We start from the raw sequence: 57,671 nt of genomic DNA, 5'->3' as shown, positions 1-57,671 counted from the left end.
CTCTGGGGCGAGGGGCTCTGCAATCTCGACGTGGAGGGCGGCCGGACGATCTCGATCGGCGCGGGCGGCGACTCGGCCGACATCGGCCCGGACGAACCCTGGGCGCGCGAGCGGATCCGCGAAATCCGGCAGGATCCTCGATTTCGTGTGGAATGACCAACCGGCTTAGCGGCAACAATACTTGACGGCGCCCTCGAGCAGCACCGCGCCGCTCGGCGTGCCGCCCGCGGATGTACAGGCGCCCGTGTAGACGCTGGCTTCGAGGGCGAGGATCGAGAAGGTGGCGGAATCGGCGAGCGTGGAGACGTCGACGCAGGTGTCGCCCGTGATGTCGATCGGGGGATCCGCGTCTGCGCCCGAGCCGGACGGCTGGCAGTTGTTCGTATCGAAAATACGATAGGCGCCGCCCTCGCATCCGGCGCCCTCCAATTGGCACGTGCAAGCGTCGCACGTTCGCGCGTCCTGCCCGCCAGCATAGGCCGTCAGCGTCTCGGCTTCCCATCCGCTCGGGCATACGCCGCCGCCGCTGCTCCGCACGCAGAGCCGCGCTCCCTCCTCGAGCGGCGGCGCGCAGGTGGAGCCCTCGGCGCAGCCAGTCCCCGCGCCGAGCTCGCAGGCCGAGACGATCTGCTGGAAGAGCTGCGGCTCCGTGAGCTCGCCGCCGCTCGCCGTGCACGCGCCCTCCGATTGCACGGCGCCCGGGCCGATGATGCGGCAGCTCGCGGACGGGAACGGGAACGGGCCGAAGGGCGCTTCGCATTGCCCGACGTTTTGAAGCGTTGTGTTGACGACCTCTCCCGAGCAGTTTTTGGAGGGCCAGCACCGGAATTTCGGCGGGGCGCAAGCGCCGCCCTGGACGTCGCTGCACGCGCAGGGTGTGCAGGCCGCCGGCGCGGGGGACATGTAATGGGCGGAGCCCGAAAAGCCCGCGGGGCACGCGGGCCCGGACGTGCCGTCCCAGGCCGAGTGGCGGACCCAGAACGGGCCTTCCCAGCCGGGAGGAGCGTTCGGGACGCAGAGGCTCACGCCACAATCGGGATCGGCGCAATCGGTGAGGCCGTCGCCGTCGTCGTCGACGCCGTCGCCGCAGATCTCGTCTCCGGACGCGAGGACGAGCTCCGGCTCGATGCTGCCAACGATCTGGCATCCGCCCAGAAGCGCGAAGAGCCCCACGAAAGTTCCGATCTGCCGTTTGTAAGCCATGCCGTGCCTCGCTCGGTGACCACCATACCCGATTCCGCGACGAGGACGTTGCCAGAGCGAGGACGCTGGGCCTAGAATCGATCCGGGGTGCCTTTATTCGAAAGGCACCTTCCGCGGGTGGTGGGTCGATTTCACGAAGCTCGCCGCTATGCGGGTAACGACTCCTTGGATGGTTGCTTGGGAGCACGATCGCATGAAGAAGCTGACAAACGAGCTCACTCGTCCTCGTAGACCTCGGCAGATTCGGGTGGCGGCCGCGGCGCTTCCCGCAGCGGCGCGCCTCGCGCTCCGCCGTCGCACCTTCATGATGGGGCTCCTTGGCGGCGTCGCCGCGACGTTCGCGGCGGGGTGTGGCTCCGATCCCATCCAACCGGATCCGGGGACGCCCACCGCGCCGAGCGGCGTATCCATCCCGGAAATCAGGGAGGGCGAGGACGTCATCGCGTACGTCACCCGCGTCAAGGGCAAGTACGACCACGAGTTCTACAAGGCCGTGATCGGCGCCGCCAACGAATACAAGGAAGGCGACGAGGCGCTCGGCATCGCGGCCGTCGACGACCTGTCGCGGCAGAACGCGCGCAAACTGCTCTCGAACACGAAGATCGGCGATCTCGCGGATCGTCCGATGCTCGAGGACGCGGTCTATTCCCTCATCATCCAGACGACCGACGCGCCCGCGCTCGAGGGCGCGCGCGCCTGGAAGATGTCGGAGCTCAAATCGTTCTTGCTCGAAAAGACCGAGGACGAGATCAAGGCCGTCATGGTGGGCCTGCCGAGCGACATCATCGGCATGATCGTGAAGCTCATGAGCAACGACGAGCTCATCAAGCTCGGCCAGACGGTGTTCAACCCGCTGCCGGGCTCGAAGATCGGCGCCAAGGGCTACATGGGCGCGCGTATCCAGCCGAACTCGCCCACGGACGACACGAACGACATCCTCTGGCAGGTCATGAACGGCTTCGCCTTCGCGGTCGGCGATGTCGTGCTCGGCAACAACCCCGTGTCGAGCGAGGTCGCGAGCGTGCACGCCATCGAGGAGGTGCTGAAGGACTTGCTCGTCACGTTCAAGCTCGAAGACACGATGCCGCATTGCTGTCTCGCGCACATCGACGTGCAGGCGGCGGTGGAGAAGCAGTTCCCGGGCTCGACGGCGCTCTGGTTCCAGAGCCTCGGCAGCACGACGGACGCGAACGCGACGTTCGACGTGACCGTGGAGAAGATGCTGAACCACGCGGCGACGCGCTCGGGCAAATACGGCCTCTACTTCGAGACGGGCCAGGGCGCGGACGCGACGAACGGCCACGGCGCGGGCTTCGACATGGTCGTGCACGAGGCGCGCAAGTACGGCTTTGCGCGCGCGCTCAAGAAGCGGGTGGCCGAGGCGCAAAAAGCCGCGGGCAACCCCGAGGAGCCGTGGGTGCACCTGAACGACGTGGCCGGCTTCATCGGCCCCGAGGTCTTCCGCACGAAGGAGCAGCTCGTGCGCTGCTGCCTGGAGGACATCGCGATGGGCAAGCTCCACGGGCTGCCGATCGGTCTCGATATCTGCTCGACGCTGCACATGTCGGTCGATCTCGACGATCTCGACTGGTGCATCGACCAGATCATGCCGGCGAACCCCGCGTACCTCATGGGTTTGCCCACGAAGAACGATCCGATGCTGTCGTACCTGACGACCGCGTTCCAAGACCACGTCCGGATCCGCGAGAAGTTCGGCTACAAGGTCGACGACAAGATGTGGGCGTTTTTCCAGGAGCTCGGCGTGATCGACGCCATGGGCAAGCCCACGCAGTACTTCGGCAACGTGAAGTACGTCTATGCGAAGTATCTGCAAGCGAAGGGGGATCCGCGCACGGTCGAGGAGATCATGAATGCGCAGGAGACGGCCTCTGCGCTCGACGCCGTCAAGAAGCGGGGCGTGTTCATCGCCGAGGGCTACGGGACGAACCCGTGGGATTTGAACCCCGAGCTCGACCAGTACATCCGCGCCCTCGTGGCCGACGGCAAGAAGAGCATCCTCGCCGAGCTCGATCCGGCGTTCGTCGCGACGATCCCGAGCATGGTGAAGGTCTGGACGGGCGCGAAGGATCGTGACGATTACATCCTGCACCCGCCGACGGGCGAGCAGCTCAAGGAAGACGCGGTCCGCGTGGTCGAGAAGCTGCGCGACGAACACGCGGGCAAGTACGACGTGCAGATCATGATTTCGGAGGGCCTGAACGCCTTCTCGATCTCGGATGCGGGCCACGTCGACAAGTTCCTGCCGGCGCTGCGTGCGGAGCTCGAAAAGGCCGGTTACAAGGTCGCGCCCGAGCACATCGTGTGCACGGCGGGACGCGTGCGCGCGGGCTATCACGTCGGCGAGATCCTGTTCGGGAAGATCGCGGACAAGCAGGGCAGACGGGCCATCGTGCACGTCATCGGCGAGCGGCCGGGCAGCGAGCACCGCGCGTTCTCGGTGTACATGACAATTCCGACGGTCACGTACTGGGCAGAGCCGGGCAAGGTCGACCACGACATCACGAGCGTCCTCGCCGGCCTCGCCGACACGACGTATGCCTTGAATGCGGACAAGAAGAATGATCCGGTCGAGTCCGCAAAGCAGGTGGTGACGCAGCTCAACGACCTCAAGGGGAAGGCGTTGCCCTGACGTCGTGCGAGGGGCTCGCCCGTGAAGGCGAGCCCCTTTCCGCGATCATTGCGGCAGCGCGATCGCCCGGAGCTCGGTGCCCGCCGCGTACGAATAACTCACATACGAATCGAACCCGCCCACGGTCACGATGACCGGCACGCCGGCGACGACCCGGTGGACGCCGTCATTTTGTTTGCCCGGCAGGGTGACGACGAAGTTCGCGAGCCCTTGGATGAGGGGAAAGCTGAGCTGGCAGTTGTAGACGAGGAGCTCGGGCGGATTGCCGCCGCGCTCCTCGGTCGTGAGGCCGTCGGCCGCGGTGACCTCGCAGGCGTCGGGGCCGAGGAGGAGCTCGTCGAGCAGGACGCCCTGGCCCGCCGGCACGACGATCGAGATGTAATCGAATACGTATTTGTCGGGCGTGAGGAAGACGTAGTCGGGCCGGGCCTGCTCGAGCGGGGGGACGATGAGCAGGCTGGGATCGCCGCCGGGCAGGCCGCGCCGCACGCCCGCGGCGTCCTGGCTGCCCATGATCTGCGCGACGATGATGGGCTCCGTGCTCTCGGCCGTGAAATTGCGGTAGGCCGTGACCTCGGCAGAATCACCGAGCCATTTCAGGTCGATGACGTCGTAGGGCGGCGGCAGGCTCGTCGTGATCTTCGCGCCGGCCTTCGAGGCGGCGACGAAACGCACGTAATCGGGCTCGGGGACCTCCTCGATGAGCCCGCCGGCCTGCTTGACCATACGCGTGCGGCTCGGCGTGTGCGGAATGGCGAACGTTTTCCCGGCGGTGCGGATCGGATCGAGCTGATCTTCGAGGTGATCGGCGCAGCAGCGTCGATACGCGAGGGTCGGGAAATGGGGCGCGTCCGAGGCCTCGCCGCCCGTGAAGACCGCAATGGGCCGGTTCGACTCGATGGTGCTGCCCGTGAAGTCGGCGTTGAAATCGCCCGTCTCGAGGTTGAGCACGTCGAACGCGTCGAGCCGCACCTCGACCGTGCCGTTCGCAGGCGTCTCCGGCACGGGGCCGCCGCCCACGACCATCGCCCTCGTCTTCACGCGCACGGTGGTGTCCGGCTGCGTGCCCACGACGGTGAGGAACGAGCGGAGGTGGGTGGGGTCGTTCGGGTTGAAGTTCGTGTCGGGATCGTCGGTCGCGGCGATCGTCTGCGGCCAGCCGACGACGACGTACGACGTGATGACGCTGTCCTCGACGCCGAACGAGAGCGCCTCGGTCGGCTTCAAGAGCGACGCGTCGTTCGAGAAGACATTTACATTTTCCAGCGGGTTGAACTGGTACGCGACGACGGGGAAATCCGAGCGGATGCGGAAGGCGTGCCTCGTCAGCGCCGTGTGCGTGCCCGTGTCGTATTCGCCCTCGGGGCTGCCGTCGACCTCGCGCGGACCGAGCTTGAAGACCTGGAGGTTCAGGGGCGCGATGACCGCGGTCGCGATGTCGTAAGGCGCCGCGGGAGAGCCTGGCAGGCCATCGTCTTGCGCGATGCGCACGGAGACGGCGATGTCCGGATGCGGGTTCGAAACGACGACCGCGAACTGCTGCGCGGCCGCGTTGCTGGTCGCGTCGATCATCGCGTTGTCGAGGTCGACGGCCCAGTACTCGCAGCCGACGTTGCTCTTCTCGACGGTCGCGCGGCCGCAGAGGTCCACGCAGCTCCCGACGCGGCACGCGATGCCCTTCGACGGATCACACGTGTCGACGAGCGTCGCGGCGGTGCCGTCTTCGTTGCAGCGATAGGCCTCCTGTCCCTTGCAGCTCCCACCATTCGGGAGGCACGCCGTGCAGCGGAGCAAGGTCGGCGCGCAGACGAGGCCCTCGGCGGCGCAGTCCTCGACGATGGTCCACGCGAGGCCCGCGCCGGTGTCCGTGCAGCGCTCGAGCGCGGTCGTGCAGCGTTCGAGGCCGAGCTCGCACGCGGGCGGCGGCGGGGGCTTGGGCTCGACCTCTTCCCAGCGGGTGGATTTGTCGAAGCAACTCGCGAGCAGAGCCATCGTGCCGAGGGCGAGGGCGCCCGTGCCGAGCTTCTTCGAGCGCCTGGATCGCTCGTTCATGCGCGTGTCCTCGCTCGGATCACAGGAAGACGTTGAAGTAATCGAGGGCGTAGGCGCTCATGCCGCTCGGCCGGATGTCGCGATAGCGGAGCGCGCCGTAGGAGAACTTGTCGACACGCGCGCCGTAGACGCCGATGGTGATGGGTCCGCCCGGCAGGCCGCCTTCGGGGAAAGGGAAGCCCGAGAGATCGGGGATCTCGACGGTATGCGAGCCCTTGGGCACGACCACGGTCCAGCGGATGAGGCCGCCGCCGCTCGCGATGTCGTAGACCGAGAGGTCGATCGCCGAGCCGCCCGCGCCGAACGTGGTGGCGAGGTGTCGGCCATCCCAGGCCGCGCCGCTCGCCGGCGTGTTCAGCGTCGGAACGCCGACGAACCCATCCACGACGAGGTTTTGTGCGGTGCTCGTGGAGAGCAGCCGGCCGACGACGGACATCGGCGCAGAGGCCTGCGGGCCCGTGACCGCGCGGGCCGTGGAAACGTACGTCGCGCCAAACAGCGAGCCGTCGAGCGCAGGCAGGCCGACGAACGGGATGGGCCCGGCGAGCGGGAGGAGCGGGGCTTTCACGCCGGAAGGAAGGATCGCGTAGCCATCGTTGCCGAGCATCACGGAGACCGTGGCGCGCACGCGATCCGGCCCCTTCGGCCCCGGCGCGGGCGGCGCGACGTCCATCGTGAGGGCTTGATCGAGCGTCCGATCCATCACGATGTAGACCTGGTCGGTGTACGCACCCGGCTGCACGCTCACGCCTTGCACCATGCCCATCGCGTACGCCGTGAACTTCGGCGGCACGCTGTTCGTGGTCTCGACGCCGGCGAGCGCGTAAAGCGCGCGATTGCCGGCGCTGCTGCCGAGCTGGAACGCGTAGCCGATCTCGCCGGGCGCATCGGGGAGGATCGCGGTCGAGGGGTGCGGGAGCTGGAAGGTCGCGGTCGGATCCAGGTTCGCGTGGAAGACGTACGCGGCCTGGCGCTCGCCCGGGGCAGGCGCGGGCACGTTGATCCAAGGGGATTTCTTGAACTCGACGCTGCCCGTCCAGACGAGCTCGCCACGGACGCCGCCGCCCGCGCCGGGTTTGCCTCCGACGGGCGGAGGATCGCCGTCGGCCACGCAAGCAGGGCTCAGGACGGGATCGAGATAGATCGTGACCGTGTCGACGGGGACGTCGACGAACGTGATGGGGCTATGGCACTTCGCCGCGATGGTGACGGTGCGCGGCCCGGCGAGCGAGGGATCGTCGAAGAGCGTCACGCCCGTCGAATCGACCTGCTTCACGAGCGCGGACGGGAGATCGCTGCCCACGATCACGTGCGCGCCGGGGATCGGGTCGCCCGTGAAGTTGTCGTAGACGAGCACCTTGAGCTTGCCCGCGATCGGATCGCCGGAGAGGCCGCCCTTGAAGCCGTTCGTGCTGTCCTCGTAGGTGTACGCGTCGAGCACGACGATCGGCTGGCCGTCGCCCGCGTCGACCGAAACAGGCTTCGCGCCGGGCGTGCCTTTGGGAACCGTGCACGTGATCGACGTCGGTCCGTTGACGGTCTGCGTGGTGCAGGGTTTGCCCCCGATCTTGGCGATCGCGCCGGGCCCCCAGCTCGTGCCGTCACCGACGATCTCGATGACCGTGCCGCCGGAGACGGGCCCGCTCGACGGGGCCGCGTAAAGCGCGTCGTACGCGTATCCGCCGGGGAGCGAGCGGCGCGTCGATTCGTCGTCGCCCTTCTGCACGGTGAGCGTGACCGGGCCGGCGGAGCCCTTCGGCGCGACGATCTGCAGGCGGGTCGGATCGATCGGCACCATCGTGGACGCGTCGGCCTCGACCTCGCCGAACCAGACGCGCGTGGCCGCCGCGAAGCCGTTGCCACGCAGGAGCACGCGCTGGCCGCCGGTGAAGGGGCCGTGCGTGGGATCGGCGCCGATCACGGCGTAGGGATCCGCGTTCGGGATCTCGGGCGCGGCGTCGATGGGCGGCACGCCTCCGTCGAAATTGATGAGCGGATCGTCTCCGTCGCCGTCGGTCTGGCGACGGATGCCCTCGGGCGCGCCGGCGATACACGCGGAGGCGGTCAGCGCGAAGAGCAGGAAGCCCCGGAGGAAGAGCTTTTTCGGGCTGGCTTGGAGGTCGCGCACCCCACGAGTGTACGCGATGCAGGCAGGTACGGGCGAGGCTCGGCCGTGTTCAGGGATCCTTGCCGCCGATGAGGCCGAGGCTCGCTTGCTTCTCGGCGAGCGCCTTCACGTCGGGCTCGATGTCCTCGAAGGGCTCGTTGAAGTGGATGGCGACGGCGTACGGCCAGATGTCCGAGACCTCGACGCTGCGCCGCTCGTCCCGCACGACGCGTCCTTTCACGTCGCGGGAATGGTTCGGGTCTCCCGTGAGGTACAGCGACAGCGTCACCTCGTCGCCGATCTTCACGCGCGCACGGGTGAGCACGAGGGCGCCCGAGACGCTGAGATCACGAATCACCGCGGTGCGCTTGTGCCCGTTGCCCGTGTCGATGTGGGCGGGAAAGACGGCCGTGTGCCGGAACGCGGTGCGGCGGTCCGATGCGGGGCCCGATAGGGGGCTTTCGGAAAGCGGTGCTTCTTCTTCACGATCTTGGTTGCTCATGGGCGTACCTCGGCGCGCGCTCGGGGAATCTTCCCGCGGGAGCGCCGCTCGTGACAAGGCCGAACGCCCAAGGCGGTTTTCAGCGTTGCCTAGCTTCGCGCGACCTCTTCGCGATCGCCCCTACCAGCGAGCCGCGCGACCGTGTCGAGCAACGTGCCGAGGTCGAAGGGCTTCTTCAGGAACGCCGCGCACCCGAGCTCCTGCGAGAGCCTCCGCCCTTCGGCCGCGCTCATCATCACGACCGGGATCCCTCCGAGCGATGCGTCTTCGCGCATCAGCCGCAGCATCTCGGCCCCGTCGACGACGGGCATCATCCGATCGAGCAGCACGAGGTCGGGCCGCGATTCGGCGATGCGGGCGAGCCCTTCGCGCCCGTTCGACGCCGTGATCACGCGGTAGCCCTCCGCGGTCAGGAGGTCGCTCAGGACGTCAACGATGTCGAGTTCGTCGTCCACGACGAGGATCGTCTTCACGCGCTCCCCCGGAGGCGCCTTCGCGCGCTCGGTCGCTCCACCTCGATCCCCTGACTCGAAATCCGGAGCCGACGCAAGGAGGGATCGTGCTTGCCGCCCGCGACCTTGCGCGACGCGACGTACCTGCGCAGCCGCCGCCCTTTTTCTTCCTCCTCGAGGACGATCACATTGTCGACGAAGGCGGCCTGCGGCAACGCGCTCACGTTCGGCGCGCGATCCCACGTGGAGATCGTCTCCGCGAGGACCGTGGTCGCACCACGCCTCGCGAGCTCGGCCCAGAGCGCCGCATGAAAGCGATCGAGTCGCTCGACGTCCGTTACCATATTGCGGAAGCCGCGGAGTTCGTCGATGAACACGCGCTTCTGCCCCTCCTCGCTGACCGCCTCGAGCAGGCGCCACGCAACTGCGTCCGCCGTACCCTCGGTAGGGGGATACCATAGCATCGTCAGCTCGGAGCGATCGAGCGCGCCCTGGGCGTCGAGCCCAATGCCACTTGCGGCCTGGACGATCCGCGCCGGCGCCTCGCCGAAGCCGAGGTAGACCCCGCGCTCGCCGCGGCGGATGCCCTCGAGGAGGAAGCTCATCCCGAGCAGCGTCTTGCCCGTCCCGGGCGGCCCCGCGAGCACGGTGGACGAACCGGCGAGGATGCCGCCGCCGAGCATTGCATCGAGCCCCGGCACGCCGAAGCCGAGGCGCCCTTGCGGGGGCACCATGGAGGGCGGCTGGAAGGGCCAGGCTTCGAGCCGCGGGTAGACGTGCATGCCCTTCTCGTCGATGTCGATCGCGTGCGCGCCGAGCGCGTAGTTCGTGGCCCGCATCTTCTCGACCACGATCTCGCGCACCGAGCGCGGGCCGGCGCGGCGTTTGTCCAGCGTGATGAGCCCGTCCACCGTCGCCTGCTCGGGCCGCGGCAAGTCCGAGGCGCGCTGCGTGGCGAGCAGGAGCATCGTGCAGCCGGTCAAGCTCGCCGAGGTCGAGAGCGTCAGGAGAAACCGCTTGAATACGCTCGTCGTGGGAGCGAACTCCTCGGCCGTGCCGAGCCCGTCGAGCACGAGGAACATCGCGCCGTGCTCCCGGATCGTACGGCCGAGCAGCTCGAGCAGGCCGTCGAGCCCGCTCTGTTCGAGCACGCCGTAGCCGCTCATGTAGACGATCCGGTGGGGCACGAACGTCGGGTCGAAGAACTCGAACGCCGCGAGATGCGCGAGCATGCGGGCGTGCGCCTCCGCGAGCAGCGTGACGTACACGGCCGTCTGGCCCGTCGCGGCGCGGCGGAAGGTGATCTGGTTGGCCAGGATGGTCTTGCCGCTCCCGGGCGGACCTACGACGAGGTGGACGCTGCCGGCCAGGAAGCCTCCGCCGAGGACGGTGTCGAGACCTGTGATTCCCGTCGGAATCCGGTCGAGGCTGGGTCGCTCGGCGTCATCCTGTTTCATGGCGTTCCCCTGGGATGCCGGTGGTCCGTCCGTCGTCGCGTTTTCCTCCGTACGGATAGCGCGTGAGGAGGTTCACCGCGAGGAACCGAACGAAAGGCCCGTTCCTTCCGTTGACAAGCCCCATTTCGCGGGGCAGGATGCGCGCCCCGTTTGCCCGAGCTTTGGCTGGGGTTTGGGGTGAAGGACGCCGTCAGGCGGCCGAAACCCCAAGCGTGGGCTGATGTTTTGGGGCGAAGGATGCCGTCAGGCAACCCGAAGCCCCGAGCGTCGACCACGCAAACGGACTCCACACGCTCCCCCGGCACACGCCCCGAAAGGTGGGACTTGCGGCCGGTGCTCCCAGGGATCCGAAGATCCCGGGGGGTTGTCCGCAGGATGGGGAGCGGAGGTCCAACCGAACCCGAGAAGGAATCCGTGCCATGACCGATATTTCGATGTCCACTGCTGAGTCCGCTGGCACCTTCGTGCCCCCCGGCCCCGGCGAGTTCCCGCTGCCCCTCCGCTCGCTGCTCGATGCAGGCGTGCACTTCGGCCACCAGACGAAGCGCTGGAACCCGAAGATGCGCCCGTTCATCTACGGCGCACGCAACGGCATTCACATCGTCGATCTCGACCAGACGGTGCGCCTCTTCAAGCGCGCGTACGACTTCGTCGTCGACGCGGTCGGCCGCGGCGGCAGCATCCTGTTCGTCGGGACGAAGCGCCAGGCCCAGGACATCGTCCAGGAAGAGGCCCGTCGCTCCGGGATGTACTTCGTCACGAACCGCTGGCTCGGCGGCACGCTGACGAACTTCCGCACGATCAAGCAGGGCCTCGACCGCCTCCGCACGCTCGAGCGCATGAAGGAGGACGGGACGTACGAGCAGTTCGTCAAGAAGGAGGTCGCGCGTATGGAGAAGGAGCGCGATCGCCTGGAGAAGTACCTCGGCGGCCTCAAGGGCATGGGCGGGGTGCCGGCCGCGATCTTCGTGATCGACCCCCACCAGGAGTCGATCGCGGTGAACGAGGCGCGCAAGCTCGGCGTGCAGGTCATCGCGATCACGGACACGAACTGCGACCCGGATCTCATCGACTACGTGATCCCGGGCAACGACGACGCGATCCGGTCGATCCGGCTCATCACGGCCCGCATCGCCGACGCCGCGCTCGAGGGCTCGCAGCGCCGCAAGGACGTGGAGCGCGAGCAGGAGCGCGAGCGCCCGCAGCAGGGCGGCCAGCAGCAGGGCGGCGGCGGCCGTCGTGAAGAGATCAGCGTGTACCAGGGCGGCCGTGGCGGTCGCGGCGGCCGTGGCGGTCGCGGCGGCGGCGGCGATCAGCCCCAGCAGTGAGCACGCGCCCGGCAGGGCGAGCGTGACGGCAGGGCGCTCCCTTTCGAGTGCGAGGTTTCAGGCCTCGCTCGGGGTGGCGCCCTTCCTGCCACCATCGGCCCCCGGGGATCCCTGAGAGCATCCTGTCCACGTTCGGGGCTCCGCTCGGACGAGCCGAGCCCGGCGCCCGAACCACGAAAATTTCCCCAACACGAACGATACATTTTCCGGAGGAATACGAGCCATGGCCGGCATCAATCCGCAGGCGATCAAGGAGCTCCGCGAGCGTACGCAGGCGGGCATGAGCGACTGCAAGAACGCCCTCACCGAGGCCGAGGGCGACATGGAAAAGGCCGTCGAGATCATCCTGAAGAAGGGCCTCGCGAAGAGCGCCAAGCGTGCCGGCGCCGTCGCCAGCGAGGGCGAGGTTCGCGCGTCCATCTCGACGGACAAGCGCGCCGCCACGCTGGTCGAGGTCAACATCCAGACGGACTTCTCCGCGCGCAGCGACGAGTTCAAGAACTTCGTTGGCGACGTGCTGTGTCTCGCGGAGGCCGCGCCCCTCGGCGCTGACCTCAAGAACAGTGATCTCCGCGGCAAGAAGGTGGGCGACGTGATCGTCGACCTCACGGCGCGTATCGGCGAGAAGATCGACATTCGCCGCTGGGACCGCACCGAGGTCCCCGCCGGCAAGTCGGGCGTGGCGCACGCGTACGTGCACCTCGGCGGCAAGATCGGCGTCGTGCTCTCGCTCGAGACGGAGAGCGACGCGGTCGCGCAGCACGCCGAGGTCCTGAAGTTCGCCGACGAGACGGCGATGCAGATCGCGGCGATGAACCCGGTCGCGCTCGTCCGCGAGGACATCAGCGACGACGCGAAGGCCAAGCAGAAGGAGATCTTCGAGGGGCAGCTCCGCGAGGACCCGAAGCCGAAGCCCGAGAGCGCGTGGCCCAAGATCATCGAGGGCAAGTTCAACAAGTGGTTCAGCGAGGTCACGCTGACCGAGCAGGAGTCGGTCGTGGTCCCCGGCCAGACGATCGACAAGCTGCGCCAGGCTGCGGAGAAGGCCGCGGGCGGCAGCGTGAAGATCGTGCGCTTCGTCCGCTACGAGCGCGGCGAGGGCATCGAGAAGCCGCAGGGCCCCGACTTCGCCTCGGAAGTTGCGAAGATGGCCGGTGGCTGACGAGACGCGCTTCGGCGCTGTCTCCGTCGACCTCGACGGCATCTCGCACTACCACCACATCCACGGCCTCGCTCCGCTCGCGGACGAGGCCGCGGCCCTCCACGTCGTCTACGACGTCGCCCTCGCCCGCATGGCGGACTTCGCGCGGGCGCACGACCTACCCCTCACCCTCTTCGCCATCGGCGCGGATCTCACGAGGCCCGAGAGCGCGGCAAAGCTCGCGGAGCTCGCGGCGCGTGGTCACGTCGTCGAGAACCACTCGTTCTCGCATCGCTACGATCTCACGCGCGCCTCGCCCGAAGAGATCCAGCGCGACATCGCGGCCGCGCAGGATGCCATCGAGCGCGCCACGGGGCGGCGACCGATGGGCTTCCGCGCGCCGGGGTACACCGTGACCGACGTCGTGCTCGATGCGCTGGAGACGCTCGGGTTGCGCTTCGATTCGTCGGTCTTCCCGTGCCCCGCGTACTACGGCGCGAAGGCGCTCGTGATGGGGGCCATGCGCATCGTCGGGCGTACGAGCGCTTCCGTGCTCGATACGCCGCGCGTGCTCGCCGCGCCGACACGCCCGTATCGCCCGGGCAAACCCTTGTTTCGCCCGGGAAACCGCGCGCTCGTCGAGCTCCCGATCCAGGTCACGCCGGGCCTTCGCTTGCCATTCATCGGCACCTCGATCGCCGTTGCCGGGCCTCGCGTCGCGCGCGTGCTTGCCGCGCAGTGCGCAGGGGAGCCACTCGTGAACCTCGAGCTTCACGGCATCGATTTTCTCGACGCGAGCGACGGCCTCGCGCACCTCGTCCCGCATCAGCGCGAGCTCCGGATCCCGCTCGCCAAGCGTCTCGACGCGCTCTCGACGGCGATCGACGTGCTCGCGAAGCGCGGTACGAAGTTCGTCACGCTCGAGGAAGCCGCTCACGAAGTCGTCTAGCTCGTCGGGTGATACCGCACCGCGGCGCCGCCCTCCGGCGCTTGCTTCAAGCTCTCGACGCGCGAGATGCGCTCGGGCGCGACGCCCGAGGCCGCGATGAACTCGCGCGCGATCTCGCTCTCGCCGTAGGCGAGCTCGTCGGGCGTGCCCGAGGCGACGACCTGGCCCTGGATCACGAGGAACGCCTGGTGCGCGATGCGGAACGTGCTCGCCATGTCGTGCGAGATCACCACGCTCGTCACGCCGAACCGATCGCGCGTCTCCTCGATGAGATCGTCGACCATGCGGCTCGTCTGCGGATCGAGACCGCTCGTGGGCTCGTCGTAGATCAGGATCTTCGGCTCGAGCATGAGCGCGCGCGCGAGCCCCACGCGCTTTCGCTGCCCGCCCGAGAGCTCGCTCGGCATGCGCTTCTCTTTGTTCTCGAGCCCGAGCAGGTTCAGCATGCCCACGACCTTGTCGCGGATGTCCTTCTCCGACATGTGCTTGCGGTGCTCCCGCAAGGGGAACGCGACGTTGTCGAAGATGTTCAGCGAGTCGAGCAGCGCCGCGTACTGGAAGACCATGCCGAACTTCTGCCGCACGCGGTTCATCTGACGCTCGCCGAGCGGGCCGATGTCCTCGCCGTCGACCCATATGTGCCCGCTCGTGGGTTTTTCGAGGCCGATGAGGAGCCGCAGCAGCGTCGTCTTGCCTGCGCCCGAGCCGCCGATGATCACCGCCGTCTCCTTGCGGCGGAGGTGCATCGTCACGCCTTTCAGGACCTGCGTCGTCCCGAACGATTTCTTCACGTTGTCGACGAAGACGTGATCCTCCGGCGGGATCCGGGGTGGTTGGCTCGTGCCTCCGGCGGACATCGCGCGTCGAGGCTACCACGCGGTCTCGTCCGAAGGGCGCTCGCGCTTGACGCGTGGGGCTCGTGGCGGGAAATGTGCCGCATGACCGAGGACATGTTTCGCACCGTGCTCGATAGCGCTTCCGTCACGACCGACCCGGAGGGTTGGCTTCGCCTGCCGGAGGGGCAGCTCTTGACGCTGTACGCCGCGCACGACGGCGTCGCGCTGAACATCGCGAAGGTGGAGTCGCTGCGGCTCGCCCACGGAGTCATCCGGGCACGCTCGAACAAGGGCGAGACGTTCTTCGTGGCGCGCGAGGATCTCTTCGCGGTCAGCCTCGACGGCGGCACGAAGGTCTCCGCGGGCCGCAAGGCGGGCTTCTTGGGTTGAGCGCGCGAAGCCGAGCGGACGAGACGCTCGGCGCTCGCGCAGAGGGCGCGCCCGAGGCCCTCCCGCAGGGTTCGCGAGGACCTCTGTGGATGTGGCTCGTGGCGCGCCTCGTCGGGCTCTTGCCGTACCGCGCGCTTCGCTCGTTCGGCGCGGTGCTGGGCGCGCTTGCCTTCGGGCTCGTGCGCGTGCGTCGCCGCCACGTCGAATCGGCCATGGAGCGCGCGGGCGTGCCGGAGCCGAGGCGCGCGGCGGCCGCGATGTACGGCTCGCTCGGCGCGGGCCTGCTCGAGCTTCTCTGGACCGCGGGGCGGCCAGAGGAGCCGCTCGAACCGAAGCTCGTGGTGTCACCGCGGGCCGCGGACGTCTTCACGCGGGCGCTCGTACATGGCCGCGGCGTGGTGGTCGCGACGGCGCACACGGGCAACTGGGATCTCTCGGCGTGCGCGGCGGCGGCGTGGCTCCGAGAGCACGAGGGGCTGTCGGGACGCACGCCGGCACTGCACGTGATCACGAAGCGTTTGTCATGGCGCGCGCTCGATCGCACCTGGCAACGCCTGCGCGCGGAGCGTGGTGTCCTGCTCGTCGACGCCCGCGGCGCCACGACGCGCGTACGGGAAGCGCTCGCACGCGGTGACGTCGTCGCGATGATGATCGATCAAGCCCCCGAGCGTGCTGCCGGTGTTGCGCAGATCCCGTTCCTCGGCGCGCCTGCGTGGTGTGATCTCGCCCCGTTTCTGATGGCCGCACGCGCGCGTGCGCCGATCGTCGTCGCCTTCGGCCGCCGCCGCGACGATGGATTGCACGAGCTCGATGCCGTCGATCTGATCGAGCCCGAGGCGCTCGCCACGCGGGCCGATGTCGTGCAGGTCGCGGCGCGGATCACGAATGCGCTCGCGTCGTTCGTCGAGACGTACCCGGCGCAGTGGTTGTGGTTGCACCGGCGTTGGAAGGAGCTTCGCCGGGTGAAGAAGGGCTGAGCGTGCGTCAGAACGTGCCGATCGCGCCGAGGGCCGGGATCGTGCTTCCGCGGAGGTCGTACGCGACGGTCGGACCGATGCCCTGAAGCTCGAAGCTGCTCGCGGTGTTTTGCTTCTTGGCTTCGAGCTGCTCGCGATGCGGCGTCGTCGCGAGGTCGACGATGCCGAGCGTGAGCGGCGCGAGGAACGCGAACGTGAGCGGGACGAGGTGGGTCGGGTCGTCCCATTCGATCATCGTGCCGGCGGCGAACGAGCCGCCCCGGAGCGCCGTGTAGAGCAGCCCTTTGCCCCAGTCGCCCACGACGAAGCGCGGGACGCTCGGCGTGATCGTCAGGATCGCGCCCATCGCATACAGCGCGGACTTCGAGGGCTCGACGTTGCAGACCTCCGTGGCGCCACAGGCCGCGCTCGCGCCGAGCGAGATGAGGTACGCGGCGCCGGTGGTGACCGTACCGAGGCCGAAGATGATGCTCGACGCGATGAGCGCGCCGCGGCGGCCCGGATCCGGGGCGTATCGAGGTTTTTGTTTGCGCGCGGGCGGCGGAGGCGGAGGCGGGGGCGGATAGGCGTACGCAGGCGGAGGCGTGTAGGGGTACGGGTACGGCGAAGCGTGGGGGAGGGGACACGCGCCGTGCGGAGCCTCGGCGGGCTGCGTGGCGCGGGGATCGACGTCGACGCGGCCGCAGCCGTAAGCGTGGACCGTGCCGGAGCTCGTCTGCGCGTGGACGTCGACGCCCTCCTCAGGGGTGCGGGTGACGGTGGTGCGGCCGTCGGGATGCTGGACGATGTTGGGCGGGAGGGGCGCTCCGGGCGGAAGCGGTTCGAGCGGCGGGGGCGGCACCTGGGCCGACGCGATTCCGGCGGTGAGGAACCAAGCGAGCGCCGTGGCCGAGCAGAGCATCGTCTTGCGCATGGCGGGGGCGAAAGGGAGCAAGTTCCAAGCCATACGTGCTTTCCGGGGTCGATGCGAGGGACCTCGGGCAGTGTATCACGCCGGGCGAGCGGGGGCGTAGACCCGGGTTCACGGCGGAGGGAGGTCGGAAAGGTGAATGTTTGGCCTGGATGGCCCGCCCTTGGTGATAAATTGGCGGCGCGATGGAAGCGGGAAGCCAGTCGACCGATGACATGCCCTGCGCGCGCCTCGAGGACGGCGCGTGGCGGGGGGCGCATGCGTCGCGCGAGCTTCTCCCAAGCGAACACGATCTGCATGGCGCGCGCGAAGGGCTCATCCGTGTCTGGACCTGACTCGGGCGATCGAGCCGTCGACGTCGCGCTGAGGCTCGCCGAAGAGCTCTTCGGCTTCGGCTCGAGCGGCGCGACGCCCGGATGGGTGCGCGATCGCGTGCGTCGCTACCTCGAGCATCAGTCGTACAGGAGCGGCCTGTCGATGAACGAGGTCGCGCGGGAGCTCATCAAGGACAAGGCCGCGGTCGAGCAGATCGTCACCTCGCTGCGCGTCGGCGAGACGCGCTTCTACCGGGACGGCGCGCAGTGGGAGGCGATCGAGCGTCAGCTCGAAAAACTCTTCCCCGCGGACGTGGAGCTCGCGGTGCTCTCGGCCGGCTGCAGCACGGGCGAAGAGGCCTACACCATGGGCATGTTGCTCACGGCGGCGCGCCGGCGCTTCCGCGTGCTCGGCGTGGATCGTTCGGCCGAGGCGATCGCGGTCGCGCGCGAAGCGACGTACGGGCGCGAGGCGGCGCGTGACATCCCGCCCACGTGGGTCGAGCGCTTCTGCGACGAACAGAACGGCCGTCTGCGCGTGGGCCTGCTCGTGCGCAACGCGGTCGAGTTCGAGGAGTACGACCTCGTCAAGCGCGTGCCGCAGGGGCCGTTCCACATCATCCTGTTCAAGAACGTGCTGCTCTACCTGACGACGCAGGCCGGCGAGCAGGTCGCCATGCGGCTCGCGAACGAGCTCGAAGACGGGGGACTTTTGTTCTCGGCCGCGAGTGAGGTGCTCCGCCTGCGCGGCATGGGCCTCGAGCCGTTCCGTCTCGCGCCTACCGTCACCGCACTCCGCCCCCCGAAGCGACGACCATGAACGCCGAGGTGAAGGATCCGACGGGCGTGCTCGTGGATCTTCGCCGCGAATGGTCCGCGCGACGCGCCGAGCTCGAAGCGCTCGTGCCTTCGAGCAGCCACCCCGCGCCGCTCGACGCATGCGGGCTCGTGCTCGGCCGCAAGCACGCGCGGCACTGCGACGAGCTCCTCACGCGGCTCTTCGACATCCTGCGGACCGAAGCGCGCGAAGGACGCCTGCGTTTGCCCGGCGGCGAGGCCGCGCCGAAGGAGGTCGCCGACGCGTTCGAAGAGGTCGCGCTCGGCGGCGTGGGTGGGTACGGGCGCGGCGCGCTCGCGCTCGGCAGCGATCTCGACGTGCGGCTCCTCGCGCGGGATCTCGGCGCGGCTGCGGCCGTGGCGGAGGCGCTGCTCTACCCGCTCTGGGACATGGGCGTGCCGATTGGTCATCAGGTCGGCAAGGTCGAGCAGCTCGTCGAAGCGGCCCGCTCGGATTTGCCCACGGCGACGAGCTTGCTCGACTACCGGCACATCACGGGGAGCCGCGCGCTCTCGGACGAGCTGAAGACGCGGTGCGACGCCGGTCTCTTCGCGCACGCGGAGCTGCCTCGGTTCCTCGCGCAGCTCGAGGACGAGGTGCGCGAGCGACACGCGCGGTTCGGCGGATCGGTTTATCTGCTCGAACCCGACGTGAAGAACGGCGCGGGGGGCCTACGCGATCTCGACATCGCGGGCTGGGCGGGGAAGGCGCGCTTCGGCGTGCACGAGCTCGACGATCTCGTGCGCGTGGGTGCGCTCTTGCCGCGCGAGTCGGCGGAGATCGCCGCGGCGCGTGAGCTGCTCTTCCGCATCCGGAACCTGCTCCACGCGCACGCGGGGCGGCGCAGCGACAGGCTCACATTCGACGAGCAGGAATCGATCGCGGCGCTGCTCGGCTACGGCGAGGGCGGCGAGGCCGTCGAGAAGATGATGAGCGCGTACTACCGCAGCGCGCGCATCATCTCGAGCGCTCGAGAGACCATGCTCGCGCGCGCCGCGCCGATGCTCGGCAAGAAGAAGCCGCGCGAGGAGGACCTCGGCGGCGGCGTGCGAATGTTCGACGGCTGCGTGACGATGAGCGAGCTCGAGCTCGTCACCAAGGATCCCGCGCTCGCGCTGCGCATGCTCTCGGCGGCCGTCGAGCGCCGCGCGCCGCTCCTTCCGTGGGCCCGCGACGCCATTGCGCGCGCCGCCGCGGATCCTTCCTGGACCGAGAGCCTGCGCGAGAGCCCCGAGGCCGCGCGCCTCTTTTGCGCGCTCGTCTCGACGACCGAGGAGACGCGTCTCAAGCGCGGATCTCCACTCGCCGAGATGCACGACCTCGGGCTCCTCCTCGCGATGATCCCCGAGTTTTTACCCGTCGTCGGACGCGTGCACCACGACGTCTACCACGTGTACACGGTCGACGTGCACTCGGTGGCCGCCGTCGATCGACTCGCGGCGCTCGTGCGTGGCGAGCTCACGGCCGAGCACCCGCTCGCGTGCCGACTCGCGGCCGAGGCGACACGCAAGACGATGCTGTTCTTCGCGACGCTCCTGCACGACGTGGGTAAGGCGATCGGCGGCAAGGATCACAGCGAGCGCGGCGCCGTCATGGCCGACGGCATCCTGAAGCGCATCGGTTTGCCGGCCGAGGACGTCGCGGCCGCGTGCCACCTCGTGCGTCAGCACCTCGTGATGTACCACGTCGCGACGCGACGGGACCTCGACGATCCCGCGACGATCGAGGAGTTCTTACGCGTGATCCCCGATCGGGACACGCTCTCCGAGCTCTACCTGCTCACCGTCGCCGACCTCTCCACGACCAGCCCGACGTCGATGACCTCGTGGAAGGCGCGCATGCTCGACGAGCTCTACCTCGCCGCCGATCGTGCGCTCGCGGGCAACCCCGGCGAGGACGAGCGCTTGGCGCGTGCGCAGTCGGCCGTGCTCGAAGCCGCGCTCGCGCTCCCCGCGTCCTCGGACGAGGAGCGGACCGCGCGGCAAGCGTTCGTCCCGGCGTACCTCGCGTCGATGCCCGAGCGTTACCTGCTCTCGAACGCCCCCGCGGCGATCTCCGCGCACGCCGAGCTTGCGCGCAAGCATGAGGGGCGGACGGTCAGCGTCGCGCTCGTCCCTTCGAGGCACCCGCAGGCCGCCGAGATTTGCGTGATCGCCGCGGATCGCCCCGGCCTCCTCGCGTCGATCACGGCCGCGCTCACGGCCTCGCGTCTCGAAGTACACGCCGCGCAGATCCACTCGCGACATTTGCCGGACGGCACGGTCGAGGCCGTCGACCTCTTCTGGGTGCGAGATCGCGCCGAGGGCGTGGAGGGCGTCGCGCGTGCGCTGCCGGTCCTCGTGCGGGACCTCGACGCGGTGCTCGAAGGCCGCACGACCACGGCCGAGCTCGCGAGCAAGCGCGGCAAGAGCACGCTGCCGGGCCGCGCGACGCCACGCGTGCGCACGCAGGTCTCCATCGACGATCGCGCCTCGCCGCGGCACACGGTCATCGAGGTGATGACCCGGGATCGCCCCGGCCTCCTGCACGCCATCTCCGACGCGCTCTACGGCCTCGGCCTCAGCATCGTCGTGGCCAAGATCAACACCGAGGGCACGCGCGCGGCCGATGTGTTCTACGTCAGCGAGGCGGACGGCGGTAAAGTGGCGCCGGGCAAGCGCGCCGCCGAGGTGCGGCAACGAATCGAGTCGGTGCTCGAATCGCTCGAGCAAGAAGGAAACAGCGGGCCATGGTCTTCTCCTCCTCCTCCTCGCGCAGAGCGATGAGAGCCTTCCTCCTCCCTTGCATCACGGCGCTTCTCCTCTCGGCCTGCGGCAGCACGCCGCCGCCGAAGGATCCCGATCTCGTCGCCGATCCGCCGCTCGGCGGCAGCGAGGGCATCAACGAAGGCGCCGCGCAGACCGACTTCCAGCGCGCCGTCGCCTACATCGACAAGGAGCAGTACGCGGCCGGCAAGGTCCACCTCGAGCGCGCGCTCAAGGCGTCGCCGGACAACGCCGAGGCGCACGCGTACATGGGCCTCGTGCTCGAAAAGGAGAACGACCTCGCCGGCGCCGAGAAGTCCTACCTCGCCGCGCTCCAGATCAAGCCGGGCCTCGCCGCGGCCGCGCAGAACCTCGCGGCCATCTACCTCTCGACGAGCCCGCCGCGCGCCGACGACGCCATCAAGTACCTCCGCGCAGCGCTCGAAAAGACGCCCGGCGACGTCGGCATGTTGCGCAACCTCGGCTACGCGCTCGGCCTGAAGGGCGACGTCGAGGGCGCGTCGAAGGCGTACGAGACGGCCATCGCGAAGGGCGACAACGTCGAGGTGCGCTTCGAGTACGCCGCGATGCTCGCCGAAGCGAAGCAACACGAGAAGGCCGTGCCGCACCTGAAGAAGGTCCTCGAAGGCACGAAGGACGACCCCGCGATGCTCGTCACGGTCGGCCGCATGTTCGGCTACGGCAAGGCGTTCGGCGACTGCGTGGCCGCGTTCGACCGAGCGATCAAGCTCAAGGGGACCGACCCCGAGTGGTTCGTCCGTCGTGGCACCTGCAAGCACGAGCTCGGCGACGAGGCCGGCGCGCTCGCGGACTACCAGGAGTCCGTCAAGGTGAAGCCCGACTATGCCGCGGGGTACTACTACATGGGCCTCGCGCAGCTCGCGCTCCAGAAGCCGCAGAGCGCGGAGTTCTCCATGGGCAAGGCCGTCGAGTTCGGGAAGGACTCGCCGATCGGCAAGGCCGCGAAGGACAAACTCCGCGAGATCAAGGCGATCAACAAGCGCTGATCACCTTCTCGACGCGTGCCTCTGCCGCACGAACGCGGCGAGCGACACGATCGCGCCGAGCGCGAGGGCGAAGGCGAGCAGCTCCGTCGGGATGTCGAGCTCCTTGCCCACGACGGCGAGCACGTAGATGCGCGGCGCGCGCCCGAGCCCCACGGCGACAGCATATCGCAGCGCCGGGTAGCCCGAGAGCGGCATCAAGACCCGCACGATGATGAACGGTAACGGCAAGGCCGCGAAGGCCGCCGTCGTCAGGAACGGCGCGACCTTCACCCAGCCTTCGGCGCGCTGGAAAAGCGACTTCTTCCGGATCTCCGCGAGCGCCTTGATCTGGAACGTCGTGCGCACGAGGCGATGATCCACGAACGCCGCGAGCGCCGCCGCCACGGCCGCGACGAGCGCGAGGGCCCACGGCGGCGCCGCCTTCGCGGCCAGGAGTGTCGCGGGCGTCAGCGGCTGCGGCACGAAGGCCGCGAGCACCATCAGCCCGAAGAACATCGCGAGCGTGGGCACGACGTTCGGCACGAGGGCATCGTGCGGCGACCGGGCGGGCACCGCAAGCGCCCGCCCTCATGTTCGCGTCACGCGCCGAGCAGAGCGAGCAGCCGATCGAGCTCGTCGAGCGAGCCGTAGACGACGGCGATCTCGCCGCGCCCGTCCTTGTCGCGCACCTCGACCTTCGCGCCGAGCTTGCGCATGAGCCGCGCTTCCAGGTCCTTCACGCCCGGCGACTTCGGCGCGGGCTCGTCGGCCTTGTTGCCTTTGCCTCCGCCGCCCTCCTTCGGGCCGCGCGAGGTGCGCACGAGCTCCTCGACCTTTCGCACCGGCAGCCGACCACGCACCGCCTTGTCGGCGATCTCTTCCATCGCCTTCTCGTCGGGCGCGCCGAGCAGCGCGCGCGCGTGGCCCTCGCTGAGGTCGCCGCCGATCACCATCGACCGCACGCGCGCGGGCAGCTTCAAGAGCCGCAGGCTGTTCGTCACCGTCGTGCGGTTCTTGCCCACGCGCTCCGCGAGTGACTCCTGCGTGTAGCCGTGCTCTCGGAGCAGCCTGTCGAACGCCTCGGCGAGCTCGATCGGGTTCAGGTCCTCGCGCTGCACGTTCTCCACGAGCGCGAGCTCGAACGCCTCCTTCGGCGAGACGTCCTTCACCACGACGAGCACGTCTTTCAGGCCTGCGCGCTGCGCTGCGCGCCACCTCCGCTCGCCGGCGATGATCTCGTACTTGTCGGCGCCCGCTTGCGGGCGGCGCACCACGATCGGCTCGAGGATCCCGTGCTCCCGGATCGACGCGGCGAGCTCCTCGAGCGCCTCGTCGTCGAAGTGTTGCCGCGGCTGCCCCGGCTGCGGGCCGATGCGCTCGATCGGGCACGTGAACACGCTCTTGTCGCCGTACGACGCGCCGGACGGCGACGGGGGGGCGGCGGCGGGCAGGAGCGCGTCGAGTCCGCGGCCGAGGGCGCGGCGCGGTGCGTTCTTCGGATCCGTGCTCATGGCCTCGGCCTCGCGGCTTTGCCTTTCGGCCGGTTCACCTCGAGGATCTCGCGCGCCAGGCTCAGGTAGCCCTGCGCGCCCTTCGACGAGGCGTCGTAGAGCAGCACGGGTTTTCCGTGCGACGGCGCCTCCGAGAGTTTTACGTTCCGCGGGATGATCGAGTCGAAGACCTTGAAGTGACCCTTCACCTCGTCGGCGACTTGGTGCGTCAGCGAGGTCCGCCCGTCGTACATCGTGAGCACGATCCCCTCCACGCCGAGGTCCGGGTTGAAGGCTGCCTTCACGCGGTCGATCGTCGCCATCAGGTAGGTGAGACCTTCGAGCGCGTAGTACTCGCACTGCAGCGGTACGAGCACCCGGTCCGCGGCCACGAGCGCGTTCAGCGTGAGCAGGCCCAGGCTCGGCGGGCAGTCGAGGATCACGTACTCGTAGCCGGCGGTGTGGGGCCGTAGCGCGTCGCGTAGCTTCGTCGCGCGGTCGGGCGCGTCGACGAGCTCGATCTCCGCGGCCACGAGGTCTTGCGTCGCTGGGACCACGTCGAGCCGCGGCACCGACGTCGAGATCACCGTCTCGCGCAGCGTCGAGCGGCCGATGAGTACGTCGTAGAGCGAACGCTCGATGCTCGGCCGGCGCACGCCGACGCCGCTCGAAGCGTTGCCCTGCGGATCGCAGTCCACGAGCAGCGTCCGCTTCTCCGCCGCGGCGAGGCTCGCGGCCAGGTTCACCGAGGTCGTCGTTTTGCCGACGCCGCCCTTCTGGTTGGCGACGGCATAGATGAGGGGCGAGGGGGCCATGAAATGTGCCGGGAACGCCGCGCCTTCCGGCGCGGTGGAGGGTCGTCCGTCCCGGGGGACGATCCCGTGGGTAGCGGCTGCTTACACGACCCTCGCCCCCCCGTCGAGGGCGCGTCGATCACGTTTTTTTGGCCCTTGACGCACCAGTATCTACAGTGGCGCACATGTCGCTCGCTGTGGGTGCATGTAGGACAACGTCGTCGACGCCAACGATGTCGCGCCGCTCCGGGGGCCGGAGGGGCCCTGGGGCCCGTGGGCTTCGGCTCGCGAGCGCCCTTGCCCACCACGAGTCGACCGCGAGCGACCGCGTGCTCGCGCGGGCCTTCTGGGCCGCGCCGAGCCTCACCGCGCCTGCCCGCGTCCTCCCGCTTTTCCCGAACCACGACCGCCGTTCGACCTGAGCCGATCTGTTTCGCGCGCGGCCCCGCCGAGACCGCGTGCTGCCGAGGAGAGAGCCATGCCGCTGCCGAAGAGCTTCCAGAACTTCGCCGAGTTCGAGCGTGAGATCATCCGCGCGGGCACCCGCGTCAACCTGAGCCTCGAGGACATCGTCGAGGACACCTCCTTCGAGGAGGAGATGGAGCTCGACCAGGACGACGATCCCTTCGCTTCCATGCGCGACTTCTGAGGCAGGGGGCCCGCCGCGAGCGGGCCTCCGTCCCCCGATGCGCTCCCCCGATGCGTTGCGGCATCGGACGCATCGGGGGGCCGAGCCCTACGTCTCGCCAGGACCTCCTGGGCTGCTTGGACCCGACCGAGCCTCGACGGCGCCTCTCCGTCGGGGCTCTTTTTTTGTCTTCAAACCCGCCCTCGCTTGACCCCTCTCGCCGTGCATGGCATGGCGCCGTTCCTTCCAACGAACGCCCATGCAAGTCACCGTCGAAAAGCTCTCCCCGGTCCTCGTCGAGCTCAAGGTCGAGATCCCTGCCGAGCAGGTTCGCACCGAGGTGGACAAGGCCTACGCCAACCTCCAGCGCTCCGCCCGCGTGAGGGGCTTCCGCCAAGGCAAGGCGCCGCGCCACGTGCTCGCCCACCTCTACTCGGGCAGCATCCACGCGGACGTCGCCCGCCGGCTGGTCGACACCACGTTGAACCGTGCCCTTGCCTCGCAGCAGGTGCAGCCCCTCTCGCAGCCCGACATCGCCCCCGTCGAGCTCCGCCCCGAGGAGTCGTTCTCCTACAAGGCGCGCTTCGAGGTTCGCCCCGACATCGCCGAGGTGAAGTGGGAGGGCTTCGAGGTCAGCCGGCCGAAGACCGAGGTCACGGCCGACGCGATCGACGCCGAGGTGGCGCGCCTCCGCCGTGAGCACGCGACCCTCTCGACGCCCGAGCCCGAGCGTCCTGCGAAGGCCGGCGACCTCGTGCGCATCGCCTTCACCCTCGACGTCGACGGTAAGGTCCGCGAGGACAAGCCGCAGGAGATCGAGACCGAGATCGGCAGCGGCCAGGTCTTCAAGGAGATCGAGGACGTCCTCACCGGCATGAACGTCGGCGAGTCCAAGGACGCCACGGTGGCCTTCTCGGAGCGCCACACGAACGAGTCGCTCCGCGGCAAGACGGGCACGTTCCACGTCACGCTGAAGGAAGTCCGCGAGCGGAACTTCCCCGAGGTCGACGACGAGTTCGCGAAGGACGTGGGCCACGAGAACCTCGAGGCCATGCGCACCGCGCTCTCGGCGAAGATCGAGAAGGAGCTCAAGCAGAAGGCGACCGACTCCGTCGCGGAGAAGCTCGTCTTCGAGCTCTGCAAGGCGAACCCGATCCCGGTGCCTCCCTCGCTCGTCGAGCAGCAGGCGCAGCTCACGGAGCGCGAGCTCGTCACGGCGGCGCGCCGCCAGGGCCAGCGCCTCGAGATGACGCCCGAGATCCGCGCGCGCGTGCACGCCGACGCCGAGACGAAGGTTCGCGCGGGCCTGCTCATGGCCGAGATCGCGAAGTCGAAGACCGTGCAGGTCACGCCGCAGGACATCGAGAAGGGCTACGAGGAGCTCGCCGAGCAGACCGGCAAGAACGTCGCCAAGGTCAAGGCCGAGTACCGTGATCCGAAGAAGCAGGAGATGCTGATTGGCATGATCCTGGAAGACAAGATCCTCGACCTCATCGAGGCCGCCGCGAAGATCACGGAAGCCTGAGAGCTTCGCTCGCGATCTGCGGCATCACGAACGGGCGTGCTGGTGTCACCAGCGCGCCCGTTTTCGTCTTCACGTCCATCGATGTCTCTCCAGGCTTTCGAGCCTCTCCCACCACGAACGAAATTCCCTCGCGGAAGCGCGAAAACGGCTCACGCTCGGCCGTCGCATTTCTTCACACCGACCCCACGGTTCGGGCTTGCGAAGCGCGGGCTTCTGGCTCACGACTAGGGCCTCCCGGCACCCTTTTGCCGAACCACAGCGGAGCCCTGGATGATCCGACGAGTCGAGACACGTAAGCAGGCGATGGAGTTTCTCGAGCGGGACCACGATGCGGTGGCAAGCGACCGGGCGTCGGGCCTCACCACGCTCCGGGAGCAGGGGTATGTCCTGCCGACGGTCACCGAGGTGACCCACCGCGGCGAGCGCGAGTGGAACATCTTCAGCCGTCTGCTCAAGGACCGGATTGTCTTCATCGGGACCGAGATCGACGACTTCGTGGCGAACGCTGTCATCGCGCAGTTCCTCTTCCTCGAGAGCGAAGATCCCGACAAGGACATCCAGGTCTACATCAACAGCCCTGGCGGCATCGTGACGAGCGGCCTCGCGATGTACGACACGATGCAGTACGTCCGTTGCCCGGTCTCGACGATGTGCATCGGCCAGGCCGCGTCGATGGGCGCGGTGCTGCTCGCGGCGGGCCACAAGGGCCGCCGGTACGCGCTGCCGCACGCGCGCATGATGATCCATCAGCCCCTCGGCGGCGCGCGCGGCCAGGCGACGGACATCGAGATCCAGGCGCGTGAGATCAAGAAGATGAAAGAGACCTTGATCGACATCCTCGCCGACGCGACGAGCAAGAATCGCGAGGAGCTCGCCAAGGACATCGAGCGCGACTTCTATCTGAGCGCGCCGCAGGCCAAGGAGTACGGCCTGATCGACGAGGTCCTGCCGAAGCGCATCAAGGGCTCGCCCCAGGCCCTGTGAAGCAGGATCGCGACGCCCGCCTGCGAAGGGCGGGCGCTCGGCTGGGAGCGCGCGGCCCGGGCTGTTTTCGGGCCGCGTGGATGGGGACACGCCTTGGACGAAACCAATCCGTCCGTACTCGTCTTCTTGTGCCGCGGATGGCACTTGCGGTCCGATGAATGCGCCCCGAGGTGCATGAAATGCACGCGTCGCACCGCCCGGAGCCGTAGGGACGGGCGGCGACCGAGCGCGCGAAGCACGAGCGTTAACTTGCGGGTCACAGGGTAGGGGACTAGAATCCGCTCACGGCGATACGCTGGAAAAACGCGGATTTTCAGCATCGTTTTCGTCGTCGAGCGCGCCTCGGTGAACGCCGCTGCGGACACCGGGCATGCTCGAATGAAAAGGGCCCGAGGTGCGAAAGTACCGGGGCCACGGCGAGGCGAGAGAGGCGAGAGGCGAAGTGGAGCGAAGGCGGGACGATCACTCGAACGGCAATCTGAGCTGCTCCTTCTGCGGCAAATCGCAGAAGGAGGTGAAGAAGCTCATCGCTGGGCCGACGGTGTACATCTGCGACGAGTGCATCGGGCTCTGCAACGACATCATTGCCGAGGAGGTCGAGAAGGACGAGCCGTACGCCGGCTCTGCCCCGATCCCCAAGCCGGCCGACATCAAGGCCATCCTCGACGAGTACGTGGTCGGGCAGCACCGAGCGAAGAAGGTCCTCTCGGTCGCGGTGCACAACCACTACAAGCGCATCGACAGCCGGGTGCACTCGGACGACGTCGAGCTGCAGAAGTCGAACATCCTTTTGCTCGGCCCGACCGGCTCCGGCAAGACGCTGCTCGCGCAGACGCTCGCGAAGATCATCAACGTGCCCTTCGCGATCGCCGACGCCACGACGTTGACCGAGGCGGGCTACGTCGGTGAGGACGTCGAGAACATCATCGTCCAGCTCCTCCAGAACGCCGATCACGACGTCGAGCGCGCGCAGCGCGGCATCGTCTACATCGACGAGATCGACAAGATCAGCCGGAAGAGCGACAACCCGAGCATCACGCGCGACGTCTCGGGCGAGGGCGTGCAGCAGGCGCTCCTGAAGATCATCGAGGGCACGATCGCGAACGTGCCTCCGAAGGGCGGCCGCAAGCATCCGCAGCAGGATTTCCTGCAGGTGGACACGACGAACATCCTGTTCATCTGCGGCGGCGCGTTCGTCGGCCTCGATCAGATCATCCAGCGCCGCGTCGGACAGAACACGCTCGGGTTCGGCGCCGAGATCAGGTCGAAGAAGGAGTTCAAGCTCGGCGACCTGCTCTCGCAGGTTCAGCCCGAAGATCTCCTCAAGTTCGGCCTGATCCCGGAGTTCATCGGCCGTTTGCCCATCATCGCGACGCTGCACGAGCTGAACGAGGACGCGCTGATCGACATCCTCACGAAGCCGAAGAACAGCCTCGTGAAGCAGTACCAGAAGCTGCTCGAGATGGACGGCGTGAAGCTCAAGTTCACGAAGGGCGCGCTCACCGCGGTCGCGCGGCAGGCGCTCGACCGCAACAGCGGCGCGCGTGGCCTCCGGGCCATCCTCGAGGCGGCGATGCTCGACATCATGTACGACGTCCCCTCGCGCGCGGGCGTGAAGGAGGTCGTCGTCAGCGAGGACGTCATCCTCAAGCACGAAGCCCCGCTGATCGTTTACCAGAAAGAAGCGGAGCTCGCTTAGCGCCGGGGGAGGACGTCCTCCCCCACTCCATTTCCTCTTCCTCGCGTCGTCTCGCTCATCTTCACGAGCGAGCGATCACCCGTAGGCCCGTTTGCCCCGGCCCGCGCGCCGGGGCGAGAAAGACGTCGGATGTTCTTCAAGAACGACAGTGATCGCGGCAAGTCCGCCCCGGAGCGCGGGGTCGCACCCCTCCTGCCGCTCAGGGACATCATCGTCTTTCCTTACATGGTCTCGCAGCTCTTCGTCGGCCGCGAGCGCTCGATCGCCGCGCTCGACGAGGCGATGAACCGAGGCAAGGAGATCTTCCTCGCGGCGCAACGCAACGCCAAGACGAACGACCCGACGGCCGAGGACATCTTCGCCGTCGGCTCCGTCGGCGTGATCATGCAGCTCCTCCGCCTGCCCGACGGGACGGTGAAGGTGCTCATCGAGGGCAAACGCCGGGCGAAGATCAAGAAGTTCGTCCAGTCGGACGCCTTCTTCCTCGTCGAGTACGAGGAGATCCCCGAGAAGGCCGCGTCGAGCGTCGAGGTCGAGGCGCTCATGCGAAGCGTGCAGAGCACCTTCGAGGTCTACGTAAAGCTCAACAAGAAGATCCAGCCCGAGGTCCTGATGGCCGTGCAGGCCATCGACGACGCCTCGCGGCTCGCCGATGCCATCGTCGCGAACCTGCCGACCATCAAGCTCGCCGATCGCCAGAGCCTGCTCGAGACGGACGATCCGAAGCAGCGGCTCGAGCGCCTCATCGAGCTGATGCAGGCCGAGATCGAGATCCTTCAGGTAGAGAAGAAGATCCGCTCCCGCGTCAAGAAGCAGATGGAGAAGACGCAGAAGGAGTACTACCTGAACGAGCAGATGCAGGCCATCCAGAAGGAGCTGGGTGGCGGCGAGCGCGACGAGTTCAAGAACGAGATCCAAGAGATCGAAGAAGCTTTGAAGACCAAGCGGATGAGCAAAGAGGCCACCGCGAAGGTCAAGAAAGAGCTGAAGAAGCTCAAAATGATGCACCCGACGAGCGCGGAAGCGACCGTCGTGCGCAACTACATCGACTGGATCCTCGACCTGCCCTGGTACGAGAAGAGCGAGGAGCGCTTCGACCTCACGGAGGCCGAGAAGATCCTCGACGAGGACCATTACGGGCTGCGCAAGATCAAGGAGCGCATCCTCGAGTACCTCGCGGTCCAGGCGCTCACGAAGAAGCTCAAGGGCCCGGTGCTCTGCTTCGTTGGTCCTCCCGGCGTCGGCAAGACGAGCCTCGCGAAGAGCATCGCGCGCGCCACAGGGCGCAGGTTCGTCCGCCTCTCGCTCGGCGGCGTCCGCGACGAGGCCGAGATTCGCGGCCACCGCCGCACGTACATCGGGGCGCTGCCGGGCAAGCTCATCCAGAGCCTCAAGAAGGCCGGGACGAACAACCCCGTCTTCCTGCTCGACGAGGTCGACAAGATGTCGACCGACTTCCGCGGCGACCCCGCGGCGGCGCTGCTCGAGGTTCTCGATCCCGAGCAGAACCACGCGTTCAACGATCACTACCTCGACCTCGATTACGACCTCTCCGACGTGATGTTCATCACGACGGCGAACACCCTCGGCGGCATCCCGGTGCCGCTGCAGGACCGCATGGAGATCATCCAGCTCTCCGGCTACACCGAGTTCGAGAAGCTCAACATCTCGCTGAAGTACCTCGTGCCGCGCCAGCGCAAGGAGTGCGGGCTCGAGGACGTGAACATGAACTTCAGCGAGGGCGCGGTCCGCACCATCATCCACCACTACACGAAGGAGAGCGGCGTGCGCTCCCTCGAGCGCGAGATCGCCAGCGTCTGCCGCAAGGTCGCGCGCAAGGTGGTGAACGAGGGGAAGGACAAACCCATCGAGATCAGCGCGAAGAGCATCCCGAAGTTCCTCGGCGTGCCCAAGTACCGGCTCGGTCGTCGCGCCGAGAAGGACGAGGTCGGCCTCGTGAACGGCCTCGCGGTGACCAGCGTCGGCGGCGATCTCCTGCCCGCCGAGGCCGTGGTCCTGCCGGGCAAGGGCAAGCTCGTGGTGACGGGTCTGATCGAGAAGGGCATGGAGGAGAGCGCGCAGGCCGCGATGAGCTACGTGCGCTCGCACCTCGAGCGGCTCGGGCTGTCGGGCGACGCGTACCAGAAGGCGGACGTGCACGTGCACTTCCCCGACTTCGTGCGCAAGGATGGTCCGAGCGCGGGCGTGACGATGGTGACGGCCGTGTGCAGCGCGCTCATGAAGGTCCCCGTTCGTCAGGACCTCGCCATGACGGGCGAGGTCACGCTGCGGGGCCGCGTGCTCGCGATCGGCGGGCTCAAGGAGAAGCTGCTCGCGGCGCACCGGAGCGGCATCTCGACCGTCGTCCTGCCCAAGGAGAACCGCAAGGATCTGCGCGACGTCCCGCGCCGCGTGCTCCGCGCGCTCCGGCTCGTGCTCGTCGAGCATGTCGACGACGTCCTGCGCGAGGCGCTCATCGTGAAGGACCCCGAGGCGACGTTCGGCCCGCCGCACGCCCGCCTGGAGTACCGCGACGGCGAGCTCGTCACGCCGAACGGATCGTCGGCTCCGTCCATGCCGTCCCTCCCGGCTGATTCGCCTGCCGAACAGCCTGGCGCGTAGGCGAGAGCGTCCCCCCTCCTCGTTTCCTCTCATCTCCCTGCTGGCAAGGATCGCGGCGGCGCGCTAGTCGCTCGCCGCCATGATCCGACGAGCCCTCATCTCGGTCTACGACAAGGCGGGACTCCTACCGTTCGCGCGCGCGCTCGCGGCGCGAGGCGTGGAGATCCTCTCGACCGGCGGCACGCTCAAAGCGCTCGCAGACGCGGGGCTGGCCGTCACCAGCGTGGAGTCCTTCACGGGCTCGCCCGAGGTGATGGGCGGGCGCGTGAAGACGCTTCACCCGCGCGTGCACGGCGGCATCCTCATGCGCGGCGACATCGACCAGGCCGACCTCGAGCGCCTCGGCGGCGCGCCGATCGACCTCGTCGCCGTGAACCTCTATCCCTTCACGCAAACGGTCGCGAAGCCGGGCGTGCTGCTCGCCGAGGTGATCGAGCAGATCGACATCGGCGGGCCCGCGATGGTGCGCAGCGCCGCGAAGAACCACGGGCGCGTCGCCGTCGTGTGTGATCCGTCCGATTACGAGGCCGTGCTCGCCGAGATCGAGGCGAGCGGCGAGGTGTCGTCCGCGACGCGCCGCAAGCTCGCAGCGAAGGCGTTCGCGCACACGGCCGCGTACGACGGCGCGGTGTCGGCGTACCTGTCGTCGCTCGGGGATCCGGATCCGGCCGAGGAGAAGGCGCCCCCGAAGCGCGAGGCGTATCCGCGGTATCTGACGCTCACGTTCGAACGGGCGTACGGCCTCAGGTACGGCGAGAACCCGCATCAGTCGGGCGCGTTCTACCGCGAGCGGAGCGCGCCCGAGGGCTCGCTCTCGCTCGCCGACTCGCTCGGCGCCGGCGGCAAGGAGCTCTCGTTCAACAACCTCGTCGACGTCGACGCTGCACTCGAAGCGGTGCGCGAGCACGAGCGGCCCGCGGCCGTCGTCGTGAAGCATGCGAACCCCTCGGGCGTGGCCGTGGCCGACGCGCTCGAGCGCGCGTACCGGCTCGCGCGCGACGCCGACGCGCTGAGCGCTTTCGGTGGGATCGTCGCGCTGAACCGCCCCGTCGATCGCGCGACGGCCGAGGCGCTCGCCGAAACCTTCCTCGAGTGCGTCGTCGCGCCTTCGTTCGCGGACGACGCGCTCCCGGTCCTTCGCGCGAAGAAGAACCTGCGCCTCCTCGCCACGCGTACGCTCCTGCCGGCCGAGCTCGACGAGCTCACCTGGAAGCGCGTGGGCGGCGGCCTCGTCGTGCAGGGGCGCGACGCGACCGCGCGTGGCGAGGTCGAGAAGGCGCGGGTCGTCACGAAGCGCGCGCCGACGCCGGAGGAGCTCGCCGCGCTCGACCTTGCGTGGAAGGTCTGCAAGCACGTGAAGTCGAACGCGATCGTGCTCGCCAAGGAGGGCCGTACGGTCGGCGTGGGCGCGGGGCAGATGTCGCGCGTCGAGAGCGTGCGCATCGCGTGCCGCAAGGCCGAGGCCGAGGCCCGCGGCGCCGTGCTCGCCTCGGATGCGTTTTTCCCGTTCCCGGACGGCGTCGAGCTCGCCCTTGAGCACGGCGTCACGGCCTTCGTGCAGCCGGGCGGGAGCGTGAAGGACGCCGACGTGATCGCGGCCGCGGACAAGGCCGGCGCTGCGATGATCTTCACGGGCGTCCGGCATTTCCGGCACTGATCGCGGCCTTTTCCGCCTCGCCGCCGCGCCCCCGCGCGCCCCGCCAAACGCCCGGTCTCAGCCCCTCGCGGGGTCCTTCCATACCGCCGATGGATCCAGCCTCACGGATCTAGGCAAAAAAACGCACACAAAAAATTTGGCCACCCCGATCTAGCTGTGCTGTTGGTGGCTTACAGCGTCGCGGCGGGGCGCCGCGGCGAGCTTCAAGGAGCATGGCGGTGGCCGGGATCAGGGAGTCGTGCAGCGTTTGCGGGTCGGAGTTCGACGTCCAGTTCCGCTACCAGATGGAAGAGCGGGACGGCGGGTTCTCGTTCTACTGCTCCCAGAAGTGCCTGGAGAAGAGCCAGCTCGGCGGCGAAGGGCAGGGCGACAAGCTCGCCACGTGTGACGCCTGCGCGAAGCGGTTCCAGCCCGAGCTCGCGTCCCAGGTGATGTACCTGAACGGGCGTCGCACCTACGCGTGCTCGATGCCCTGCCGGACGCAGCTCCAGCGAGAGGCGAGCGGCGTACGGCTCGGCGAGATCGCCGCCGAGGTCACGCCGCAGGCCGTCGCGCCCTCGCCGCCGCCGCAGTCCGTGCCGCGGGCCGTGGCGACGCGCGCGGCGGGCCCTTCGAGCTCCGCGACGCCCACGAAGCGTGCGTCCTCGTCGACCTCGCCGGCCGTGGCCGTGCCCGTGGTGCCGCAGGTCGCGAACAAGCGGACGGCTCCGGGGGCGCAGGCCTCGCAGGCGTCGCCGGCCGCGCCCGAGGCGCCGAAGGAGCAGGCCGCGGACGCGTCCGTGCCGCGTTACCTCGCCGTGTTCAACCACAAGGGCGGCACGGGCAAGACGACGACGGCCGTGAGCATCGCGGCCGGCCTCGCGTCGCGCGGCAAGAAGGTCCTGCTCGTCGATACGGACGCGCAGGGCAACGTGTCGGTCTCGCTCGGCGCGAACGTCGAGCGCTCGCTCTACCACGTTCTCGTGATGGGCCTGCGGGTCGCGGACGCGACGCGCGTCGTTCGTCCGAACCTGGACCTTTTGGGCTCCAACGAGACGCTGGCCGCCGCCGAGCTCTACCTCGCGGGCCGCCAGAACCGCGACCGCGTGCTCTGCGAGCGCCTGAGCGCCGCCGCCACGGGCTACGACTACGTGGTGCTCGACTGCTCGCCGAGCCTGTCCTTGATGAACCAGAACGCGCTCGTCTTCGCCGACAGCGTGCTCGTGCCCGTTGCTTGCGACTACCTCTCGCTCGTCGGCGTGCGTCAGGTCATCAAGACCGTGAAGAACGTGAACGCGCTCCTGCATCACCCGGTGCAGATCTGGGGCGTGCTCCCCACGTTCTTCGACGCGCGCGCGAAGATCTGCCGCGAGGCCGTCACCACGTTGAAGCAACACTTCGGCGACCGGTGCCTCCCGCCGGTGCGCGCCGCGATCAAGGTGAAGGAAGCGCCGGCGCAGGGGCAGACGATCTTCGAGTACGCCGCCGGCACGCCCGCCGCGGAGGACTACGGCGTCGTCGTGGACCGCATCATCCAGAGCCGCGAGGGCGCGGCGAAGGGCGCGAAGGACACGAAGGACGCGAAGCCCGCGCGCACTGCCGCAGCGACCGCTTAGGAGAAGGGACGATGAAGCACGAGGGCGAATTCTCCGAGGCCGCGCACGCGCTCCTCGATCGCGACGAGGTCGAAGGGGTCCTCTCCGGGGCGTTCTACACGCCCGCGGGTAAGCCGGCGCGGGCGCAGAAGCCCGCCCCGGAGCGCCCGACGCATTACAAGGTCATCTGCATCTCGATGTACACGGACGACCTCGAGCGTCTCGACGAGATGGTCGAGGCCTTGAAGGCGCGCGGCTTGACCAAGGCGAGCCGCAGCGCGCTCATCCGTCACGCGCTCGAGCAGGTTGATCTGGAGAAGGTGCCGAAGGGCATCTGATCCGTCCGCGGCTCGGCGCTTGCACGGCGCCGAGATGATGTCGAACGCGCCCATCAAGCCACCTCCGAGGGATCTCGGCGAGGTCCCTGCGACGCCAACGATCGACGAGCAAATGCCGCCGTCCGGCGTGCGGAAGATGCTCGACGCCTTCGAGGAGCGTGACCTCTCGCGCATCCGGTGGAGCTCCGTGCTCGCCGGGCTCTTCCTCGCGCTCGGCACGCTCGTGCTCCTCGGGCTGCTCGGGTTCGCGACCGGCGTGAGCGTCCTCGATTCAGGCGGCCGCGCGTCGATCGAGCGCCTCGGGGCAGGCATGGCTTTGTGGATGGCCTTCGCCTCGCTCGTCGCCCTCTTCGTCGGCAGCTACGCGGCGGCCAAGCTCGGCGGCGCGATTCGTCGGTGGGACGGCGCGCTCGCGGGCGTGCTCACCTGGGCCGTCTCGCTCGCGCTGCTCGTGTTCGTCGTGGGAAACGGGGCGCCTCCGTTTTTCGAGACGCAGGAGTTCGGGCGGCCGACTGGCTTCGAGCCGGCGTTCATGTTCGCGCAGCGGACGACCGAGCCGTTCGGCCCGTCCTTCCGGCTCAACCAGGGCGAGCTCGTCCGGGCCGCGTGGCTCACCTTCGCGGGCGCCGTGATCACGCTGCTCGCGGCGACGTTCGGCGGAGCGCTCGGTGCTGTGGGTCGGCGTCGCGGCGGCGGGCTTCCTCCGGCGTCTCGGCCTTCGTCGGGGGATCAGATCCCGCTTTACTGAACCGTCGGAGCAGGCGCGGGCGCGGCCTCTTCCAGGCTCGCCCAGAAGGCTTCGAGATCCGGGGGCAGCGGTGCCTCCACGCGGAGCCTGCGCCCCTCTTCCGCCGGATGATCGAGCTCCAGCACCGCCGCGTGCAGCGCGTGCCGATCGATCTCCAGGAGCGCACGGTCCTCGTCCGTGAGCAGACCGTCCGCCCCGCGACCGAAGAGCTCGTCGTCCGGGCCGTACAGTTTGTCCCCGACGACCGGCGTCCCGCGTGACGCGAGGTGCACGCGGATCTGGTGCTGCCGTCCCGTCTCCAGCGTGCACCGCACGAGCGCGTAGATCTTTCCCGTCGCGGGGTTTCTCCGCCTTCCGATCACGGCGCAACGCGTGGCCGAGGGTAGACCCTCGCCGGGCCGGGCGACGCGCATCTTCACGCCGTAACGGCTCGTCGGATCGAGCTCGAGCGGCGCCTCGACACGGAACGCGTCCGCCTCGTCCGCGCCCCAGGTGATCGCCAGGTACTCCTTGTGCACGCTGCGCTCTTCTGCGCCGGGCCGCGTCGCGCCGCGGGCGAACTGCCATTTTACGTGACGGTCCGCCTCGCTCGTCCGCGCCAGCAGGAGGACGCCGCTCGTCTCCCGATCGAGACGGTGCGAGAGCATGAGCCGCTCGCCGTCGCGGGCGTTCTCAAGGAGCTTCACGACCGTGCTCTGGTGGTACCGCGCCGTCGGATGTACCGGGATTCCGGCGGGTTTGTCCACTGCGAGCAGGTGGGCGTCCTCGTGCAGGATGCGCAGCGTGACGTCGGGTGCCTTCTCGTCCCAGGGCGGACGCCAGAGCAGGATGAGCTGCTCGGCTTGCACGCGGTCGTTGCCGCGCAGGCGGCGCGCATCCGGGGCGTAGGCGCCGTGCGCGATGATCTTCTGGGCGCGGGTACGGCTCGTCCGCTTGAGCTGCGATTGCACGAACCGGTCGAGCCGCATGCCCTTCGCCTCCGGGGGCACGCGGAGGATGGAGACGACGGACCCCTCGGGCACCTCGTCCGGGCGTACGACCTTCATCCCTCGCCCGAAAGGGCCATCCGTCGAGCCGAGCTCGTGCGCGCTGATGCGCGTCATGCTCGCCATCCTAGCCTGCCTGCCGTTCGGGGCTACCGCCCGCGTTCGTCGGTCGGCCCCATCGGTGCATGCTCGCTCTACGTCGCGGCCGCGAGTCGTGCTACACCCGCCCGCGCATGGACATCCTCTTCGTCGCTTCCGAGATCGCGCCGATGGTGAAGGTCACCGGCCTCGCCGACGTCGTCGCGTCGCTCTCGAAGGCGCTCCGGCTCCTCGGGCACAAGGTCACCCTCGCGCTGCCGCGTTACCCTGGGATCGAAGCCTCCGGCGTCATGATCGCGCGCAGGCTGACCCCGCTCGTCCTGACCATCGGCGGCGAGCGCGTGGAGGTCACGGTCTTCGACGGGCGGCTCGGATCGGGCGTGGAGCTCGTGCTCTTCGACGTCCCGGGTCTCTTCAGCGAGGGCCCGTCGCGCCTCGCTGACGAGGACGAAGGGGATCTCGCCGCCGCGCGACGGTACGGCGTGTTTGCGCTCTCCGTCGTCGAGCTCGTCCGCCAGCGCGCGCTCGCGGGCACGCCGTTCGAGGTCGTGCACGCGCACGACTGGCCGTCGGCGCTCGTCCCGTACCTCCTGCGCGACCGCGAAGGCGACGCGCGCCCTGCCGCGGTGCTCACGCTCCACGACCTCGCGCGCCAGGGCCTCTTCCCGCGTGAAGCGCTCCGCGTCATCGGCCTCGGCGACCAGCACTTCCAGCCTTCGCTGCTCGAGTTTTACGGCAAGGTGAGCTTCCTCAAGGCGGGCCTGCTCGCCGCCGACGCCATCACCACGGTGTCGCCGACGTATGCCCGCGAGATCCTCACGCCCGACCACGGCGAGCGCCTCGACGGCGTGCTCGCGGCGCGGGCGAAGGAGAACGAGATCGTCGGCATCGTGAACGGCATCGATTACGCCGTGTACAACCCGATGACGGATCCGGCGTTGCCTGCGCGGTACGACGCCGAGGACACGACGAACAAGTCGCGCTGCAAGAGCGCGCTCCTCGCCGAGCTCGGGCTCCCGATCGACATCGAGCGTCCGCTCGTGGTCTCCGTCGGCCGCATCTCCACGCAGAAGGGCGGCGATTTGCTCGCCACCTCGCTGCCCAAGATCCTGAAGAGCGACGCGAGCGTGGTCGTGGCGGGCGCGGGGGATCGCGCGATCGTCACGAAGCTCGAAGCCGCCGTCGGAAAGGCGCCCGAGCGCGCGCGTTTCCTCGGCGACGCCGCCGAGCCTCTCGTGCACCGCCTCTATGCCGCCGCGGACATCGTCGTCGTCCCGTCGCGGTACGAGCCCTGCGGCCTCGTGCAGCTCTACGCGCAGCGTTATGGCGCGTTGCCGGTCGCCTACCGGACCGGCGGCCTCATCGACACGATCGTCGATTGCGACGCGGCGCTCGAGACCGGCACCGGGTTCCTGTACGACAAACCGACCTCGACGCACCTCGTCGGTGCGGTGCAGCGCGCGCTCGCGGCCATGACCTCGCCCCGGTGGCCCGCGCTTCGGCGCCGCGTGATGCGGCTCGACCTCGGCTGGGATCGACCGGCGCGCCGCTACGTGCACGTTTATCGCTCGGCTGTCACGAAGCGCATGGCGTAGTTTTCGCCGAGAAGATGCGGCGGACGGACGCTTCGTAGTACAGTGCATGCGCCCTTTTGGGCGCTTGTGTCCCAGAACGTCGAATTCCTCGTCTCCGAGCAGGGCAACATCCGCGGACCCATGCGGCTGGAGGCGGTCCGTCGCGAGATCGGCGGGGGAACGCTCAAGGACCCGCTTTTCCGCATGGAAGGGTGCAAGCGGTTTCTCCCCGGCGCGGCGTGGGATCCGATCTCGGACCTTTTCCCGTCGCCGAGCCCGCCCGATGCGCCCGAGGGCGTGGTCGCCGAGGCGTTGCCGCGCGACCTCGCCAAGCTCGATCCGCAGGCGCGGGACAAGCTCCTCTGGTTCGTCGAGGACACCGACGGCGTCATGGGTCCCGTGACGGGCGCATTCGTGGTGCGGGGCCTCATGACCGGCCGCATCCCGATCTCCTCGGGCGTCTCGCTCGTCAGCGTCCCCGGCTGGATTCGCGGCACGGCCGTGTTTCCAGCGGCGCTCGAGGGCGCGACTGCGATTCGCAAGCGCCCGATGTCCACGTTCACGTGCCCGTATTGCCTGGAACCCGTCATGGTCGGCAGCACGAGCTGCCTCATGTGCGGCGAGTTCGTGGGCATCGCAAAGCCGCGGCTCGGTCTTTCGCGCGTGGTGGGCCTCGTGGGCATCGGGCTCGCGCTGGTGCTCGCGCCGCTGCTCGGAGGCGCGCTTTCCGTGCGCGGGGACGGGCGCGGCGCGGGGGTCGAGATTCCTTCGGCGAACGCCGCGCCTTCGCCCGGCGCATCGGCATCGCCGGGATCGAGCGCGTCCGCCGCGACGAGCGCGCCGGCCGATCCTGCGGCAAACGCGCTTGCCGATTCTGCGCCTGCCGCAGCGAAGCGGCTCGAAGGCAAGGTCGCGGCGAAGATCGACGTCGCGGCCGACGCAGAAGCCGCGATCCTCCTTCCGCAAGGCCACGTCGCCGTCGCGCGTCGTGTCGCGCTCGACGTCGTCGATCCGCGGAGCGGCGTGGTCATGACGAGCTCGCGCGAGGCGCAATCGGCGCGCGTGATCGAGCGTGTCGGCGGCGCTCTTTATGCGCTCGGCCAAACCCGCATCGGCGCGCTCGAACCCGACACGCTCCGCGTCCTTCGCTGGATCGAGCCTCGCACCCAGCTCCTCCCGGGCGCCGCCGCGGCATCGGCTGGCCTCGCGATCTTTCCTTCCGCCGTCGATCGCAGCGTCCTCGTCGTCGGCACCGAGCACCACGTCGAGATCGCGCGTTTCCGCTTTGGAGGCGCCATTCCGAGCGCCGCCGCGATCGACGCCGAAGGCACCTGGGCCGTCGCGAGCGTCGCCGATCCACGCCCGCGCGCCTATCCTGATGCCATCGAGGTCTTCGCGCCGCTCACCCCGCCGAGCGCGCAGCTCGTGCGTCACCTCTCGCTCGGTGATCCCGTTGCGGCCGTCGCCGTCCAATCGGGGTTTGCCTTCGTCGCGCTCGGCTCCTCGCGCATCGTCCGCGTCACGCTCGAAGGAAAAGGCCTGCTCGCGCCGCCCAATCTTTCCCGCGACACCTGCACGGATCCCGCGTTCGTCCGGGCCGCCCCTCGCACGCTCGTCGTTGGCTGCAGGGCGGGCCGCGCGCTCTCGTTGCATGCGCCGGCCACGCTCACGCAGGACACGCGACTCGAGCTCGGCAGCCCCGTGACGGCGCTCGAAGTCTCGCCCTCGGGGGATCAGGCGCTCGTCGTCACGGGCGCGCCTTCGCCCGGCGTGTACGTCGTCGATCTCGCGACCGGCGAGCCCGTGCGTGTCGACGTCACCGACGAGGTCACGAGCGTCCGATTCGGCAAAGACGCGGAAAGCGCGACGGCGTTTTCGGCCCGTGCGCGCCGCGTGTGGGTGCTCCGGTGAGCAAGACCAAGTGCCCCAGATGCGGAACCCTCACGATCCGGCCGGGCGCGACGAAATGCCCCTCGTGCCGCGCGTGGGTGAGCTCGCCCAAGCTCGCGGGCAGCCGCGTGCAATTCGGCGCGCTCGGGCTCGTGCTCCTCGCGGCGGGCCTCGGCGGCTTCGGCATGCTCGCCGGCGGCGCGGCCGTCCTCGCCTCGCAAGGCCGCCTCGGCGGCAAACGCCCACCCGCCACGACGCCTCCGCCTGCGCTCCCCACCTCGTCCGCGGCGCTGCCCCCGGCGGCCTCCGCGAGCGCCCTCTCTTCAGCGTCGGCCTCGACCGCCCCGACCGCGGACACGCCGCCTCCCGCGGCCGAAGCGCCCGCGGCGTTTGCCGTGGCCACGACGATCCGCCTCGACGCGCCCCCGATCGACCTCACCGTCGCGGACGACGAGGCGATGTTCTTCGTGCTCTGCGAGGACGGCACGCTCCGGGCGCACGCGCTCGATTCCGGCGCCGAGAAGGCCCGCGCGCGCCTCCCGGGCAAGGGCACGGGCCTCCGGCGGCTCCCTGCGGGCCGGCTCGCCGTGCTCGGCGTCTCCACGGGCCTGCCGGTCGTGAACACGGCGTCGTGGCTCTCGGGCGCGGCGCCTGCGGCCTATCTGAAGAAGGTCGACGTGAAGGGCGCGCTCGACGTTGCGGCGAGCGGCGATCCGCCCGTCGTCGTCGTCGCGACCTCGCAAGGAAGCCGCGTCGTCCGCCTCGCGGGCCCCGAGCTCACAGCCGACGGCGAGATCCTCTTCCCGACCCCGATTCGCGGTGTCGCGCCCCTGCCTTCTTCGGCTGGCGCTCGGCTGCTCGTGCTCCTCGACGGGCGCGCGCCCACCGAGCCGGGATCCGTGATCGTGCTCGATCCCGCGGCAAAACCCTTCGGTGGTGCGCGTGCTGCGTGGTCCTCGCTCCTCGAACCGCGCGCGTCGACGGTCCCTCCGGCGGCCTCCTCCGAGCGTGCGCTCCTCTTTGATCGGGCGACGGCCAAGGTCATGGGTTTTTCCGTGGGGGCCGAGCCGCGCCTCGCGCCTGCGGGGCCGCAGCCGATCGCGGCATTCCCGTGGCCCGGCGATCGGGCCGTCGTCATTGGCGCGGCGGGCGAGGCGACGCTCGTGTCCCTCGAACGCCGCGAGGTCCTCGCTACGGTCGCGCTCGGCGGTGTTCCTTCCTCGGCTGTGCTTTCGCCGGAGGGCCGGACGATCCTCGTCGCGCTCGGCGGTGGGCCTCGTGGCAAGGGCGCGACCACGGTCGCGCTCGGGGGCGAGCCGCTGCGTATCGTTTCGACGCTGCAAACGGGGGAGGGATCGCACGTGGTCTCTGTGGCGCCCAGGGGTCGCCTCGCGCTCGTGGCGGCGGCGTCGGCGCGTGTCGTGACGGTGCTCCGGCGCCCCTGAGATTGGGGCCCCGTCGCGCCGATTTTTTGCGCCCATGACGCTCGAGATCGGCGACACTGGCGGCGGCGTCCTGGCTCGGCGCCTTACCTTGGAGTTGCCCATGACCACGTCCGCGACTTCCCTCCACAGGAGCAAGCTTCGCTCGTTCGGTTTGGCATCGGCCCTCGCGCTCGCCTGCGCGATGGTCGTGTCTGCGCCCGGGTGTCTCGATCAGCAGGGCTCGAACCCATCGACCGAGTGCACGGCGGGACAAACGGACGCCACCACGCCCGACGATTGCGTGCGCAAGGAATGCCAGGGTGGGAAGTTCGTCACGGTCGCGAACGACACGGAGGTCCCGGACGACGCGAATCCCTGCACGCAGGACACCTGCTCGGACGGCGTGCCGCAGCATACCGCGGTGAACGGGACGATGTGCCAGCTCGGCGAGGGCATGGGCCAGTGTGTGTCCGGGCAATGCGAGATCCCGTGTAATGATTCGGCGGAGTGCGACGACAAGAATCGGTGCACGACCGACGCGTGTGTCGGCAAGGTCTGCATGTTCACGCCGGACCCCCAGGCGAATCCCGACGACATGAACCCGTGCACGACCGACGCGTGCGCGGACGGCAAGGAGAGCCACGTGCCCGCGCCCGGGGCGACGTGCGGGACGAACGGCACGTGCAACGACATGGGCGTCTGCATCGGCTGCGCGAGCGACACGGATTGCCCCGTCGACGATCACTGCAGCGACTGGGCGTGCACGGACAAGCAATGCATCTCGACGCCGCTCCATGAAGGGATGCCGCTTCCCCCGAGCGAACAGTCGCTCGGCGACTGCAAGAGCAAGGTCTGTCAGAGCGGGCAGATCGTGACGATCGCGGACGCGGCGGACCCCTTCAACGACGGCAATTCTTGCACCGCCGACCAGTGCAACGACATGGCCCCGGTGAACCCCCCGCTCCCGGCGCTCTCGTCCTGCGCGACGCCGAACAACCCGACGGGGATGGGCAAGTGTGACAGCACCGGCGTTTGCCTCGGGTGCTCGCAGACGCTCGATTGCAGGGGTGGGCCTCCGTGGCACACGTGCGACACGACCGTCAACATCTGCTTCAGCTGCAGCGACAACGCGCAGAACGGCACCGAGACGGACGTGGACTGCGGCGGCGAATGCATCGAACGGTGCGAGCTCGGCCAGAAGTGCCTCGTCACCTCCGACTGCCAGGGGGAGTGCGACAACAACGTCTGCGTGGACTGCTTCGACAACGTGAAGAACGGCACCGAGGGCGACGTCGATTGCGGCGGCATCTGCCCGCAGAAGTGCAGCACCGACGACTCTTGTAACGTGCCAACGGATTGCTTCCACGGCGTTTGCAGCGGGGGCAAGTGCGCCGCGCCTTCTTGCAGCGACTCGGTCCAGAACGGCAACGAGACCGACGTCGATTGTGGTGGCTCCTGTCCGGATTGCCCGGCGGGCAAGAAGTGCATCGGGGGCAACGATTGCATCAACGACTGCATCAGCGGTATCTGCAACTAAACCCACTCTCAAGGCCGAACCATGCCCCGCCCCCGCCTTTTATCCGCGCTGCTCGCCACGGCCTTCGTGGCCTCCGCCCTCGTGCAGGCTGCTTCCTGCGCGCTCGAGACCGAGGGCTCGAAGCCCACGCAGACCACGAAGCCCTGCGAGTCCGCCGCCAATTGCGACGACGGTAGCTCCTGCACCGTCGACACGTGCAGCGACGAGAAGATTTGCGTCTACACGCCGGTCGCCGATGGGCCGAACCCCGCCCAGACCGTCGGCGATTGCCAGCGCATCGATTGCGCGGCCGGCCAGGAGGTCACCGTCACCGACGACGCGGACATCCCCGACGACAACGAGCCCTGCACGAACGACGCCTGCCAGGGCGGCACGCCGAGCAACACGCATACGCCCGACGGCGGCGTGTGCCAGCGCGGAAACGAGAGCGGCACGTGCCAGGACGGGGTCTGCCAGATCTCCTGCGACGCGCAGAACCCGTGCGACGACGGCAACGCCTGCACGGACGATTTCTGCAACTTCGCCACGAGCACCTGCATCTTCACGAACCTCGACGGCCAGCCCACCCCGGGCGCCACGCAGAACCCCGGCGATTGCAAGCAAAAGCTCTGCGTCAATGGCAAGGACACGGACGTCACCGACGACACCGACGTGCCCGTCGACGTGAACACCTGCACGGACGACGTCTGCACGAACGGCGTCCCGTCGAACCCGCCCACGACCTCGGGGACGCCGTGCACGCCGGAGGACACGGACGTCTGCGACGGCGCGAGCAACTGCGTCCAGTGCACCGAGGCTGTTCATTGCATCGGCATCATCGCCGAGGACGAGTGCACGAAGGCCGCCTGCATGAACCATACCTGTGTAAAGAGCTACATGGGTACGGACACGCTGGCGAGCCCGGCCCTCCAGACAGCGGGCAACTGCAAGAAAATCGTCTGCGACGGCAATGGTGGGACGACGGAGTTCCCGGACGACACCGACAAGCCCAACGACAACAACGCCTGCACGACCGATAGCTGCTCGGGCAGCAACCCGACGTCCATGCCCGTCGCGCAGGGCACGGCCTGCGGCATGAACCAGGTCTGCAATTCGACCGGCAGCTGCGTCGGTTGTAACACCGCCGCCGACTGCCAAGGCACGGACGATTTCTGCAAGAAGCGGACGTGCACCAACAATGTCTGCGGTTTCGATTACACGGAGAGCAACACGCCGCTGCCGAACGGCCAGACCGAGGACGACTGCAAGCGCCTCGTTTGCGACGGCGCGGGCAACACGGTCACCGTCGCGGATTCCTCGGATCCCAAGGTCGACGGCAACGAATGCACGCAGGACACGTGCAACGGGACCACGCCTTCGAACCCTAACCAGCCTGCCGGCACGATGTGCAACCAGAGCGGCGGCGACGTCTGCAACACCGCGGGCCAATGCAAGAAGTCGAACGGCAAGAGCTGCGCGGCAGGCGGCGATTGCGCGAGCACCTTCTGCATCGACGCCGTCTGCTGCTCGACGAACTGCAACGGGACGTGCCGCGCGTGCAACCTCGCGGGGAGCCTGGGCACGTGCAGCCCCGTGCCGAAGGGGCAGGAGGACGCGCCGTCGTGCACGGGCGCGAGCTCGTGCGACGGGTCGAACAACGGCAACTCCGCCTGCAAGAAGGACGACGGGCAAGGGTGCGGCGGCGCGAACGAGTGCGTGAGCAACTTCTGCGTCGACGGCCGGTGCTGCGTGTCCGCCTGCAACACGACCTGCCAGGCGTGCAACGTCACGGGGAGCGAGGGCAGCTGCGTCAACATCCCCGCGGGCCAGCCCGACGTCAGCGCGAGCATGACGTGCGACAACGGCAGCGTGTGCAACGGCTCTGGCGTCTGCAAGAAGTCCAATGGTACGACCTGCGGCGCGGCCAGCGATTGCTTGAGCAATTTCTGTGTCGACGGCAAGTGCTGCGAGAATGCCTGCACCGGGACATGCAAATCGTGCGGCATCGCGGGCAGCGAGGGGATGTGCGTCAACATCGCCTCCGGGCAGGAGGACAACAACGCCAGCATGACCTGCACCGGCACGAAGTCCTGTGACGGCAGCGGCGGGTGCAAGACGGACAACGGCGCCTCGTGCTCCATGGGCACCGATTGCCTGAGCACGTTCTGCGTCGACAGCGTCTGCTGCAACAACGCTTGCACGGGGACGTGCCAGGCGTGCAACGTGTCGGGGAACGCCGGCACGTGCTCGAACATCCCGCCGGGCAATGAAGACACCTTCCCGATGAACGCCTGCGTCGGCGTCAATCAATCGTGCGACGGCATGGGCGAGTGCAAGGGCAAGCTCGGGGCGTCCTGCGTCGACGGCGCGGCCGATTGCCTGAGCGGCTTCTGCGCCGACGGGGTCTGCTGCGAGAACGCGTGCGGCGCGACGTGCATGCAGTGCAACGCGTCGGGCTCCTGCGTGGCCGTCCCGCAATTCTCGGAGGACAACTCCCCGATGAACGCGTGCGTCGGAACCAAGAGCTGCGACGGCACGACCGCCGGCAATGGCGCGTGCAAGCTCGACAATATGCAGCCGTGCAATGGCGACGGCGAGTGCGCCAGCGGCAACTGCCACTCGAGCGGGGAGTGCAGGCCCTGAAGGGTTCGTCGGGCCAAGGCGGCCGGCGCGGGGGACGCCGGCCGCCACATGTCATGATTCGCGTCCCGGATTCCAGAACGAACGATTGACGATGCCAAACCGCCCCCGCGTCCTCGCCTCTCTCCTCGGTTCGCTCCTCTCCGCCGCCCTCGTCGTCCAGATCGCCGCCTGTGGGCTCGATACCAACGGGTCCCTAGCGCCCGAAGACACCAAGGCCTGCGTCGTCAACGCGAACTGCGACGACCAGAATCCTTGCACCGTCGACGTCTGCGGGAACGACGGGACGTGTGTCCTCGTGCCACTCGACGACGGGCCCTTGCCGGGACAAACCGCCGGCGATTGCCAGCGGAGCGATTGCGTGGCCGGCGTCCTCACCACGACGAACGACGACGCCGACATCGACGACGACGGCGAGAGCTGTACGGACGACGCGTGCGCGATGGGCACGCCGGTCCACACGCCGGCGCAAAACGGGACGAGCTGCCTCTTCGGGACGGCGCAGGGCACGTGTCAGGGCGGCGCGTGCGCGGTCGAGTGCGGCGCGCAGAACCCGTGCGACGACGGCAATCCCTGCACCGAGGATGCCTGCAATGCGGGCGCGGGCATCTGCATGTTCACGGATCTCGACGGATTGCCGACGCCGGGGTATGTGCCCGTGCCCGGCGATTGCTTGCAGCACATCTGCGTCGCGGGCGAGGACACGGCCGTCACCGACGACACGGACGTGCCCGTCGACATGAACACGTGCACGTTCGACGTGTGCACGATGGGCGCGCCGACGAACCCGCCGGTGATCGCGGGCGAGCCCTGCGAGCCGGGCAAACCCGAGGTCTGCGACGGCACCTCGAATTGCGTCGCGTGCAACGAGCCCGCCGATTGCGTGCTCCTCCCGCCGGACGACGTTTGCCAGCAGCGCACGTGCGAGAACCACGTCTGCGTGCAGTCGTTCGCGCCGGACGGGACCACGATCGACGGCCAGACGGCCGGCGATTGCATGCGGGTCGTCTGCGACGGCGCGGGCGCGACGAAGGAGATCGTCGACGACACCGACCTGCCGAACGACAACAACGCCTGCACGAAGAACGTCTGCACGAACGGGACGCCGACGTTCCCGAACGAAGCGATCAACACGGCGTGCGGCGCCGGACTTTACTGCGACGGCGGCGGCAAATGCGTCGGCTGCAACGAGGCCGCGCAATGCGAAGGCACCGACGATTTCTGCAAGGTCCGCACGTGCATCGACAACCAGTGCGGCGTGAGCTTCACGCCCGAAGGCACGGAGCTGCCGAACGGGCAGACGGCCCTCGATTGCAAGGTCATCGAGTGTGACGGTCAGGGCAACATCGTCACGTCGACCGACACGACCGACAAACCCGTCGACGGCAACGAATGCACCGACGACGTGTGCAGCCCGACCGGCGTGCCGTCGAACCCGAACCGGCCCGTCAACGCCGCGTGCAACGAGAATGGCGGCACGGTGTGCAACGGCGCGGGCGCGTGCAAGAAGGCCCCCGCGCAGACGTGCGGCGGGGCCGCCGAGTGCCTGAGCGGCCATTGCGTGGACGGCGTCTGCTGCAACGCGGCCTGCAGCAGCACGTGCATGGCGTGCAACGTCGCGGGCAGCGTCGGCACGTGCACGAACGTGCCCGTCGCGACCGAGGACGCGCCCACCTGCACGGGCACGAACGCCTGCGACGGCGCGGGCACGTGCAAGAAGGACAGCGGCCAGCCGTGCGCGGGCGCGGTCGATTGCGTCAGCGGCTTCTGCGCGGACGGCGTCTGTTGCAATAGCGCCTGCGATACCGCGTGTTTCGCCTGCGACCTGATGGGCAGCATGGGCACGTGCGTGCCGCTCGTCTCCGCGGAGGACACGAACCCCACGAACGTCTGCGCGGGGACGCGGTCCTGCGACGCGACCGGGGCCTGCAAGGCGAAGGACGGCGGCGCTTGCGTGGTCGCGGGCGATTGCTTGAGCGGGCATTGCGCCGACGGGGTCTGCTGCGACACGGATTGCACGGACACGTGCATGGCGTGCGACCTCGCGGCCACGCCGGGCGTCTGCTCGCTCGTCGCGAGCGGGCAAAAGGACGACACCTGCGCCGGGGCCGACGAGGTCTGCGACGGCGCAGGCGCGTGCAAGGCCGCACAGGGCAAACTCTGCGGCGCGGACGCGGAATGCCTGAGCGGTCATTGCGTGGACGGCGTCTGCTGCGACACGGATTGCACGGGCACGTGCATGGCGTGCGACCTCGCGGCCACGCCGGGCGTCTGCTCGTTCGTCGCGAGTGGGCAAACCGACGACACCTGCACCGGGGCCGACGAGGTCTGCGACGGCGCGGGCGCGTGCAAGACCGCGCAGGGCAAGCTCTGCGGCGCGGACGCGGAATGCCTGAGCGGGAATTGCGTGGATGGCGTCTGCTGCGACGACGCCTGCGCGGGCACCTGCGAGGCGTGCTCGGCGGCGAAGAAGGGCAGCGGCGTCGACGGCGTCTGCGAGCCGATCACGAAGGGCACCGATCCGGACATGGAGTGCACGATGCCGGGCACGTGCGACGGCGCGGGCATGTGCATCGGCGACATCGGCGAGGCCTGCATGGACGGCATGGACTGCGCGAGCGGCCATTGCGCGGACGGCTTCTGCTGCACGACGGCCTGCGCCGACGATTGCTTCTCCTGCGGGCTCGGCGGCATGGAAGGTCAATGCATGCCGGTCTCGGCGGGCACGACCGACGGGACGTGCGTGGCGGAGGATCTCGAGGTCTGCGACGGCGCGGGCGTGTGCCTCGGGGATACGGGCTTTACGTGCAATGAAAACGAGCAGTGCTTCTCCGGCAACTGCATGAACGACGTGTGCGAGCCGTGAGCCACGTGTTCGCTCTGCCCCGCCCGCCCGTTCGCCTTTCCGTAACCTGAATCACCCTTCCTGGCAGTCCCCTCGCCAAGACGTTGCCCAAGCCGCGCGTTCGTCCTAAGCAGCGGCGAACCTCCCCGATGTCCCTCTGCGCGCGTCCCTCCCGAAGGCCTGCGCTCCTCGCCCTGCTGCTCGCTCTTCCGGGCTGCGGCAACGTCGAGGATCCGCCGGGGCGCGTCCTCGATCGGGCCCCCCCCGGCGCGACGCTCAAGCGCCCCGAGAAGCCCGAAGGCACCCTCGCCGTGGACAAACGCGCCGAGGAGGAGACCGAGCCGGGCCACGGCGCGAAGATCGGCAGCATCGCGATGCGGACCTGGATCTACGTCGCGCCCGACGATCGCTCGACCAAGCTCGGCTACCTGCGCGCCGGCGCCGTCGTCGATCGCGCCGAAAAATCCGCCGGCACCAGGCGCTGCGAGGGCGGCTGGTACCGGATCGTGCCGCGCGGCTACGTGTGCGTCGGCAAAGGCGCGACGCTCGCGCTCGACCACCAGGTCATCCAGGCCGCCCTGCGCGGACCCGACCGCGCCGCCACGTTGCCCTACGCCTACGTGATGTCGCGCTCCCCCGCGCCGCATCTCTACTTCCGTCTGCCCACCGACAAGGATCAACGGCGCGTCGAGGGACCCACCGTGCGCGAGCACGTCCGCCTCGCGATCACGCCGCAGGTCCCGCTCGACACCGTGCCCACCTTCCTCGCCGAGGGCCGCGATCTGCCGAAGCCGTACGGCGCCGTCGAGCCGCTCCGCTACACCGTGCACGCCGGCCGCGCGAAGGAGGAGTCGGCCTTCGGGCTCGTCACGGCCTTCGAATGGACCGACCGCAAGTTCGGCCTGACGACCGAGCTCGACCTCATCCCGCTCGATCGCACGAAGCCCGCGAAGATCAGCGCGCACCACGGCGTGGTCGTGGACAAACCCGGCGTGCCGGGCATCGTCGTCGCCCACGGTGCGACGAAGCTCGTCCTCGGCGCGGACGGTCAGATGCGCGAGAGCGGGATCGCGCCGTGGCGTTCGGGCTGGATCCTGACGGGCAACACGAAGGGCGGCGAGCGCGGGCTCTGGGAGACGACCGAGGGCTTCTGGCTGCCCGCCGAGACGATGCTGATCGGGACGCCGCGCGAGGATCCGGTGGGGCACGCGCGCGCGGGCAAGAAGTGGATCGACGTGTCGATCAAGAAGCAGTTCCTCGTGGCGTACGAGGGAACGCGGCCGGTGTTCGCGACGCTCGTGTCGACGGGTCGCGGCGGGATGAGTGATCCCGAGAAGACGACGGCCACCGTGCGCGGGGTGTTTTACGTGCACGCGAAGCACGTCTCCGGGACGATGGACGGTGAGGAGGGCTCGGACTCGTTCGATCTACGCGACGTGCCCTACATCCAGTACTTTCACGAGGGCTACGCGCTGCACGGCGCGTACTGGCACGACGAGTTCGGCAAGCCGCGCAGCCACGGCTGCGTGAACCTCGCCCCCGCCGACGCGAAATGGCTCTTCGACTGGACCGACCCCGTCGTCCCCCCCGAATGGCACGGCGCCGTCAACCTCGAAGGAGGGACGCTCGTATGGACCCACGGGGGTTGATACGGGGTTCTAGAAAGTAAAACGGGCCGACGCGCCAAACGGTCCGACGGAGACGACGGCGGCGGGAGCGCGGGAACGTTCGACCTGTCCGAGGACGAACACGGGGATGCCCGCGACGAACATGGCGCCGCCGATGCCCATGAGCACGGTCGGAAAGATCCAGGACGACTTCGCGCAGGGGACACACGCGGCGCGATCGGCGTTTTCGTTCGCGACGTAGAGCCCAGCGCCGAGGCCGGTGACGACCGCGCCGCTCACCATCAAGGCGATGCCGGAGGTGATTTTCGTGCGGCCCGGGCTCGGTGGAGGCTCGAGCGCGCTCGCCGTGCGGGAAGGGAACGAGGCGATCACGAACCCGAGCGCCGCGGCGAGGGCCACGCGAAACGCGCGCAGGCTCACCTCCGCCGAACGGCGGGCCATGGCGCTCGGGACGCGAGGGCGTCTCACTTACATTGCGCGGGCGCGCCGGCGCCCTTCAGCATGTTGCGGACTGCGCTGAGCGCCTGACGTCCCTCGGGCGAGTTGACGAGGCCCTCGCACATGCCGGCGGCGGCCAGGTACGTGCCCTTCTGATCGAGCGGCGCCGAGTTCGCGTTCTGCCGGAGCGCGGCGCAGCAGGCGCGGATGCCCGTCGAATCGCCCGTACCGACGACCTTCTTGCCTGCGTCCGCATCCTCGCCGGCGTCCGAGGCGTCCGAGCCTGCGTCCTCCTCGACCACGAGCGGCGTCGGCGTGGGGGCCGGCGTCGGCGTCGGCGCCGGGGCGGCCGACGGCACGGGCGGGGTTTCTTCTTCCTTGTTGCCGCAGCCATTGGCCACGAGGACCAGAGCGAAGGGCAGTACGGCAGCGCAGAGAGCGGTGATGTAGCGCGTGTGGTTCATGTTGTACCTGGAAGTATCCCGGTCGCTCGGACCTGGCGAACTTTTTTGGCGTCCGTCCGCCAAGCGATGTTTGGACGAAACCCCAAGGGACCGCAAGAGGTAGGTGAGTCTCGAACGTGCCCGACGTGCCAGCGTCGTGGACGATCTGTCCCACGCACGGGAGCGGGAGCGGGAGCGGGAGCGGGAGCGGGAGCGGGAGCGGGAGCGGGAGCGGGTGCGGGAGCGGGTGCGGGAGCGGGTGCGGAAGCGGGTGCGGGTGCGGGGGCGCATGCGCACGGGCAGGCCAAAGTCAAGCGCACGTGCAAGGGGGCGGGGACGTAGGGGATTCCGCTCGGAAGGAGGCTAGCTTACCGTCGTGCTCGGTCTCTGCAAGACCAAGCCGTGCTCGCCATCCTCGCCACGCAAAGCGTGGCTGCGGGTGGCTCCGCGGTGCGCCAGGCGAAGCCTGGGTGAGGAGGAAGCGTGATGTCCGCCTGATCGAAACGCGGGCTGTAGTCCATTTCGGCGAGCAATGCACCTGTCCGCGTATCGTAAATGAGCAACCTATTGTCCTCTCCCGAGGGCCACGTCGCTCGCGGCTTGCCGGCGAACGTGGAGGGTGTCCCCATGCTGGTACGCTCTGCACGATTGTTGCAAGACCAAGGAATCCTGACCGGTCCTGGCGCCTGGTTGCGCCATGCTGAGCCATCTCCGGAGATGAAGACCATGTCTTTTCCCCGCAAGCAGAAGCCCCGCCGAAAGCCTTTTGTCGTCACCGTCGCCCAGGCCGCGACCGCCGTCGTGTTGTTGCCCGGGTGTATCACCACCGTCACGTCGAACCCGCCTCCCACCGAGACCGAGAACCCGCCTCCCGTCGAGACGCCCGAGTGCCCCGCGACGCCGCCGGACACGAACACGCCGTGCACCGGGCCGCTCTCGTGCGAGTACAACGACGCGTGCGTGGAGGTGTATTATTGCGAAGAGGGGACATGGCACATGACGAGCGGGTGCAATCCGCCCCCCGTCGACCCATGCCCGTCCGAAGCGCCGGCGTCGGGAGCGCTTTGCAGCTACGTGACCACGTGCAGCTACACCGTCGATTACGGCTGCGGCCCGCAGGAGCAGACGGCCTCGTGTGATGGCGCGGTCTGGACCACCGAGGGCATATCGACCTGCAATCCCCCGCCCCCCGACTATTGTGTTTCCTACAAGAACGAGACGGAGTGCGGCGCGGACGCAGGCTGCCGCTGGCTCGTCCCGGGCTGCGGAATGCCGGCCCTCCCGGAGGCGGGCTGCTTCGCCGTGACGGATTGCACCGGCGACTTCGATTGCCCCATCTCCGGCGGCACGTGCCAGGAGGTGAGCATCAATCCCTGCCACAACCAGCCCTGCAACACCTGCGGCATGACCGTCTCGGTGTGCGTGACGCCGGCCGCCCCCTGACGGCGCGGGGATGCGTTCGCGAAGCTCGCGGGAGGGGCTCCTACGCCTGCTCGAGCTATCAGCCCGACATGTGGTGTGCTAACGCGTCGTATTCATGAAGAAACTTCTCGCGCTTGTTCTCTCGCCCGCCCTCTCGACGTTCGCCTGCGTCGCGACAAACACCGACCTGGAGAGCGACGACTCGCAATCGAGCATCGAGCTCGGCGAGGCGGAGCAGGCGGCTTCGACTCCGCTCCGCCAGAAGGCGCTCGGACGCATGCGGAACGCGGCAAAGTTCTTTCACGATTTCGTCGCGCGTCACGGCGGGTATGCGTGGCACCACAACGCCACCAACCTGAGCGAGCGCTGGGGCGATATCCAGCTCGACGAGGATCAGATCATGATCCAATCGCCCGGCACGGCGGACGTGACGATCGCGTTCGTCGAGGCCGCGCTCGCCGACCCGGCGACACCAGCGCTCGAGACCTACGCGCTGGACGCGGCGATGGCGCTGCGTCACGGCCAGATCAAGTCGGGGGGCTGGCGGCTCTACGCGGACTTCAAGCCGACGCCGACGCTGAAGGGGTGCTACCTCAACACCACGGCGAGCTGTAGCTGCGGCGGCTGCACGACGACGAGCTACGACGACCAGGTCACGCAGAACGCGCTCATCGCGATCATGCGCACCGATCATCTCCTCGGGTTCGCGGACGCGGCGATCTCCGGCTCCTCCTCGTACGCCCGCGCGCGGGTCGAGACCTCGCAGTTCCCGACGAACGGCGGCTTTCCACAGGGGTTCTCCGGCCCCGTCGCCGCGCGGCCGGCGCTCCAGGCGAGCTATCCGCCCTCGATCGGGACCTCGTGCGGCCTCGCCAACTGCTACGCGAACGCCTACACCAACGAGTACTGGGACGACCCGACCCTGAACGACAACCTCGCGACGGCCTTCGTGGAGATGCTGTACTGGGCGAGGGAGATCTATCCCGCGCAGGCCGCGACCTACCAGGCCATGCTCACCGCGTACGGCGACTTCCTTCGTCGCGCGCAGATGCCGCAGCCGCAGCCCGCCTGGGCGCAGCAGTACGACATCCAGATGCAGCCGCGCTGGGCGCGCAGCTGGGAAGTTCCGGCGATCGCGGGCCAGGAGAGCCAGGACGTCATGTGGGCGCTCCTCCGCCTCTACCAGCTCGACCCGAGCGTGCCGGCCAACCGTGCCGCGGTCGGGACCGCGCTCGCCTACCTCGAGACCGTCGACCACGCGAACGACACGCTGATCCACCGCTACATCGAGCTCGATGACACGTCGCCGTCGAACATCGGCTTCTACACCGTGAAGCCCGGCGGTTACCCGGTCCAGTTCTCTCCTGCGCCGCCGACCTACCAGAACTACGGGTGGGTGGGCCCGTCGCAGCTCGCCGCGATCCACGCCGAGTACGACCGGCTGGCGACCGACACGACCGTGATGAAGCGCTCGTGCCAGCAGCTCCGCGCCGACACGGCGCAGGCCGTCGACACGGCGATCAACAACGAGCGGTGGATCACGACGTACAGCCCGAGCGGCCCGCGGAGCGGCGCCACCCCGGGCGACTATTACGACACGAGCAAGTTCGTGCAGAACATGCGCACGCTGGCCGAGTTCGTCGTTCGCACGACGACCGACTGCGTCGCGTGGAACTACTGACCGCCGGCGCCGCCTGCCCGAGGGCCGTCGGTCGACGCGGCCGGCACCGCCCACGCCGCCTGCCACGCCGCGCAACGCGCGACGGCGGCGTTACCCTACGGGCAGGCGCGCACCGATGAACTCGGCCGCGGTGAGGGCGGCCGGGTGCCCGCGGTTGCACAGCACCACGGTCGCGTAATCACGATAGATCGCCAGATCGCCGTTGACCCCGGGGGCGCTGCCGCCGTGCCCGTAGTAGGTCTCGCCGTTGCGGGTCCGCACCGCCAGGCCGAGGCCCCAATGCGACGTGCCCGCCACCACTCTGGGGGCCGTCATGGCCGCGAGCGTCGCTGCGCTGACCAGGGCCCCGCTGCGCAAGGCGACGACGAAGGCCTGCAGGTCCTCGACGGTCGAATAGCCGCCGCCGGCGGGGAGCCCTTCGTAGGGCGCCAGGGCTTTGCGCCCGGTCGCGCCCGCGCCGGTGTACGGCACCGCGGTCGCGCGCGAGGAGGCGAAGGCTTGCGACGTCGCCGGCATCCCCGCGGGCCCGAAGATCCGCTCGTGAAACACCGCCTCGTAAGGCTTGCCCGTCACGCGCTCGAGGATCGCACCCAGCAGGACGAACCCGTAGTTGCTGTAGCCCCACCGCGACCCCGGCTCGAACAACGGCTCACGCGTGCCGTAGAAGCGCACCAGGTCGGCGGTGGTCTTGAGCGCGGCGGCGTTGGCGTCGTACTGCGGGCCGAAGATGTCGCCGGTGCCGCCGGTGTGGGTCAGCAGCTGCTCGACCGTCACTCGCTCGGCCAAGGTCCGGTTGGCGTAGTCGGGCAGATGCCGGGCCAGCGGGTCGCTCAGGCCGAGGCGCCCCTGCTCCACCAGCTGCATGATCGCCACCGCCGTGAACAGCTTGCCCATCGAGCCGATGCAGAACCGGGTCGACGTCGACACGGGGAGCGCCCGTTCGTCGTTCGCCGAGCCGTGGCCCGCGCTGAACAGCACCTGTTCACCCCGCGCGATCAACACCGCCCCGTTGAAGCGACCCGCCCGAGCTTCCTCGCCGAACTTCGTCTTCACCGCGGCGAGGACCGACGCCTGATCGAGCCGCTGGATCGTCCCCTCAGCAGGAGCGCCGGTGAAGGCGATGTCGTCGAGCTTGTCCCGGCCCGAGGCGGTGAGCACCACCTTCGAGCGCCGGTCCCACGCGCGATCCTTCACCCAGGCGGTGATCTCTTGCGGACCCGTCACCTGCGACGACAGCAGCTCGAAGCCGCCGGTGATTTCGCGGACCGCCAGGTCGTCGTCGACGTACGGGCGCACCGTCGGCGCGAGCGTCTCGACGAACCGCTTGTACACGCCCAGGTCCGGATCGTTGAACGCCGTAAGCCAGCGCTCCAGCCACGATTCGAGCACGGGCGGCGGGTCGACGGCCGCCTTGCTCGCGGGCTCGCGCGGACGGGCTCGACAACCGCCGAGGGCGGCGCCCGCGATGAGCCAGCCGGCACCTGCGCCCACAGAGACGAGAAGATCGCGTCTGTTCACGATGTGGGCGCCATCCTAGCCCGGTGCATTGGGACGGCCACGAAAATGCAGCCCACGTCGCCACCCACGCAAACGCGCCGAGCTCGAAGAGGGCGGATCGTCGAGTCGGTCGCCGGGGTCTCGCCAAGAAATTGTTGCGCTTCGCTGTCACCCACGATCGGCGTGCGGCCCATATCCATCTGAGGGGCGGTGCAACCTGACGCCCGCAGCGAGCCCGCATGCGCTTTTGTGCAGGCGCGTTTGCTGGGGGCGTCTGGGCATAGAAGCCCCCAGCCTCACCCTTCCCGGGCCGGTTTCAACGCCGGCCTGCTCGCGCACCTGGTCAGGAGGCACCGTGATCGGCCCGGGAGGGGGAGGGTTTTCCCGTTGCTCGTCGCTCGAAGACGGGGCGTTGTCGCGCGCCTGACTGCGTCATGACAATGGCCAGGTCCGCGTGAAAGCGGAATGGTGGACGCACGCCTCGTCCTCGGGCGATGGGCCTTCCTTCGGAAGGAGATGGCGTCATGCTCGCTCAGCAAGACCGACCTACGGCCGTTCCGACGGGGGATGACGAGGACGAAGCTACACTCGCTTCCGCTTCCGCTCCCGCTTCCGCTCCCGCTTCCGCTTCCGCTTTCGCTTCCGCTTCCGCTTCCGCTTCCGCTCCCGCTTCCGCTTCCGCTCCCGCTCCCGCTTCCGCTCCCGCTTCCGCTCCGGATAGGACGCGCATGCAAAGGCCTCGTCCGGGGGCAGGGCCCCGGTCGGGGCAGGAGGATGCAATGGCTCTCAAAATCTACGGCGTCACGATCGAATTGCTGCGGGGGCTGCGGCCGATCATCGAGAAGATCGGCGGGAAGGATGCGAACCTGGCAGATCAGCTACGGCGCGCCGCTACGAGCGTGCCGCTGAACCTGAACGAAGGAGCGTATTCGCAGGGCCGGAACGAACGGGCACGGTGGCACACCGCCATGGGGTCCGCAGCAGAGGTGCGCGCGTGCCTGGATGTAGCGGAAGCTCTCGGATACGTAGACGCAGTGGATGATGGGCTGCGCGATTCCCTCGACCATGTCATCGCCACACTGCACCGACTGACGCGCCGGTGAAGCGCCAGGCGGGCCGTCCGTCACCGGGCGGCCCGCCACCAACTCACGCAAACTCGAACGTCTTCAGATGCTCGCGGGCGAGATGCACGCGGCTGTAGACGGTCTTCAGCTCGAGGCCGAGCAAGTCGGCAATCTCCCCGATCGAACGCCCCTCCAGATACGGCGCTCCGGGGTCGCGCAGAGGCGAAATACGTCCGATACGTGAACATTGGGGACAGCGCCCTGGCTATCCCTCCGGCCCGAGCTGCGAGCCTCAATCAGGGGAGGCGCTTGCGCCAATAGTCCGAGCGAAACGGGACGAGGAGCTGGCCGACGTAGCTCTCGGGAAATTCCGCCGCATCCTCGCCGAGTCCCACGTCCTCGGGGGGAGCGACGTCGGGGCGGAAGCGATAGCTCCCGAAGACGTGATCCCAGAGCATCACCCTCGGACTGTAATTGGCATCGGCCTCGTGGCGGCGGGGCGAATGGTGCCAGCGATGAACGCGCGCGGTGCTGAAAAACAGATCGAGAAAGCCGGTGCGAAGATCGATGTTCGAGTGCTGCAGCATGCCGTGCGCGCCGGAGAAGGC

46 protein-coding genes (2 of these 46 cut by a window edge) are annotated in these 57,671 nt (G+C 68.8%); 29 read left to right on the top strand and 17 right to left on the bottom strand.

Translation table 11 applies throughout. The features are described from left to right. A protein-coding gene (locus tag KEG57_RS34655; RefSeq protein WP_272459220.1) for a glycoside hydrolase 5 family protein crosses the window boundary here: on the top strand, window positions 1-156 show its end. The gene continues 1,251 nt to the left of window position 1, outside the view; only the last 156 of its 1,407 coding nucleotides appear in the window; its start codon lies beyond the left edge, outside the window; its stop codon occupies window positions 154-156. A gap of 9 nt (window positions 157-165) precedes the next feature. Here the strand turns inward: KEG57_RS34655 and KEG57_RS34650 are convergent, their stop codons facing one another. Then, window positions 166-1,203, bottom strand: a complete 1,038-nt coding sequence (locus tag KEG57_RS34650) for a hypothetical protein (protein WP_272421670.1) — start codon at window positions 1,201-1,203, stop codon at window positions 166-168. Between the two features lie 193 nt (window positions 1,204-1,396). Here KEG57_RS34650 and eutB point away from each other — a divergent pair, with 193 nt between their 5' ends. Beyond that, window positions 1,397-3,853, top strand: coding sequence for an ethanolamine ammonia-lyase subunit EutB (gene eutB, locus KEG57_RS34645; protein ID WP_272421671.1), 2,457 nt, complete (start codon window positions 1,397-1,399; stop codon window positions 3,851-3,853). Window positions 3,854-3,898: 45 nt separating this feature from the next. Here eutB and KEG57_RS34640 read toward each other — a convergent pair whose 3' ends face one another. From KEG57_RS34640 to KEG57_RS34620, 5 genes are all read right to left on the bottom strand, one after another. Continuing rightward, on the bottom strand, window positions 3,899-5,905 hold the full coding sequence (locus tag KEG57_RS34640) for an IgGFc-binding protein (RefSeq protein WP_272421673.1): 2,007 nt from the start codon (window positions 5,903-5,905) through the stop codon (window positions 3,899-3,901). Window positions 5,906-5,924: 19 nt separating this feature from the next. Beyond that, window positions 5,925-8,033, bottom strand: a complete 2,109-nt coding sequence (locus tag KEG57_RS34635; protein ID WP_272421674.1) for an IPT/TIG domain-containing protein — start codon at window positions 8,031-8,033, stop codon at window positions 5,925-5,927. A gap of 49 nt (window positions 8,034-8,082) precedes the next feature. Next, complete coding sequence (locus tag KEG57_RS34630) at window positions 8,083-8,514, bottom strand: PilZ domain-containing protein (RefSeq protein ID WP_272421675.1); 432 nt, start codon at window positions 8,512-8,514, stop codon at window positions 8,083-8,085. Between the two features lie 89 nt (window positions 8,515-8,603). Then, window positions 8,604-8,987, bottom strand: coding sequence for a response regulator (locus tag KEG57_RS34625; RefSeq protein ID WP_272421676.1), 384 nt, complete (start codon window positions 8,985-8,987; stop codon window positions 8,604-8,606). Continuing rightward, window positions 8,984-10,423 carry a DUF7125 family protein gene (locus KEG57_RS34620; RefSeq protein ID WP_272421677.1) on the bottom strand — a complete coding sequence of 480 codons (1,440 nt, stop codon included), beginning with the start codon at window positions 10,421-10,423 and terminating at the stop codon, window positions 8,984-8,986. Before KEG57_RS34620 ends, KEG57_RS34625 begins: the two co-directional genes overlap by 4 nt. 419 nt (window positions 10,424-10,842) lie before the next feature. On the opposite strand from KEG57_RS34620, the gene rpsB reads away from it, so the two are divergent. From rpsB to KEG57_RS34605, 3 genes are all read left to right on the top strand, one after another. Beyond that, window positions 10,843-11,751, top strand: a complete 909-nt coding sequence (gene rpsB, locus KEG57_RS34615) for a 30S ribosomal protein S2 (protein ID WP_276073349.1) — start codon at window positions 10,843-10,845, stop codon at window positions 11,749-11,751. Between the two features lie 223 nt (window positions 11,752-11,974). Beyond that, window positions 11,975-12,913: a translation elongation factor Ts gene (tsf, locus tag KEG57_RS34610; protein ID WP_272421678.1), complete on the top strand. Its 939-nt coding sequence runs from the start codon at window positions 11,975-11,977 to the stop codon at window positions 12,911-12,913. Further along, window positions 12,906-13,841: a polysaccharide deacetylase family protein gene (locus KEG57_RS34605; RefSeq protein ID WP_272421679.1), complete on the top strand. Its 936-nt coding sequence runs from the start codon at window positions 12,906-12,908 to the stop codon at window positions 13,839-13,841. The genes tsf and KEG57_RS34605 overlap by 8 nt, the downstream gene beginning before the upstream one ends. Here the strand turns inward: KEG57_RS34605 and KEG57_RS34600 are convergent. Further along, entirely contained in the window at window positions 13,838-14,698 is an 861-nt protein-coding gene (locus KEG57_RS34600; RefSeq protein ID WP_272421681.1) for an ABC transporter ATP-binding protein, read from the bottom strand. The genes KEG57_RS34605 and KEG57_RS34600 overlap by 4 nt on opposite strands. A gap of 81 nt (window positions 14,699-14,779) precedes the next feature. Here KEG57_RS34600 and KEG57_RS34595 point away from each other — a divergent pair, with 81 nt between their 5' ends. Together KEG57_RS34595 and KEG57_RS34590 are read left to right on the top strand one after the other, a co-directional pair. Then, entirely contained in the window at window positions 14,780-15,067 is a 288-nt protein-coding gene (locus tag KEG57_RS34595) for a hypothetical protein (RefSeq protein WP_272421682.1), read from the top strand. Further along, window positions 15,064-16,044 carry a lysophospholipid acyltransferase family protein gene (locus KEG57_RS34590; RefSeq protein WP_272459219.1) on the top strand — a complete coding sequence of 327 codons (981 nt, stop codon included), beginning with the start codon at window positions 15,064-15,066 and terminating at the stop codon, window positions 16,042-16,044. The genes KEG57_RS34595 and KEG57_RS34590 overlap by 4 nt, the downstream gene beginning before the upstream one ends. 7 nt (window positions 16,045-16,051) lie before the next feature. On the opposite strand, the gene KEG57_RS34585 is transcribed toward KEG57_RS34590, so the two are convergent. After that, window positions 16,052-16,957, bottom strand: a complete 906-nt coding sequence (locus KEG57_RS34585; protein ID WP_272421685.1) for a hypothetical protein — start codon at window positions 16,955-16,957, stop codon at window positions 16,052-16,054. A 318-nt stretch (window positions 16,958-17,275) separates the two neighbouring features. Here KEG57_RS34585 and KEG57_RS34580 point away from each other — a divergent pair, with 318 nt between their 5' ends. The 3 genes from KEG57_RS34580 to KEG57_RS34570 are packed head-to-tail and all read left to right on the top strand — an operon-like array spanning window position 17,276 to window position 21,878. Further along, window positions 17,276-18,088: a CheR family methyltransferase gene (locus KEG57_RS34580; RefSeq protein WP_272421686.1), complete on the top strand. Its 813-nt coding sequence runs from the start codon at window positions 17,276-17,278 to the stop codon at window positions 18,086-18,088. Beyond that, complete coding sequence (gene glnD, locus KEG57_RS34575) at window positions 18,085-20,871, top strand: [protein-PII] uridylyltransferase (protein WP_272421687.1); 2,787 nt, start codon at window positions 18,085-18,087, stop codon at window positions 20,869-20,871. Before KEG57_RS34580 ends, glnD begins: the two co-directional genes overlap by 4 nt. Next, window positions 20,868-21,878 (top strand): tetratricopeptide repeat protein, encoded by a 1,011-nt coding sequence (locus KEG57_RS34570; RefSeq protein WP_272421688.1) that lies wholly within the window; start codon window positions 20,868-20,870, stop codon window positions 21,876-21,878. The genes glnD and KEG57_RS34570 overlap by 4 nt, the downstream gene beginning before the upstream one ends. Here KEG57_RS34570 and KEG57_RS34565 read toward each other — a convergent pair whose 3' ends face one another. The 3 genes from KEG57_RS34565 to KEG57_RS34555 are packed head-to-tail and all read right to left on the bottom strand — an operon-like array spanning window position 21,879 to window position 24,162. Beyond that, window positions 21,879-22,400, bottom strand: coding sequence for a VTT domain-containing protein (locus KEG57_RS34565; protein ID WP_272421689.1), 522 nt, complete (start codon window positions 22,398-22,400; stop codon window positions 21,879-21,881). A 56-nt stretch (window positions 22,401-22,456) separates the two neighbouring features. After that, window positions 22,457-23,368 carry a ParB/RepB/Spo0J family partition protein gene (locus tag KEG57_RS34560; RefSeq protein WP_272421690.1) on the bottom strand — a complete coding sequence of 304 codons (912 nt, stop codon included), beginning with the start codon at window positions 23,366-23,368 and terminating at the stop codon, window positions 22,457-22,459. Then, window positions 23,365-24,162, bottom strand: a complete 798-nt coding sequence (locus KEG57_RS34555; RefSeq protein WP_272421693.1) for a ParA family protein — start codon at window positions 24,160-24,162, stop codon at window positions 23,365-23,367. The genes KEG57_RS34560 and KEG57_RS34555 overlap by 4 nt, the downstream gene beginning before the upstream one ends. Window positions 24,163-24,619: 457 nt before the next feature. On the opposite strand from KEG57_RS34555, the gene KEG57_RS34550 reads away from it, so the two are divergent. From KEG57_RS34550 to KEG57_RS34510, 9 genes are all read left to right on the top strand, one after another. Further along, complete coding sequence (locus KEG57_RS34550) at window positions 24,620-24,790, top strand: transcriptional regulator (RefSeq protein ID WP_272421695.1); 171 nt, start codon at window positions 24,620-24,622, stop codon at window positions 24,788-24,790. A gap of 238 nt (window positions 24,791-25,028) precedes the next feature. Further along, window positions 25,029-26,294, top strand: coding sequence for a trigger factor (gene tig, locus KEG57_RS34545; RefSeq protein WP_272421697.1), 1,266 nt, complete (start codon window positions 25,029-25,031; stop codon window positions 26,292-26,294). A 270-nt stretch (window positions 26,295-26,564) separates the two neighbouring features. After that, window positions 26,565-27,278 carry an ATP-dependent Clp protease proteolytic subunit gene (locus KEG57_RS34540; protein ID WP_272421698.1) on the top strand — a complete coding sequence of 238 codons (714 nt, stop codon included), beginning with the start codon at window positions 26,565-26,567 and terminating at the stop codon, window positions 27,276-27,278. 442 nt (window positions 27,279-27,720) lie between these two features. After that, window positions 27,721-28,977: an ATP-dependent Clp protease ATP-binding subunit ClpX gene (gene clpX, locus KEG57_RS34535; protein ID WP_271924572.1), complete on the top strand. Its 1,257-nt coding sequence runs from the start codon at window positions 27,721-27,723 to the stop codon at window positions 28,975-28,977. A 129-nt stretch (window positions 28,978-29,106) separates the two neighbouring features. Next, window positions 29,107-31,599 (top strand): endopeptidase La, encoded by a 2,493-nt coding sequence (lon, locus tag KEG57_RS34530; protein WP_272421701.1) that lies wholly within the window; start codon window positions 29,107-29,109, stop codon window positions 31,597-31,599. A 79-nt stretch (window positions 31,600-31,678) separates the two neighbouring features. Next, the gene (gene purH / locus KEG57_RS34525; RefSeq protein ID WP_272421703.1) at window positions 31,679-33,256 is read left to right on the top strand and encodes a bifunctional phosphoribosylaminoimidazolecarboxamide formyltransferase/IMP cyclohydrolase; all 1,578 of its coding nucleotides are present in this window, start codon (window positions 31,679-31,681) and stop codon (window positions 33,254-33,256) included. A gap of 218 nt (window positions 33,257-33,474) precedes the next feature. Continuing rightward, on the top strand, window positions 33,475-34,851 hold the full coding sequence (locus tag KEG57_RS34520; RefSeq protein WP_272421705.1) for a ParA family protein: 1,377 nt from the start codon (window positions 33,475-33,477) through the stop codon (window positions 34,849-34,851). 11 nt (window positions 34,852-34,862) lie between these two features. After that, window positions 34,863-35,168 (top strand): ribbon-helix-helix domain-containing protein, encoded by a 306-nt coding sequence (locus tag KEG57_RS34515; protein WP_272421707.1) that lies wholly within the window; start codon window positions 34,863-34,865, stop codon window positions 35,166-35,168. A 34-nt stretch (window positions 35,169-35,202) separates the two neighbouring features. Continuing rightward, on the top strand, window positions 35,203-35,916 hold the full coding sequence (locus KEG57_RS34510) for a hypothetical protein (protein WP_272421708.1): 714 nt from the start codon (window positions 35,203-35,205) through the stop codon (window positions 35,914-35,916). Here the strand turns inward: KEG57_RS34510 and KEG57_RS34505 are convergent. Beyond that, window positions 35,910-37,019 (bottom strand): RluA family pseudouridine synthase, encoded by a 1,110-nt coding sequence (locus KEG57_RS34505; protein WP_272421709.1) that lies wholly within the window; start codon window positions 37,017-37,019, stop codon window positions 35,910-35,912. The two genes, KEG57_RS34510 and KEG57_RS34505, sit on opposite strands and share 7 nt — an antisense overlap. A gap of 116 nt (window positions 37,020-37,135) precedes the next feature. Here KEG57_RS34505 and KEG57_RS34500 point away from each other — a divergent pair, with 116 nt between their 5' ends. The 7 genes from KEG57_RS34500 to KEG57_RS34470 all read left to right on the top strand — a co-directional run bounded on the left by KEG57_RS34500 (window position 37,136) and on the right by KEG57_RS34470 (window position 50,539). Continuing rightward, the gene (locus tag KEG57_RS34500; protein ID WP_272421710.1) at window positions 37,136-38,596 is read left to right on the top strand and encodes a glycogen synthase; all 1,461 of its coding nucleotides are present in this window, start codon (window positions 37,136-37,138) and stop codon (window positions 38,594-38,596) included. A gap of 66 nt (window positions 38,597-38,662) precedes the next feature. Next, window positions 38,663-40,486: a WD40 repeat domain-containing protein gene (locus KEG57_RS34495; protein ID WP_272421711.1), complete on the top strand. Its 1,824-nt coding sequence runs from the start codon at window positions 38,663-38,665 to the stop codon at window positions 40,484-40,486. Beyond that, window positions 40,483-41,910, top strand: a complete 1,428-nt coding sequence (locus KEG57_RS34490) for a zinc ribbon domain-containing protein (RefSeq protein WP_272421712.1) — start codon at window positions 40,483-40,485, stop codon at window positions 41,908-41,910. Before KEG57_RS34495 ends, KEG57_RS34490 begins: the two co-directional genes overlap by 4 nt. Window positions 41,911-42,010: 100 nt before the next feature. Next, the gene (locus tag KEG57_RS34485; protein ID WP_272421713.1) at window positions 42,011-43,426 is read left to right on the top strand and encodes a hypothetical protein; all 1,416 of its coding nucleotides are present in this window, start codon (window positions 42,011-42,013) and stop codon (window positions 43,424-43,426) included. A gap of 21 nt (window positions 43,427-43,447) precedes the next feature. After that, window positions 43,448-46,048, top strand: coding sequence for a hypothetical protein (locus KEG57_RS34480; RefSeq protein ID WP_272421714.1), 2,601 nt, complete (start codon window positions 43,448-43,450; stop codon window positions 46,046-46,048). Between the two features lie 91 nt (window positions 46,049-46,139). Continuing rightward, entirely contained in the window at window positions 46,140-48,911 is a 2,772-nt protein-coding gene (locus KEG57_RS34475; RefSeq protein WP_272421715.1) for a hypothetical protein, read from the top strand. Between the two features lie 128 nt (window positions 48,912-49,039). Then, complete coding sequence (locus KEG57_RS34470) at window positions 49,040-50,539, top strand: L,D-transpeptidase (RefSeq protein ID WP_272421716.1); 1,500 nt, start codon at window positions 49,040-49,042, stop codon at window positions 50,537-50,539. Between the two features lie 9 nt (window positions 50,540-50,548). Here KEG57_RS34470 and KEG57_RS34465 read toward each other — a convergent pair whose 3' ends face one another. Together KEG57_RS34465 and KEG57_RS34460 are read right to left on the bottom strand one after the other, a co-directional pair. Continuing rightward, window positions 50,549-50,959, bottom strand: a complete 411-nt coding sequence (locus KEG57_RS34465; RefSeq protein ID WP_272421717.1) for a hypothetical protein — start codon at window positions 50,957-50,959, stop codon at window positions 50,549-50,551. A gap of 23 nt (window positions 50,960-50,982) precedes the next feature. Next, window positions 50,983-51,420 carry an acyltransferase gene (locus KEG57_RS34460; protein ID WP_272421718.1) on the bottom strand — a complete coding sequence of 146 codons (438 nt, stop codon included), beginning with the start codon at window positions 51,418-51,420 and terminating at the stop codon, window positions 50,983-50,985. A gap of 705 nt (window positions 51,421-52,125) precedes the next feature. On the opposite strand from KEG57_RS34460, the gene KEG57_RS34455 reads away from it, so the two are divergent. After that, window positions 52,126-52,842, top strand: a complete 717-nt coding sequence (locus KEG57_RS34455) for a hypothetical protein (protein WP_272421719.1) — start codon at window positions 52,126-52,128, stop codon at window positions 52,840-52,842. A 94-nt stretch (window positions 52,843-52,936) separates the two neighbouring features. After that, window positions 52,937-54,502 (top strand): pectate lyase, encoded by a 1,566-nt coding sequence (locus KEG57_RS34450; RefSeq protein WP_272421720.1) that lies wholly within the window; start codon window positions 52,937-52,939, stop codon window positions 54,500-54,502. A gap of 90 nt (window positions 54,503-54,592) precedes the next feature. Here the strand turns inward: KEG57_RS34450 and KEG57_RS34445 are convergent, their stop codons facing one another. Continuing rightward, entirely contained in the window at window positions 54,593-56,020 is a 1,428-nt protein-coding gene (locus KEG57_RS34445) for a serine hydrolase domain-containing protein (RefSeq protein WP_272421721.1), read from the bottom strand. A gap of 758 nt (window positions 56,021-56,778) precedes the next feature. Between KEG57_RS34445 and KEG57_RS34440 the strand changes: the two genes are divergently transcribed. After that, window positions 56,779-57,102, top strand: coding sequence for a four helix bundle protein (locus KEG57_RS34440; RefSeq protein ID WP_272421723.1), 324 nt, complete (start codon window positions 56,779-56,781; stop codon window positions 57,100-57,102). 43 nt (window positions 57,103-57,145) lie between these two features. On the opposite strand, the gene KEG57_RS56195 is transcribed toward KEG57_RS34440, so the two are convergent. Beyond that, a complete protein-coding gene (locus KEG57_RS56195; RefSeq protein ID WP_372518268.1) occupies window positions 57,146-57,259 on the bottom strand; it encodes a sigma factor-like helix-turn-helix DNA-binding protein in 114 nt (37 codons plus the stop codon). A 100-nt stretch (window positions 57,260-57,359) separates the two neighbouring features. Further along, on the bottom strand, window positions 57,360-57,671 hold the final stretch of the coding sequence (locus tag KEG57_RS34435; protein WP_272459218.1) for a sterol desaturase family protein. 576 nt of this gene lie beyond the right edge of the window; the window shows 312 of its 888 coding nt (coding positions 577-888); its start codon lies off the right edge, out of view; the stop codon is at window positions 57,360-57,362.

This window comes from Polyangium jinanense (assembly GCF_028435365.1).
The sequence above is the reverse complement of the archived record's forward strand: the minus strand, read 5'-3'. Positions and strand labels throughout refer to the sequence as shown.

Excerpts from the sequence above, each read along its gene's own strand:
- KEG57_RS34650 (WP_272421670.1), bottom strand. The coding sequence starts at position 1,203 with ATGGCTTACAAACGGCAGATCGGAACTTTCGTGGGGCTCTTCGCGCTT.
- eutB (WP_272421671.1), top strand. The coding sequence starts at position 1,397 with ATGAAGAAGCTGACAAACGAGCTCACTCGTCCTCGTAGACCTCGGCAG.
- KEG57_RS34640 (WP_272421673.1), bottom strand. The coding sequence starts at position 5,905 with ATGAACGAGCGATCCAGGCGCTCGAAGAAGCTCGGCACGGGCGCCCTC.
- KEG57_RS34630 (WP_272421675.1), bottom strand. The coding sequence starts at position 8,514 with ATGAGCAACCAAGATCGTGAAGAAGAAGCACCGCTTTCCGAAAGCCCC.
- KEG57_RS34620 (WP_272421677.1), bottom strand. The coding sequence starts at position 10,423 with ATGAAACAGGATGACGCCGAGCGACCCAGCCTCGACCGGATTCCGACG.
- rpsB (WP_276073349.1), top strand. The coding sequence starts at position 10,843 with ATGACCGATATTTCGATGTCCACTGCTGAGTCCGCTGGCACCTTCGTG.
- tsf (WP_272421678.1), top strand. The coding sequence starts at position 11,975 with ATGGCCGGCATCAATCCGCAGGCGATCAAGGAGCTCCGCGAGCGTACG.
- KEG57_RS34600 (WP_272421681.1), bottom strand. The coding sequence starts at position 14,698 with ATGTCCGCCGGAGGCACGAGCCAACCACCCCGGATCCCGCCGGAGGAT.
- KEG57_RS34595 (WP_272421682.1), top strand. The coding sequence starts at position 14,780 with ATGACCGAGGACATGTTTCGCACCGTGCTCGATAGCGCTTCCGTCACG.
- KEG57_RS34585 (WP_272421685.1), bottom strand. The coding sequence starts at position 16,957 with ATGCGCAAGACGATGCTCTGCTCGGCCACGGCGCTCGCTTGGTTCCTC.
- glnD (WP_272421687.1), top strand. The coding sequence starts at position 18,085 with ATGAACGCCGAGGTGAAGGATCCGACGGGCGTGCTCGTGGATCTTCGC.
- KEG57_RS34570 (WP_272421688.1), top strand. The coding sequence starts at position 20,868 with ATGAGAGCCTTCCTCCTCCCTTGCATCACGGCGCTTCTCCTCTCGGCC.
- KEG57_RS34560 (WP_272421690.1), bottom strand. The coding sequence starts at position 23,368 with ATGAGCACGGATCCGAAGAACGCACCGCGCCGCGCCCTCGGCCGCGGA.
- KEG57_RS34555 (WP_272421693.1), bottom strand. The coding sequence starts at position 24,162 with ATGGCCCCCTCGCCCCTCATCTATGCCGTCGCCAACCAGAAGGGCGGC.
- KEG57_RS34550 (WP_272421695.1), top strand. The coding sequence starts at position 24,620 with ATGCCGCTGCCGAAGAGCTTCCAGAACTTCGCCGAGTTCGAGCGTGAG.
- tig (WP_272421697.1), top strand. The coding sequence starts at position 25,029 with ATGCAAGTCACCGTCGAAAAGCTCTCCCCGGTCCTCGTCGAGCTCAAG.
- KEG57_RS34540 (WP_272421698.1), top strand. The coding sequence starts at position 26,565 with ATGATCCGACGAGTCGAGACACGTAAGCAGGCGATGGAGTTTCTCGAG.
- lon (WP_272421701.1), top strand. The coding sequence starts at position 29,107 with ATGTTCTTCAAGAACGACAGTGATCGCGGCAAGTCCGCCCCGGAGCGC.
- purH (WP_272421703.1), top strand. The coding sequence starts at position 31,679 with ATGATCCGACGAGCCCTCATCTCGGTCTACGACAAGGCGGGACTCCTA.
- KEG57_RS34515 (WP_272421707.1), top strand. The coding sequence starts at position 34,863 with ATGAAGCACGAGGGCGAATTCTCCGAGGCCGCGCACGCGCTCCTCGAT.
- KEG57_RS34510 (WP_272421708.1), top strand. The coding sequence starts at position 35,203 with ATGATGTCGAACGCGCCCATCAAGCCACCTCCGAGGGATCTCGGCGAG.
- KEG57_RS34505 (WP_272421709.1), bottom strand. The coding sequence starts at position 37,019 with ATGACGCGCATCAGCGCGCACGAGCTCGGCTCGACGGATGGCCCTTTC.
- KEG57_RS34500 (WP_272421710.1), top strand. The coding sequence starts at position 37,136 with ATGGACATCCTCTTCGTCGCTTCCGAGATCGCGCCGATGGTGAAGGTC.
- KEG57_RS34485 (WP_272421713.1), top strand. The coding sequence starts at position 42,011 with ATGACCACGTCCGCGACTTCCCTCCACAGGAGCAAGCTTCGCTCGTTC.
- KEG57_RS34480 (WP_272421714.1), top strand. The coding sequence starts at position 43,448 with ATGCCCCGCCCCCGCCTTTTATCCGCGCTGCTCGCCACGGCCTTCGTG.
- KEG57_RS34475 (WP_272421715.1), top strand. The coding sequence starts at position 46,140 with ATGCCAAACCGCCCCCGCGTCCTCGCCTCTCTCCTCGGTTCGCTCCTC.
- KEG57_RS34470 (WP_272421716.1), top strand. The coding sequence starts at position 49,040 with ATGTCCCTCTGCGCGCGTCCCTCCCGAAGGCCTGCGCTCCTCGCCCTG.
- KEG57_RS34465 (WP_272421717.1), bottom strand. The coding sequence starts at position 50,959 with ATGGCCCGCCGTTCGGCGGAGGTGAGCCTGCGCGCGTTTCGCGTGGCC.
- KEG57_RS34460 (WP_272421718.1), bottom strand. The coding sequence starts at position 51,420 with ATGAACCACACGCGCTACATCACCGCTCTCTGCGCTGCCGTACTGCCC.
- KEG57_RS34455 (WP_272421719.1), top strand. The coding sequence starts at position 52,126 with ATGTCTTTTCCCCGCAAGCAGAAGCCCCGCCGAAAGCCTTTTGTCGTC.
- KEG57_RS34450 (WP_272421720.1), top strand. The coding sequence starts at position 52,937 with ATGAAGAAACTTCTCGCGCTTGTTCTCTCGCCCGCCCTCTCGACGTTC.
- KEG57_RS34440 (WP_272421723.1), top strand. The coding sequence starts at position 56,779 with ATGGCTCTCAAAATCTACGGCGTCACGATCGAATTGCTGCGGGGGCTG.